The organism is Aeromonas sp. DNP9, assembly GCF_001728955.1.
Classification (GTDB): domain Bacteria; phylum Pseudomonadota; class Gammaproteobacteria; order Enterobacterales; family Aeromonadaceae; genus Aeromonas; species Aeromonas veronii.
This window is the reverse complement of record NZ_LYSQ01000024.1, coordinates 1-57,671: the sequence shown is the minus strand read 5'-3', so window position 1 is coordinate 57,671 and position 57,671 is coordinate 1. Positions and strand designations below refer to the sequence as shown.

Sequence of the window (57,671 nt, the reverse complement as noted above, 5' to 3'; positions counted from 1 at the left end):
CCAGAGCTCCTGCTGGGTACGAGTATCGCAAGGCTGGGCCGGAGGCCAATATGGCATGATGGCGATTCCGCGCATTGGCCACGAGGTCATCGTCTCATTTCTGGAAGGAGACCCCGACCAGCCCATCGTAACCGGTCGTACCTTCCACGCCACCAACCGGCCACCTTACGAGCTGCCGGCCAACAAGACCCGCACTGTGCTGCGCACCGAAACCCACCAGGGCGAGGGCTTTAACGAGCTGCGTTTTGAAGACCAGGCGGGGCAGGAAGAGATTTATATTCACGGTCAGAAAGACCTGAACGTGCTTATCGAATATGATGCGGCGTGGCACATCAAGCACGACCAGCACACCGACATCGACAACGAGCGGGTGACCCGCATCAGAAAAGTGCCGGGTAAGGATGGCGCTCCGCCCAGCCTCGGTAATGACCACCTGACAGTTGAAGGCGAAAAACGCGACCACATCAAGGCGGACTATTCGCTGACGGTGGATACCTCCATGCACCAGAAGCTGGGTCAATCCCTCTTGGTGGAAGCGGGTGAAGAGGTACATATCAAGGTGGGTGACAAGTTGGTGCTGGAGGCTGGATCCGAGATCACCCTCAAGGGGGGGGGCAGCTTTATGAAAGTTGACCCGAGCGGCATCAAGTTGGTGGGCCCCGCCATCAAACTCAATGCCGGCGGCAGCCCGGGAGCAGGCTCTGGCTGGGCTGGTCAGGCTCCCGTTACTCCCAAAGGGGTCGAGGTGGTCAAAGCACCGGAACTGGTTGAACTGGTCAAGGCGATTGCCACCGAGAAGGCTATGGAGGCGCTCTTGAAAGAAGAGAAGCCCGCTGCGTTCTATCTCTTTTCTGAATAAGGAGAAAGCATGAAGTTTGCATTTCCCATCCTCACTGCTAAAGGTGAGGAATTCAAGGATGTTAAAGCGCTGACGGCACTTATTAATGGCGAAAAATCCGGTCATTATCTCCTTGGTAATCACAACAAATGGCACGGAGGTATTCATATCAGCGACCAGAGCGCCCCCTGGAGCAAGGATAAATATCCTGTCCGAGCCATTGCTGACGGCAAAGTCGTGGCTTTTCGGATGATGAAGGATTATCTGACCTCTGAATTTCAGGGGGAGTCACTGCGTTATTCCAACTGCTTCTGCCTGATCCAACACGAATATTGTGAAATCAATGCAGAAACAAAAGCTAAAAACGAGTTCACCTTTTATTCGCTCTATATGCACCTGTTGCCTTGGGATAAGTACCAAAGTACCGAGAAGCTGGTGTTGAAAAAGGGTTGGAATGCTCGCAATTCTGTTCCCCATGCGAATCCTGATGCAGAGCAGCAGCGTGCCGATGCTGCCTTGCCCCGTTTCACTTTGCCTAAGGATACTGAACTGGAGATGGATAGCAGCACTCCCCAAAAAAAGGGGAGCGTTGGGGGCAAGGAGTATGATTTTATCAAGGTAAAGATCAAGAGTAAGCTGTCCAATGCCCAGATAAAAGAGGCTGAAAAGGCGGGGGTATTGGTCAGTGAAGGGAGTTCAGTCTGGATCGCTAATAGCCCGGATGCCGTGACCTTTATCAAACCCAATGTGCCCACCTGGCTATTCGATCAGATAAATGCAGAGCTATTGAAGGACATGGCTGGGCGTGCAGATCCTGTCTTGGATGATAAAAGTGGTCGCTTGATGGCTGGCAGTGGCAATGTCTCACTGCCAGCTGGCACCAAGTTGCAGTATGATGCCCACCAACTCGAATTCCATTGGATTGGTGATAAAGCGCGCAAGATGGCCAGATGCAAATATGTCATGCCGAGTGGGAGTGGCGCTCAGGGGAATTGTGGTCTCGCCTGGGTGTGCGTTGAAGATGAGTTTATCAAAGCTAAAAGACTTCCCCCCTCCCATCTCGACGAGCTATATGTGCTGCCATCTCCCGTGGCAATTGCTGCAGGTGAAACCATAGGCTATCTCGGCTTGGTGGAAACACCGGGGTCCCTGATTGGGGGCAAGCAAAGCAAGCATCAGGTCCATCTTGAGGTGTTCACCCAGGATCCCCGTCTGGACGATGTTCTGGCCAACAAGGCGGGAACGAAAGGTGGTGCAACCTATGCCAAAGTGCCTGCCGATTTGATACTCCATGAGAAGAAGAGTGAGGCAGGCAAAGCCAAGTGGATGGCGACCAAGGATAAAAGCAAGGAAGTGCTGGTTGAATCACCCAAGCTGGAAAAGGATGCTGCCAAGCAGGAGTGGGTCTGTGTCTCATCAGATAAATATGTCAAGAAAGAGCAAGTTGAGTTATTGAGTCAGCATGACTGGTTGAAGATCGGTTTTAAAAAGGTCGATGGTAGTGGCTCCGACGGTTATCTGGATCCCGATGCGCCGCCTTCCCTTTTTACTGATTTGGTGAAAAGCTTTGATAAGAATAAGGATGGCAAGCTGAGCAGCGGCGAAATTCATGCCGCTTTGAGCAATCCGAAAAACAGTGAGCAGTTGCACAAGCTCATTGTCAAACATCTCAGCGAGTGGTATGAAAAGTCTTCAGCCAGCCGTTATCAATGGTTGGATAAGCTTATGACCAAGATTGGCCTGCCAAACTTTGATTTACTGGTTGATCATGAAAAGCAGCGTATCGATAAGCTGGAGTGGATGCAGAGTGCGACCAAGTTAAAGCTGGAGAAAGAGGTTTGGCATTTTTCACCAATAGGAATAATGGCATTAATAACAGAGCAGCACCCAAGCGGAGATACAATCGATTTTAATACCACTCTTGGGATTTATAGAATTTCTAAAAAATCTGCGGAATTTATATTGTCTTGGGAAGCATACATGCCCAAACCATATGTCCCCAAAGGAGATCAGTCAAGTGGCGTTACTATTGGGTATGGGTACGATTTAGGACAACAAGAAATCTCATCAGCACGGACTATGTTGAGTGATTATTATACGGCTCCACAGGTGGAGCGTTTGTTAACCGCAATTGGTAAAAAAGGGGATAATGCAAGAGCTATTGTTCATGAATTATCTGACATTTCGATTGATAAAGAACGAGCACTAGATATGGCAATGCGTTTAAAGGAACGATACTGTCAAGTTGTTGTCAACACTTACCCACAAGCTATTAACCTACCTCCAGATAGTGCTGGTGCCATATTGTCATTGGTTTATAACAGAGGTCCATCATTAAAAAAACCGAAAATAGGGGATCCAATAGATAGTCGTCGTGAAATGAGAGAAATAGGCGATGATTTTTCTAAAGGGAATATTAAAAACATACCTGCCAGACTAAGGAGTATGAAAAGGTTATGGGCTAACCAGCGGGGCCTAAGAGACCGCCGTGAAGGTGAAGCTAAATTTATTGAAGAAGAATTGGCAGGGGGAGAATGATATGACTAGTATTTTAAGTAGGTTACTGTTAATTTTTATTTTTTTGTTTTCAACATATGCACATGCGTGTGGTAATAACAACAATGCAATTGTTCAGGGCCCTTTCAGAGATATATCCTTCAATGAAGGATATATTTGCTTTCAAAGCACTTCAGATAAAAAAGATATAGAGTTTTATCTTGGGTATGAGTCACCTAAGGGAACGCAAAATCATTTGATTGATACTTTTTATCATTCAGATGCACCAGTGGAATTAATGTCTGTTTTTTTTGTTCCTGTAAATAAAGAGAGGAATGTTGCTATACTTCTTCGCTGGAATGTAAATTATGAAAATAATGGTATAGAATATCCTTATTTTTATGAAATTAAAACATATCGAAAAAGTAAAGAAGGAAAATATGAACTAAATTTAAGTTCAGAAACTGATGATGCTCTTTCTGGTTATCAGATTATAAAAAATGGTAAAATGCAAAATTATGCATTAGATAATGCCAAAAAAATTAAAAATTATCTTATTGATAAGTATGGTGCATAAATAAAGGAAGGTTCATAGAGCTCGTAAGCTCGATTTGTACCGTTCTAGTTATCACCTGACACCGGCTTAACGCCGGTGTATTTTTATCTTGAGTTGCAGGATAGCTCGAAGATGTGCTGTATCCAGATGATCTTTTGTTGTGAGGATGGATTTAAATTTGAATCCGAGATGCAGATCCAGGTGATGAGAAAAAGTGATTAGGGGACAAAAAAGAAACCCGCCATGGGCGGGTGGAAGGATTGCAACACTAACCAGGAGGAGGTGTTATCAGGTAGACCCCGCTTCTTCGGTAATAGTTCAATTTTATTGAAGTTTTTTCGTTTTCTTCGCGGGGTTTCCATCGGGATCTGCGGGGGAGGATGGGTTATCATTCTGCTCCCGTCATCCGGTTGCAGAGGATCTATGCCCGCGTTTTCCTGGTTAGCGCTCTTTTTCGGCGCCTTCTATTTTGTCTACGGCGCTTACTTGCCGTTCTGGTCGCTCTGGCTGGAGGGGGTGGGCGTCAGTGCCGAGATGATAGGTCTGCTGCTGGGGGCGGGGATGGCGATCCGCTTTGCCGGCAACCTGATGGTGATGGGGCAGATCAAGGGGGCGGGTCATCTGCTGCCGGTTACCCGATTGCTCTCCCTGCTCAGTCTGCTGGCCTTTCTCGGCTTCTATCTCAGTCATAACCTCTGGTGGCTGGTGGGCTTGACCCTGCTGGCGAACTTTATCTATCCGACCCTGATGCCGGTGGGGGAGGCGCTGGCGACCCGCATGGTGGTGCAGGCGCACCTCGATTACGGCAAGGTGCGGCTGTGCGGCTCCTTTGCCTTTATCGTCGCCTCTACCCTGGTGGGGGCGCTGGTGGGCAACTTCGGTAGCGAGTGGATTTTGCACACCATGGTGGCGGGGCTGGTGCTGATGCTGCTGCTCAGCTGGTTGCCGCTCTATCCCGCACCACAGGATAGTCAGGGCGAGCGGGCCAAGGCCTCTTTGCTGGCGACTCTGCGCTGTGCACCGGTACGTCGCTTCTTGCTGCTGACCGCTTTGCTGCAGGGGAGCCACGCCGCCTATTACGGTTTCAGCGCCATCTACTGGAAGGCGCAAGGATATAGCGGCACCATCATCGGCTATCTCTGGGCGCTCGGGGTGGTGGCGGAGATCTGCATGTTCGCCGCCGACAAGCGCTTCTTGCAACGCTTCGGGGCGCAGAGCCTCTTTATCGCCGGAGCCATCGGTTGTGTGGTGCGCTGGGTATTGCTGGGTGCCTCGACCGAGTTGTGGGTACTGGTGCTGGGGCAACTGCTCCACTCGGTGACGTTTGGCATGAGCCATCTGGGGGCTGTGCGCTTCATGACTCGCCAGCTGCCCGCCGAGCAGTTGATCCCGACCCAAGCGCTCTATGCGGCCCTTGGCCTCGGCATGACGGTGGCGGCCCTGATGGCGGTCTGTGGCGTGCTGTTCGAGCCTCTTGGTGGCGGCATCTTCTTCCTGATGGTGCTGGTGGTCTTGCCGGTCTTCTTCCTGCGGCTGCGCCCCTTTGCGCCGTCTGCGCAGGAGAGTGCTCCAGCCTGATATTTGTCTATGTGAATCATCACCTAACAAAAGGGAGAGCCACGGCTCTCCCTTTTTTGTTGCTGCGGTTTGCGGCGTTACTGCTGCTCGCCAAGATAGTGGCGGCTGAGGCGGCGCCAGGTATCCGAGCCGATGGTGCCTGCAATCAGCTCATTGGATGCGGCATCAAAGCGGCCATCCGGCAGCCAGCCCAGTTGGGGCAGCAGTCGGGCCAGCGTCACGTCATTGTGTTGCAGCTCCCGATCCAGTGCCTCCCAGAAGGCGCTCCCCTTGACGTAAAAGAGCGGGTAGTAGGAGCGATCGCCAGCCATCACTTCGCGGGCAGCCCGATAGAGGCCGCTATCGCTATGAGGCAGTTGTTTGCCCCGCCCGGCCAGTTCGTTGAGCGCCGAGACCTGATGCAGTCGAAAGCGGCGCAGTGCCTTGATGGCGAGGTACTCGGCGAGGCTCTCTTCAACCCAGGTGGGCTGTGGATCAGCACGGCGAGCGCTGAGGATATGCACCGCCTCGTGGGCCGAGGTGCGCAGCAGGCGCAAGGGCGCCTGAGGCGTCGGCTTGCCATTCATGGTTGGGTAGTTGGCGACAAACACCTGATCCCCGGCGGCTCCGCCAAGGGAGTGGGTTGCCACATCTCGCCCGAGCCACACCAGTTGCCACGGGTGAGTGGGAGGGGTCACATCGAGCTGGAAGGCCAGATAGTCGATGATCTCATTCAGTTGCTGCTGCAAGGCCGGCAGATCGAGCTGATTGGCGGTCTCGTCATGGCTCAGCACCAGCCGCGGCTCCGGCTTGGTGACGGGCACAGTTTGCAGACCAAACGGCAGGATCAGCGGCGGCTGGTTGACATCTGGCAGCGATTGGCAACTGCCATCCGGCAGACAGACCTCCCCTCGGCGGCTCCCAAGCTGGCGCACCAGATTGCCCCATTCGGTCAATAGCCACTGGTTGGGGGCAAACAACAGCGACTGTTGGGCCGAGGCATCAGCACCCACAGTCGGAGCCGTTGTGAGCGTGATCTGCCAGCCGATCTCTTTGCAAGAGAAGGGCTGGTTGAGGGCAACTGGCTGGTTGTCTGCAAGGCAGACCAGCTCGGGTGAAACCGGCGCGGTACTGCCAGGCAACTGGCGGGCGGGGAGCAGGGTAAAAGGGGGCTCGCCCTGCATGGTGAGGCGCACTTGCAGCACATTGGCGCTGGCGCCCTGCTCGATAAGATAGCGGGGGCCGTGCGCGTCATTGCCAGCGCAGGCCCACAGCGGCAGCAGCCACAGGGCAAACAGGGTGATATGACGACTCATAAGAGGGTTAGCGCTCCTGCTCGTAGCCCAGCAGATCGCCGGGCTGGCATTTGAGTTCACGGCAGATGGCCTCCAGGGTGGAGAAGCGCACCGCCTTGGCGTGGCCATTCTTGAGGATCGAGAGGTTGGCCTCGGTGATGTCGATGCGCTGGGCCAGCTCGCGGGCGGTCATCTTGCGCTCGGCCAGCAGGGCATCGAGCCGGATGATAATGGGCATAGGATCCTCACACCGTCAGTTGTTGTTCGTCGGCCAGCAGTTTGGCCTCGCGCATGACCAGTGCCAGCGCCAGTACGATCAGTCCCGCCAGCAGTAGCCGGAAATCGGATGAGCTGATGGAGACGGAGCCATGTATCTCGGGTCCGCTCATGGTGAGGACGGTATCGAGCAAGGGGGTCTGGATCAGCTCGACGAGGAAGGAGACGCAGAGCAGCACGCCGATCTGCCGGTAGCGGCGGATCTGCTCGAAGGTGAACAGCAGGCCGTGGCGGTAGCCGCGAAACAGTTGGCGCAGTTGCCACAGCATCAGCATAAAGACCAGATCCGGCAACAACTGCACCAGGGTGCCGAGCAGTCGGTTGGCGGTACGCAGCGGATAGTCGGCAATGGTAAGAGGCGGCTCTGGGAAGAGGTCGAGGGACGGCGTTTTACCATTGGCCAGCGGCACGCCATTGAGAATGTGCGAGCCGCTGCTGTGGATGATCTGGTTGAGCTCTTCTTGCAGCAGGTCATTGCCGCCAAACAGATGGGACCAGGTCTCCATCAGGGTAATGGTGGGGGTGGCGAGCAGGGCAAACAGCAGCAGCCACTCGATCAGCACGCTCAGGCGTTCGAGTTTGGTCGTTCTCATCATGAACCTCATGGTGGTGGCCATCTCGCTGGCGAAATGGCTTGAAGTTTATTGTTTATCAATATGTATATGGGCGAATGTTTATCGTTTTACGATATTCAGTCAAGGCAAAACTTATTGAAAAACGATAATTTCAATCTGTCCGAAGGGGATGACTTTTGGCAGCAGCCTCTCTAGACTGGCGAGGTTGTATACAAAAACTCAACATGGACAAGGAGTTATCGATGCACCAGGGATGGCTGCTGATCGGATTGTCGCTCACTTATCTGGGGCTGCTGTTTCTGATCGCCTTCGTGGCAGACAAGCACAAACGGCACCGTCTCAAGGGGCAACCGCTGCTCTACAGCCTGTCGCTGGCGGTCTACTGCACCTCCTGGACCTTCTTCGGCACCGTGGGGCAGGCGAGTGAATCCCCCTGGTCGCCGGTGCCCATCTACCTTGGCCCCATGCTGGTCTTTCTGTTTGGCTGGCGGCTGCTGGCTCGCCTTATTCTGGTGGCCAAGCGCGAGCACATCACCTCCATCGCCGACTTTATTGCCGCCCGTTACGGCAAATCCCAGCGGCTCGCCATGGTGATCGCCCTTATCGCCATCATGGGGATCCTCCCCTATCTGGTGTTGCAGCTCAAAGCCATCGTCACCGGGCTGGATCTGCTGATGGTCAACAGCGGCGGCATCAGCCCGACCAGCAATACCAGCGAGTTGGCGCTCGGGGTCACTCTGCTGCTGGCGCTGTTCAGCATTCTGTTCGGCACCCGTCATCTCGATGCCACCGAGCACCACAGGGGGATGGTGGTGGCCATCGCCTTCGAGTCGGTGGTCAAATTGCTGGCCTTTATCGCGGTGGGGGGCTTCGCCCTCTGGCTGATCCTGAGCAAACCGGGCGAGGCTCACGAACAGGTGACCCGTGACTTCTTTGCGCAGGTGGTGGCGGTGAGCCCCGGCAATCTGCTTGAGCTTGCCATCTATACGGTGTTGGCGATGTGCGCCGTCATCTGCCTGCCGCGCCAGTTTCATGTGACTGTGGTGGAGAACAATCAGGGGCAGGATCTGCACTGGGCGCGCTGGATCTTCCCGCTCTACCTGTTCGTGATGGGGCTCTTTATCTGGCCGCTGGCGCTGGCGGGCAAGCAGTGGGTGGGGGCCGATATGGCCTCCGACACCTATGTGATCAGTCTGCCGATGGCCCTCGGTTTCGATGGCATGGCGATGCTGGCGTTTCTCGGCGGCACCTCGGCGGCCACCGGCATGGTGATCGTCTGCACCATCGCGCTGGCGATCATGGTGAGCAACGATCTGGTGCTGCCGGTGCTGCTGCGCCGCTTCTGGCGGCAGGGGCGCGACGAGCGGCTGGTACGGCTGCTGTTGCAGGTGCGCCGTGGCGCCATCTTGCTGATCTTGCTGGCGGCCTGGGGGCTCTACCTCTGGCTCGGCGATCTCACCAGCTTGTCGCGCATCGGCTATCTCTCCTTTGGCGCCGTGGCCCAGTTTGCGCCGGCCCTGCTGCTCGGCCTCTACTGGCGTCACGGCAATCGCAAGGGGGTCTATCTTGGGCTGAGCCTCGGGGTAAGCCTCTGGTTCGTGACCCTGCTGGTGGAGAGCGGGCTGCTGGCCGGTTCACCGCTGGCCGAGCTGCTGGCACCGCCGGACTGGCCCGCGTTTCGCGAGTTGAGCCTCGGGGCCTGGTGCATCTTCCTGAGCCTGCTCTTCAACCTGCTCGGTTATGTGGCCGGTTCCTTGTTGTCACGCCCTGCGGTGAGCGAGCGGCTGCAGGCGGCCAACTTTGTCGGCAAGCCGAGCCGCGATACCGCTGCCCTCTATCAGGCGCGGGTCTCGGTAAAGGAGCTGGAGATGCTGGCGGCCCGTTTCGTCGGCTCAAGCCGGGTCAAACGCGCCTTTGGTCGTTTCGCCGGTGAGCGGGGCGGCACCCTGGCGCCCCAGATGCAGGCTTCGGCCGAGCTGATTGCCCACACCGAGCGGCTGTTGGCGGGAGTGTTTGGTACCTCGTCGGCGCGGCTGGTGCTCGCCTCGGCCCTGCAAGGTCGCAACATGCAGCTCGAGGAGATCGCCACCATAGTCGATGAGGCCTCCGATGTGTTTCGCTTCAACCGCGGCCTGCTGCAGGGGGCGATCGAGCATATCGGGCAGGGGATCTCGGTGGTAGACAGGGAGCTTCGGCTGGTGGCCTGGAACCGCCGTTACATCGAGCTGTTCCACTATCCGCCCGGGCTTATTCAGGCTGGGCGCTCCATTGAAGAGATCATCCGCTATAACGCCCAGCAGGGGCTTTGCGGCCCCGGCGATATCGAGGATCACGTGGCGCGGCGGGTCGCCTTTATGAAGCGCGGCAGCGCCCATATCTCGGCACGGGAGCGCCCGGACGGGCGGGTGATCGAGATGCAGGGCAACCCCATGCCCGCCGGAGGTTTCGTCATGACCTTTACCGACATCACGCCGTTTCGCGATGCGGAGCGGGTGCTGCGCGAAGCGAACGAACATCTGGAGGCGCGGGTGGCCGAGCGCACCCGTGAGCTCTCCGAACTCAACCGCCAACTGCTGCTGGTGAACCAGCAGGTGGAGCGGGCCAATCAATCCAAGAGCCGTTTTCTGGCGGCGGTCAGCCACGATCTGACCCAGCCCCTCAATGCCGCCAAGCTGTTTACCTCCTCCCTGCTGGAGATGCTGCCCGATGCTGGTGAGCAGGCCCGCATAGCCCGCCATATCGACGATGCGCTGGGGGCGACCGAGGATCTCATCACCGATCTGCTCGATATCTCGCGGCTCGAAGCGGGCAAGTTCAAGGCTAAGAAGCTCGACTTTGCCCTGCGCGATCTGCTCGACAACCTAAAGGCGGAGTTTGGTGTGTTGGCGCAGGCGGGGGGGATCCACTTCTCGGTGGTGGAGAGCAAGCACGCGGTGCACAGCGATGTGCGGCTGCTGCGCCGGGTGCTGCAGAACTTCCTCACCAATGCGTTTCGCTACAACCCGGGCGGCCGAGTGCTGCTTGGTTGCCGCCGGATGGGGGAGAAGATCCGCATCGAGGTGTGGGACAACGGCCCCGGCATCCCGCAAGACAAGCAGGAAGCGATCTTCGACGAGTTCTCCCGCCTCGATCACTCCCGCACCGCCAAGGAGCAGGGGCTGGGTCTGGGGCTTGCCATCGCCCGCGGCATCTCGCTAGTGCTCGGTCATCAGCTCACATTGCAAAGCTGGCCGGGCAAGGGCTCGGTCTTTGCGGTGACCCTCAATCTGGCGACCCGGCCGGTCACTGCCCATCAGTTGGCGGCGCCGGTGGCGCGTGACAGCCAGCTGGAGGGGGTAGCCGTGCTCTGTATCGACAATGAGCGGGACATTCTGACCGCCATGAGCACTCTGCTTGGCCGTTGGGGCTGCGAGGTGCGCTGCGCCGTCGATCTGGCAGAAGCCGAGGTGCTGGTGGCTGAGGGGTTTGTGCCGAGACTGGTGCTCTCCGACTACCACCTCGATGATGGCAAGACCGGGTTGGAGGCGCTCGCTGCCCTGCAACGGGTGTGTGGCGACGAGCTGGGAGGCATCATCATCAGTGCCGATCGCAAGAGCGAGTTGCAGGCGCAGATCCGCGAGCGGGGGTATGGCTACATCAGCAAACCGGTCAAACCGCTCAAACTGCGGGCCCTGATGAACAGCCTGCTGCTGCGCTAGCCGCAGCCGGGGCGGCTAGCCGTGAACCTGCTCACAAAATCGCGCAATGATCCCGTGGACCCTGGTCATGGATAAATGCCGAAAACAGAGATTTATTGGCGAAGATATCTTCATCTTCCTGCGTAATCGCTGCCAGTTACTGTATTGGCTTGCCACTGTCGGTGAACGCAGACAGTGGCAGACCGGATTGGCTCACTCTATAGTCGGGATGCGATTTTTTGCATCGCAAATGAAGTAACCGAAGGGCAAACCGATCGCAAGATCGGGACGCAAAGCTTCCGGTCCAGGGATGAGCCGTACTTGAGATAGCGGGGCCACCACAGGTTGTTGTGCACCTTTGCCAAGAGGCCGCACTGCCGTCTGCGTTACCTGTCAGGGCGTAGCCCTTTTCGTTGCCAACATAACGAAATAGGGAAATATAAAAATGCTAAGTCCAAAGCCTACCATGCTGGCCCTTGCGGTCGGTCTGTGCTGCGCCTCGTCCGCTTATGCTGCGGCACCCGGCAAGCCGACCATCGGATGGGGTCCCACCAAGTTTTCCATCGTTGAAGTCGATCAGGCGGCTACTGCCTACAACAATCTGGTCAAGGTAAAGGATGCCGCCGATGTGGAGGTGAACTGGAACCTCTGGAGCGGCGATCTGGGCCAGAGTGCCAAGGTGCTGCTCAATGGTCAGGAGGTGTGGTCCGGCCCCTCCGCCGCAGCGGGAAGCGCCAAATTCAAGGTGAAGAAAGGCGGGCGCTACCAGATGCAGGTGGCGCTGTGCAACGCCGATGGCTGTACCCTCTCTGATGCCAAGGAGATCGTGGTCGCCGATACCGACGGAAGCCATCTGGCGCCACTCAAGGCGCCGCTGCAGGAGAACAACAAGCCCTACGCCAACAAGTCCGGCAAGGTGGTTGGGACTTACTATGTGGAGTGGGGGGTCTATGGCCGCAAGTTTACGGTGGACAAGATCCCGGCCCAGAACCTGACCCATATCCTCTATGGTTTCACCCCCATCTGCGGCGGGGATGGCCTCAACGACAGCCTCAAGGAGATCGAAGGGAGCTTCCAGGCGCTGCAGCGGGCGTGTGCCGGCCGGGCCGACTTCAAGGTGGCGATGCACGATCCCTGGGCTGCCATCCAGATGCCGCAAGGCAACCTCACTGCTCATGACGAGCCCTACAAGGGCAACTTTGGCGCCCTGATGGCGCTCAAGCAGGCCTATCCGAACCTCAAGATCCTCCCCTCGGTCGGCGGTTGGACCCTCTCCGACCCCTTCTACTTCCTCGGTGACAAAACCAAGCGTGACGTGTTTGTCGGCTCGGTGAAAGAGTTCCTGCAGACCTGGAAGTTCTTCGACGGTGTGGATATCGACTGGGAGTACCCGGGCGGACAGGGCGCCAACCCGAAACTGGGCAGCCCAAGTGATGGTGCCACCTATGTGGCCCTGATGAAGGAGCTGCGGGCCATGCTTGACGAGCTTGAGGCCGAGACCGGTCGCCAGTATGAGCTCACTTCCGCCATTGGAGCGGGGGGCGACAAGATCCAGGATGTGGACTACAAGGCGGCCCAGCCCTACATGGACCACATCTTCATGATGACCTACGACTACAACGGTGCCTGGAGCAACACCGAGCTGGGCCACCAGACCAACCTCTATGCGGCGAGCTGGGATCCCGATACCAAGTACACCACTGACAAGGCGGTCAATCAGCTGCTGGCGCAGGGGGTTGAACCGGGCAAGCTGGTGGTCGGTGCCGCCATGTATGGCCGTGGCTGGACCGGGGTGAGCGGTTATCAGGGCAACAACCCCTTCACCGGCAAGGCGACCGGCAAGGTGAAAGGCACCTGGGAGGACGGGGTGGTAGATTACCGCGACATCGTCAACAACCGCATGGGCAGTGGCTGGGAGAAGAGCTACGACGAGGTGGCCGAGGCTCCCTATCTGTTCAAGGCGTCGACCGGCGATCTCATCACCTATGACAACGAACGCTCGGTCAAGGCCAAGGGGCAGTATGTGCTGGCCAACAAGCTCGGTGGCCTCTTCTCCTGGGAGATCGACGCCGACAACGGTGACATCCTCAATGCCATGCATGAAGGGCTGGGCCACGGCGAGGGGACGACTCCACCAGCCAACAAGCCGCCGCAGGCCAACGCGGGCAGTGACCTCAAGGTGACCGGCCCGACCGAGGTGACGCTGGATGGGTCGGCTTCCCACGATCCGGAAAACAGCACTCTCAGCTACAGCTGGAAGCAGATCTCCGGCCCGCAGGCTGCCCTGCTTGATGCCACTCAGGCCAAGGCCCGTGTTGTACTCGATGCTGTGTCCGCCGACATCAATCTGGTGTTCGAGCTGACAGTGACCGATGACCAGCAGTTGAGTGCCAAGGATCAGGTGGTGGTGACCAACAAGGCGCCGCAGGCCAATCTGGCGCCGGTGGTGAGTGTACCAGCCACGGCCTCTGTGGAGGCGGGCAAGCAGGTGACCATCAAGGCGACCGCCTCCGATCCTAACGGTGATCCGTTGACCTATCAGTGGAGTGTGCCGGCAGGCATCACCGCAACGGGTCAGAACAGCGCCACTCTGGTGGTCACCGGCCCGAGCGTCACCAGCGATACCGGCTATGACCTGAGTATCACCGTCTCCGACGGCGGGTTGGATGCCAGTGCGGCAACCCGTCTGACGGTCAAACCGGCCAGCAGCGGCGGTGGTTGCACGGCGACCGATCCGGATGCGGCCAATTGGCCAGTCTGGAAAGCGGCCAGCACCTATAACAGCGGCGACAAGGTGAGCCATAACCAGCTGGTGTGGCAGGCCAAGTACTGGACCCAGGGCAACGAGCCGAGCCGCACCGCGGATCAGTGGCTGCTGGTGAGCAAGGTGCAACTGGGTTGGGATGCCAATGTGGCCTACAACGGTGGCGAGCTCACCACCCATAACGGCCGTCAGTGGAAGGCGCAGTACTGGACCAAGGGCAATGAGCCCGGCAAACACGACGTCTGGCAGGATGTGGGAGCCGCCAGCTGTAAATAAGCATTGAATGGTGGCGGGGCATGCCAGTCATGCCCCGTTTTTTCTCCCCGCTTCGCCACATTCTGGCGGATCTGCCAACCGGTTTCCCCCAGCTTCTCTCGTGTCCCTGCAAAGTGCTCACTCTTGCCTAGTGATTAATGCTCTCCCCGATAGCTGGCATCTGTGCCGCACGCTGCTCTTTGTGGTGCCGCTTGTGTTGATACATGTCGGCATCGGCTCTGGCAAACGCGGCGGCAAAGTCGCCGCGATAGGGGGCCATCCCCATGCTGCACGAGATGGTGGGGGAGGCGCTGGCCAGCATGGTCGTCAGCCTGGCCATCGCCTGTTGCAGCTCGGTCGGTGTCAGAGTGGTGAGCAGCACAAACTCATCCCCGCCAAAGCGGGCGGCAATCACCCCCTGACCGAAGTGCTGGCGTATGCCATCAGCGATAAGGCGCAGGGCCTGATCACCCGCCAAATGGCCACTGCTGTCATTGAGCTGTTTGAGATTATCCATGTCGATCAGCAGCAGGGTGCCTTCCGGCTGCCCCTGCAGAGCGAGTTCGAATTGCTGGCGATTGGCGAGTCCGGTCAGCTGGTCGGTATTGGCCAGCTGATAGATGCGGCGGGACTGCTGATAGATGGTGATGGCGTGGCGAATATCCCGCGCCAGGATCGCCATCAGGTGGCTGTCGTAGCGGGTAAAGGCATGACGTTTGCTGCTGTCCATATTGATCATGCCGTAGAGCTGACCATCGATATGGATCGGGGTCGCCAGCGTGGCCTGGATGGGCAGGTCGGTGCAGTTGACCAGCAGCTCTCTGTCCTGTTCGGACAGGGGCATGGTGGCATTTATCTTCGACAGGTCGTTGATCAGCAGGGTTTTGTTGCAGCGCCCCTGAGTCAGCTTGTACTGAAAGGTGTGCTCCAGCGGCAGATTGATCCGCCGCAGTTTCACCAGATCCATGCCGATGGCGGCTTCATACCTCAACATGCCTGTGCCCGGCAGCAGCTTGATCAGGCAGCCCATCTCGGCCCCCGGGATCAACATCACGGCTCGTCTGAGCAGATCCTCCAGAAAGGCCTCTTCGGTCTGGTATTGCGCCGAGTTGCGCGCCAGTTCGGCGGTGGTTTCGTTGATCTTGAGCGCCTCACTCAGATGCTGCCACTGGCGGTGCAGATGGTAGCGGTAGTGGCGATAGAGCCAGAAGGTGCAGACAAGGTAGCTCTGGACTAGCAAGGTGGTGGCAAGCGGCGCCCTTTGCCAGCCATTGAGGCTGTTGATAAGCCAGATCATCCCGGCCAGTGGCAAGGCATAAATCGTCAAACGAACAAATTTGTCGTATCTGGATAATCGGGTGCGTGAGGGCAATTCGCTGGGCATGAAGACACCTGCTGGCCATGCAAAGCGGCGATTATAAATTCATTAGTTGCGATACAGATGGGTCTTTTGTCGCATATTGTTCTTACTCATTGATTTTTCTAAATTTGGTGTGATGCAGATCAAAAAAATGGTGTGAGGTATCTGGTTGGAGGTGATGAGATTAGGTCTGCATATCCGGCTGTTTTTTAAACATTAATTTCTTGAAAGTGGGTAATTGTCGGGGTTGGTAACCGGTGGGCGGACAATGGTCCGATTTGCTTACTTATCAGAATTACCCTACAGTCAATCGGCGATTATTTATCGCCAGAAATAACGTTGTGACAAGGGCAAACCGATTGAAAAGTCGGGACGCAAAGCTTCCGGTCTAAGGGTCAAGACGACCTAGGATAGCGGGGCCACCACAGTAGTATGCAGGCTGCCTTTGCCAAGGGGTGGCCGTTTTTGTGTCACCTGTCGTGTTGCGTTGCCCTTTCGTTTTTCCCATAACGAAACGAAAAGGAAAGCAATATGCTAAGTCCAAAACCCGCACTGCTGGCTATGATGGTCGGTACCCTGCTCGCCTCCTCCGCCGCTTATGCGGCAGCTCCCGGCAAACCCGCTATCGGTTGGGGCCCCACCAAGTTTGCCATCGTCGAAGTCAACCAGTCCGCGACCGCTTATAACGAGCTGGTCAAGGTGAAGGATGGCGCCGATGTGACCGTCACCTGGAATATCTGGAACGGCGATATCGGCCAGAGTGCCAAGGTGTTGCTGGATGGCAAGGAGGTGTGGTCCGGTCCCTCTTCCGCCGCGGGTACCGCCACCTTCAAGGTGCACAAGGGGGGCCGCTATCAGATGCAGGTCGCGCTGTGCAACGGCGATGGCTGCACCCTGTCTGATGCCAAGGAGATCGTGGTCGCCGATACCGACGGCAGCCACCTTGCGCCGCTCAAGCCTGCCCTGCAGGAGAATAACAAACCCTATGTCAACAAGTCCGGCAAGGTGGTCGGCACCTACTATGTGGAGTGGGGGGTCTATGATCGCAACTTCACCGTGGACAAGCTGCCGGCCCAGAACCTGACCCATATCCTCTATGGCTTCACCCCGATCTGTGGCGGTGATGGCCTCAACGACAGCCTCAAAGAGATTGCCGGCAGCTTCCAGGCGTTGCAACGAGCCTGCGCCGGGCGCAAGGATTTCCAGGTCGCCATTCACGATCCCTGGGCCGCGCTGCAAAAAGGGCAGGGGTCACTGGTCGCCTGGGATGAGCCCTACAAGGGCAACTTCGGTAATCTGATGGCCCTCAAACAGGCCTATCCGGACCTGAAGATCCTCCCCTCCGTCGGTGGCTGGACCCTCTCCGACCCCTTCTTCTTCATGCATGACAAGGCCAAGCGTGACGTGTTCGTCGCCTCGGTCAAAGAGTTCCTGCAGACCTGGAAGTTCTTCGACGGTGTCGATATCGACTATGAGTTCCCGGGCGGTGACGGTGCCAACCCCAATCTGGGGGACAAGACCAAAGATGGTGAAACCTATGTGCTGATCATGAAGGATCTGCGCGCCATGCTCGACGAGCTGGAGACCGAGACCGGTCGCACCTATCAGCTCACCTCCGCCATCGGTGCCGGTTACGACAAGATTGAGGATGTGGATTACAAGGCTGCCCAGCAGTACATGGATCACCTCTTCGTGATGAGTTACGACTACAACGGTGCCTGGAGCAATACCTCCCTGGGTCATCAGGCCAACCTCTATCAGGCCATCAACGGCTCGGCCAACAAGCGCTACAACACTGATGCAGCGGTACAGCAACTGCTGGCGCAAGGGGTCGACTCGGAGAAGCTGGTGATCGGTGCCGCCGCCTACGGTCGCGGCTGGAAAGGGGTGAGCGGATATCAGGGCAACGATCCCTTCACCGGCACCGCCACCGGCAAGATCAAGGGCACCTGGGAAGATGGCGTGCTGGATTATCGCCACATCGTCAACAGCCATATGGGCGCAGGCTGGGAGTACAACTACGACGAGACTGCCGAAGCGGCCACCCTGTTCAAGCCCTCCACCGGCGAGCTGATCACCTATGACGACGAGCGCTCGGTCAAGGCGAAAGGCCAATACGTGCTGGCCAACAAGCTGGGCGGGCTCTTCTCCTGGGAGATCGATGCCGACAACGGCGACATCCTCAACGCCATGCATGAAGGTCTCGGTCACGGTGAAGGGGTTACCCCGCCAGCCAACAAGCCGCCAGTGGCCAACGCGGGCAGCGATCTGAGTGTCACCGGCCCGACCGAGGTGACGCTGAACGGCTCTGCGTCACACGATCCGGAAAATGGCGCTCTCACCTATAGCTGGAGGCAGGTCTCCGGCCCGCAGGCCGCTCTGCTTGATGCCACTCAGGCCAAGGCCCGTGTAGTACTGGATGCCGTGGCAACCGACATCAATCTGGTGTTCGAGCTGACGGTGACCGATGACCATCAACTGACCGCCAGGGATGAGGTGGTGGTGACCAACAAGGCGCCACAGCCCAACCTGCCACCAGTGGTCACATTGCCTACCAGCGTCAAGGTGGAAGAGGGCAAGCAAGTGACCATCACCGCCAAGGCATCCGACCCCAACGACGACGAGCTGATCTATCAATGGCAAGTGCCTGCCGGTATCACGGCGACCGGCCAGAACAGCGCCACCCTGGTGGTCACCGGCCCGGCGGTGGATACCGAAACCGGTTATGACCTCTCTGTGACCGTCTCCGATGGCGCACTCGATGCCAACGCGGCCACCCGTCTCACCGTCACGCCGATCAACGAAGGCGGTGAAGGGGGCTCTTGCAACACCACAGATCCGGAAGCAGCCAACGTTCCCGCATGGCAGGCCAGCAAGGTCTACAACGGCGGTGACAAGGTGAGCCACAACCAGCTGGTATGGCAGGCCAAGTACTGGACTCAGGGTAATGAGCCGAGCCGCACCGCCGATCAGTGGGCGCTGGTGAGTCAGGTTGATCTGGGTTGGAACGCAGCCGTTGCCTACAACGGCGGGGATCTCACCAACCACAACGGCCGTCAGTGGAAGGCCAAGTGGTGGACTCAAGGCAATGAGCCGGGCAAGCACGATGTCTGGCTGGATGTCGGGGCAGCAAGCTGCCCCTAGGTTGAGTCCATGATGAAGATGGCGGAGCCTGTTCAGGCGGGCTCTGCCTTTTGCCACAAAACCATAGAGAGCAACAATAATGAAAAAAAATTGCATATCCCTTTTGCTTGCCGGCTTGATGCTGAGCGGCCACCTGTGGGCGGCCGAGGCATACGATATCAACAAATCCTACCCGGGCGGCAGCCAGGTCAATTACAACGGCCAGGTTTTCGAGGCCAAGTGGTGGGTCAACCCGGGTCAGACTCCGGGCATGACGGCCGCCAATGAGTGGGATACCCCGTGGAAGCTGATCGGCGAAGGGGAAGTGACCCCGCCGGATACCGGCGGCGATGACAAGCCCAATCAGCCAACGCCAACCCCGCCGGATGGCAGCACCCCCCCCGTCTATATGAGCCAGGCCGAGCTGGATGCCAAAGAGAAGGCGCTGACCGACTTCCCGGCGATGGAAGCGGTCAAGGCCTCCATCGCTACCCGGGACAATCTGGTGGTCGAGGCGGTGCAGCCGGGCCGTGCCGACAACCCGGGCAACGTCAAGCGGGTTGAAAGCCTGCTGAGCGAGAGCCAGTTCAACTACCTATTCCCGCTGCGCGCCCCCGAGTACACCTATCGCGGCCTGCTGCAGGCGGCGGCCAAGTTCCCGGCCCTGTGCAGCGACTACAGCGACGGCCGCGATGCCGATGCCATCTGCCGCAAGACGCTGGCAACCATGTTCGCCCACTTCGCCCAGGAAACTGGTGGTCATGAAAACTGGCGCCCGGAAGCCGAGTGGCGTCAGGCGCTGGTCTACGTGCGCGAGATGGGATGGAATGAGACCATGCGCGGCGGTTACAACGCCGAGTGCCGTCCCGATGTGTGGCAAGGTCAGCAGTGGCCGTGCGGTACGTTCGACAATGGCGAGTTCAAGAGCTACTTTGGCCGCGGCGCCAAGCAGCTCTCCTATAACTACAACTATGGCCCCTTCTCCGAGGCGATGTTCGGTACCGTACGCACCCTGCTCGACCGCCCCGATCTGGTGGCCGACACCTGGCTGAACTTGGCCAGTGCGGTGTTCTTCTATACCTATCCGCAGCCGCCCAAGCCCTCCATGCTCCATGTCATCGATGGCACCTGGCAGCCGAATGACCATGACAAGCAGAACGGTCTGGTGCCGGGCTTCGGGGTCACCACCCAGATCATCAATGGTGGTGTGGAGTGCGGTGGCCCGGTCGAGCACGCCCAGTCCCAGAACCGTATCAACTACTACCGCGAGTTTGCCAACTACCTCGGGGTGGCTGTGCCATCCGACGAGGTGCTGGGTTGCAAGAACATGAAGGTGTTTGACGACAATGGCGCCGGTGCACTGCCCATCTACTGGGAGCAGGACTGGAGCTATGTGGCAGAGAACCCCAACGGCGGCAAGAGCTATGCGTGCAAGCTGGTGGGCTACCAGACCCGTTTCAGTGCCTTCAAGGAAGGGGATTACAGTCGCTGCGTTCAGCACTTCTATCCGGAGGTGGTGATCGAGGATAACGGCGGTGGCACCAACCAGCCGCCGGTGGCCAATATCACCGGCCCGGCGCAGGCCGAAGGTGGCAGCAAGGTGACCTTTTCTGCCCAGCACTCCAGCGATCCGGAAGGAAAGCCACTCTCCTATGCCTGGATTATCCCGGCTGGAACCTCTGCGCCTGCGCTGGATCAGGTGACGTTGGAGTTGACTCTGCCCAAGCCGGCCAGCGATACCAAGCTGGATATCAAACTGACGGTCACAGACGAAGGTAATCTGAGCCGCAGCACCACCCATAGCCTGCTGGTGAAAGGAGAGGAGGGGGGCGTAACGCCGCCTGACTATCCGGCCTATAAAGAGGGGACTCCCTACAAGGCAGGCGAGCGGGTCAGCAATGGCGGTGCCAGCTACGAGTGCAAACCGCACCCCTACACCGGCTGGTGTGCAGGTGCTGCCTGGGCCTATGAGCCGGGCAAGGGAACCGCGTGGAGTGATGCCTGGATCAAGCTGTGATCCGGCATTAAGCCGAAGCAATAAAAGATGGGGCCTGCGGGCCCCATTCTTGTTTGGTGGAGTTCAGGTTTGGCCGTGGAACATCTGGCCCGGACAGGACAGCGCCTCGAGAGGGCTGTGTGATGATGTGTGTTGTTTTTTTATTACATTTTCCGTGAAAGGCTTTCAGCAGTTATTTGCCGTAGCGGAAGTAGTATTCACGGGTGGAGGGGGCATAGGCATCTTTCTCTACAACGCCGTTCTTGGTGGTTGCACCGCGCAGGTGGAACAGGACTGCCAGATTCTCAAACATGGTTTACCTCATCGCTCTGTCATTTATGGTTATGGTGTGTGACCTGGATCACGGTTTGATCCTATGGTCATTTGTGAGCCAGATCAACTTTCTGTGTTGTAAATTTACAAAAATCATGGAAAGGGTTTTCAAATGCAATGCCCTTTATGGAAAGGCTTTCCCTAGGTGACGGGGGAGACGCTGACGATCAGCCTGCAAAAGATGCCTGAGAGCGGGGGCGTTGCACGGGGAAAGAGGCTTGCTGCATGGCCTCTCCTTTATAGGTGCTTGAGCCGATTTATGACATAAAACAGAGAGATAGCACGCGCCTTGCTGGTAAAAACAGCGAACTGCTGCAATTTTGACTAAACGAATCAGTCGCGGTTATTTTAGGGTTGACAGCAAAGCGGGTGATGCCTATCATGCGCCTCCGTTGCCGGAGATAACTTCGTCAGCGCCGAGGTGAGTTGGGGTTATAGCTCAGCTGGGAGAGCGCTTGCATGGCATGCAAGAGGTCCGCGGTTCGATCCCGCGTAGCTCCACCAAATTCTCCTCGAACAATCTGGAATCAAAGGGGTTATAGCTCAGCTGGGAGAGCGCTTGCATGGCATGCAAGAGGTCCGCGGTTCGATCCCGCGTAGCTCCACCAGGTTCCTGATTGACATGAAGTACCCAGGGCAGTGCGGTGTGTATCACCCAAGCCGACCTTTGTGGGGTTATAGCTCAGCTGGGAGAGCGCTTGCATGGCATGCAAGAGGTCCGCGGTTCGATCCCGCGTAGCTCCACCATTATTTAGGATGAATGGCCGCCAGAACCATTCATTCAGTACCGAATTTGGGGTTATAGCTCAGCTGGGAGAGCGCTTGCATGGCATGCAAGAGGTCCGCGGTTCGATCCCGCGTAGCTCCACCAAATTCAGAGTGACTGCCCGTCATTCACACAAATCGGGGTTATAGCTCAGCTGGGAGAGCGCTTGCATGGCATGCAAGAGGTCCGCGGTTCGATCCCGCGTAGCTCCACCAAATTCTTGTTACAAGAAGCAAAAGGCCACCGCATCGCGGTGGCCTTTTTGTTTTCTCCATCATTTATTTTCTCCATACGTCCGCGCCTTTCATTTGTAAATCCAATGATTTGAATGAAAAAGCCCGCGAGACTCGCGGGCTTTGCTTGCACTATTCAGATACGCCAGTGGTTAACGGCGACGTCGCCAGGCCAGTGGCAACAGGGCCAGCAGGCCGAGTCCCAGTGCACCACCGCCTGAGGAGGTGTCCGGTTTGGTGGCATCGCTCTCCAGTCTCAGGTCGACGATGATGGGGTCATGGTCGGAGGCACTGAAGGGGTTGTCAGACTTGAGCAGGGTGCCGGTGTACTGGCTGCCGTACTCGAACAGGGAGCTCTCGAAGGAGTTGATGTGCCAGTCGGCGACACCAGCCACCTTGCTGGCCAGCGCCGGGTTGGCGAGGGCATAGTCCAGGGTGCCCAGCTCCCCGTCGTAGCTGTAAGAGATGGCTTTCTCCTTGTTGAATTTGACGGTGAGATCGATCAGGCCGTAGCTGCGAGTCACTTCGCGACCGAGCTGTTCATAGGACTGCTCACCGATAAAGGTGTGAGAGGCCGAAACAATCTTGCGCTCGCTGGCAGCCGGGTTGTAATCGGTCAGCACCCGGATCGGATCCTCTTTGGCGTAGGAGTTGAAGTCGCCCACCAGCAGCACCTGTCCCGGCAGCTTGCTGACCGCTTCACCCAGCACCTTGGCCGCGCTCACGCGGAACTCGGTACACTTGCCCTGCAGGTCGGCCGGTTCTGTCTTGCCATCGCCGTTTTCGTAGCAGCCCGAGCCCTTGGACTTGAGGTGGTTGACCACCAGCGTCAGCGGATCCTTGCTGCCAGCGACGGTAAAGCTCTGCACCAGAGAATCGCGCTGGCCGGCGGTTTTGGCTACGCCTCCCGTGGTATAGCGCTGCTCCGGCATGCGGATGACATTGGCCTCGCTAGCCGGGGTGAGCAGGGCAGGGCGATAGATCATGGCCACCATGATGGCGTCGCCACCGAAGAATTTCTCGCTGGTGAGCAGGCTGGCTGGCAGGTGGACATAGGCGTAGTGCTTGTTCGCATCCTTCTGCTGCTCGTTGAGACGGGTCACCAGATTGTTGATGGCGGAGTTGTCGCCAAAGCCGTTGTTCTCCATCTCCATCAGGCCGAGCAGGTCGGCATCCATCTCGGTGATGGCGTTGACGATCTTGGTGCGCTGCTTCTCGAAGTCGGCCAGGCTCTTGGCGCCGCGGTTGCACCCCTTGGCGCTGTCGGCATCCGCCTGATCTTTGCACAGCACGTTGAGCGCGCCACCAATGCTGGAGTGGCTGGTGAAGTAGTTGAGTACGTTGAAGCTGCCGATCCGCAGATCGCTGCCAGTGGACCGGGCGGGGGCCGGTTGGCGGTCATCTTCCGGTGTGCGCAGCAGGGCGCCGGCGCTCAGGGTGACATCGCTCGGTACCACCAGACGGAAGGCATCCTTGTTGTATACGATCACCCCCTCCAGCCCGGTCAGTTGATCACCGATGCGCAGATATCCCTGATCGGCATCCCAGCTCGGGAACCAGGGCAGTACGCCATCCGGCGCTTTGTAATCCGACTCGACTACCAGACGGTTGCTGCCATTTTTGGTGGCTAGTGCGACAGCGTCCGCACTGTTGGCAACATGAAGTTGGGTCGGTTTGATCAGCGGGGTTTTGTGGGCCAACTCTACGTTGTTGCGATAGACCTTGTAGTCGAAGCCGTAGTTGCGGGTCAGGTGCAGGTCACTGCTGGTGTCGAGACGTACCCGCATCCCTTCGTGGCGATTGAGCGCTTGAGCCAGCGTCTCCCCTTCATTGACCTGCAATACGCTGGTCGGCACATTCAGCCCTTGTGCGGTGACTTGCAGGCGGGCTTTGCTGGATTCGAAGGTGGGCTTGAGCTGGGTGCCGCCGTAGTACTCCTCGACCTTGGCTTCGAGGCAGAGTTCAGCCCCCGGTTTGATGTCTTTATATTTGGTCGCGAAGTCCTTGTCGTTCAGATAGACAAAGATGCCATCAGAGGTGGCCGGATTGCCATCGCCTACCGGGTCAGTCAGATAGAAACCCTTGGTCAGGCTTTGGCCCAGCGTCGTCACGATACCGCGAACGTTGAAGGTGCCCGGGCTGATTTTACCGGTCACATTGCCGTTCTTGTCGGTCACGGTCTGGGTGGCCAGCACGCTGGCGGAGCCTGTGCCCTGAATGGTCGGGATGGGGGTGAGTTGAGCCGGATCGGACGGGCAGACAAATGCCGCATGGGCGCCTGAGGATGCAAGTGCCAGCCCCACGGCCAGCGACAGCAGGGTACGAGTACCTTTCATAGGTGTTCCTTTTTTATTTTTGCCAGTGATTCCATAGCCTTGGCTCGTTGACCAAGGGCGCGCATTGTCACATTTCTGGCATGTCATACCAGTGAGCCAACGCACATTAAATGAATCTGGGAAGGTGCGGGGAAGCGTTTTTATGATCCCCGTAACAGTATGATTTTTTTGATAATTCAATCAATTTTAACCCTGTGATCATGACGCTTTCGTGGCAGGGGATAATTCTCTTTGAGAATAAAGATTGAGGGGATCTTGTCGCCTTCCTATACTGGGTTCGTTCCTCACGGAACCCAGGTAAAGGGCAAACCGGCAGTGATGTCGGGGCGCAATGCTTCCGGTCTCGATCGTGGATCCAGATAGCGGGGTTTCCCTGGGTGAGGGGTGGTTTTGTGGCAGGTCCATTGCCAGTTGTCTGCGCCCATCATGCAGGTTGCGGTTGTTCTTTGCCTTGGTGACCAATGCCAAGACAAAACAAGGAAGATAACAATATGCAACAGCTCTTCAGACCCAGCAGGCTTGCCATGCTGGTCGCCCTTGCGGCTGCGCCCGCGTGGGTTCAGGCCGCTTATCCCGCCTATAAATCCGGTACTGCCTACAAGGCTGGCGATATCGTCAGCAACGTCGGCGCCCTCTACGAGTGCAAAGAATTCCCCTATTCAGGCTGGTGCGGGGCATCCCCCTATCACTATGAGCCGGGTGTCGGGGCGGTCTGGGCAGATGCCTGGAAGCCCTATGGCGGCGAGGTGCCTCCTCCTGCACTCGGCGTAGCCATCAGCTCACCGGCTGCCGGTTCCAGCTTCAACGAAGGAGCCAGCGTGGCGCTGGCAGTGACCCTGAGCGGCCCGGTAACGGCGTTGGCCAAGGTGGAATATCTTGTCGACGGCAAGCTGGTGGCCACGGCGAGCGCCTCGCCCTGGAGTGCCAGCTGGAGCGCCGCCGGAGTGGGGGCCCATACCCTCAAGGCTCGTGCGCTGGATAAAGATGGCAAGGTGCTGAGCGAGGCGGATTCGAGCTTCAATGTCGCCGCCGTGGTGGCGCCAGAGGCGCCCAAGGCGAGCATCAGCAGCCCGGCCAATGGCGCCAAGGTGACGCTGGGTCGCAGCCTGGCGGTGAGCGGTAACGTCACCGATGCCAACAACGATGTGGCCAAAGTCGAGCTCTATGTCGATGGTAAGAAGGTGGGCGAAGATACCACTGCCCCCTGGCAGGTGAACTGGACACCGGATGCCAAAGGCAGTGCCGCCCTCAAGCTGGTGGCCACTGACAAGAGCAATCTGAGCGGCGAGTCGGCGGCGGTGACCGTCAATGTCGAGGAGGCCGCGCTGCCGCCCACCGGTGGCAACCTCTCTTGTGACATTCGCCAGATCTATCGCCCGGATGGCTACGAGTGCATGGGGGATGACCATGCCCGCCGGGTTATCGGCTACTTCACCTCCTGGCGCACCGGCAAGAACGGCCTGCCCGCCTATCTGGTGAGCGATATTCCATGGAACAAGATCACCCACATCAACTACGCCTTCGCGGCGGTGGATGAGCAGAGCCATACCATCAAGGTGGACGATGCAGCCACCAAGATGACTTGGGATGGCGTGCCGGGTGCCGAGATGGATCCTGAATTCGCCTACAAGGGCCACTTCAACCTGTTGTCGAAGTACAAGAAGCAGTATCCGGACGTGAAGACCCTCATCTCGGTCGGGGGCTGGGCCGATACCCGTGGCTTCTACACCGCCACCACCAAGGGCGACTGCTCGGTCAATACTGCCGGTATCAACACCCTGGCTGACTCGGCGGTGAGCTTTATCCGCCAGTACGGCTTTGATGGGGTCGATATCGACTACGAATATCCCACCTCGATGAAGGATGCGGGCAACCCCAACGACTTCCCGCTCTCCAACCAGTGCCGGGCCAAGCTGTTTGCCAACTACGAGGTGCTGATGAAGACCTTGCGGGCGCGGCTCGACAACGCCGGTAATGAAGATGGCCGCAAGTACATGCTGACCATCGCCTCACCGGCATCGGCCTATCTGCTGCGCGGGATGGAGAACTTCCAGGTCACCCAATATCTCGACTACGTCAACCTGATGACCTATGACTTCCACGGCGCCTGGAACCACTTTGTCGGTCACAATGCGGCCCTGTTCGACAACAATGCTGACCCCGAGCTCTCCCATTGGGGCGTCTATACCCAGGCCCAGTTTGGCGGCATCGGTTACCTCAACGCCGCCTGGTCTGCCCACTACTTCCGCGGTGCGCTGGCGGCTGGCAAGATCAACGTTGGCGTGCCCTATTACACCCGCGGTTGGCAGGGGGTGAGCGGTGGCAGTCATGGGTTGGGTGGCAAGGCAGCCCTGCCGAGCCAGAACGAGTGCCAGCCGGGCACAGGTGGCAGCACCATTCCGTGCGGCAACGGGGCGGTCGGCATCGACAACATCTGGCATGATCTCGACAAGAACGGCAAAGAGATCGGCGGTGGCGCCGTGCCCATGTGGCATGCCAAAAACCTGGAGCATGCAGCCAGCCTCGGCATCACCACGCTGCCGAGTTATGGCACTGCCTGGGGTCTGGATCCCAACAATCCGGCTCACGTGATGCAGGGCAAGTATGTGCGTTACTACGATGAGAAGGCCCACGCGCCCTGGCTGTGGAACGAAGAGAAGAAGGTGTTTCTCTCCACCGAAGATGAAGAGTCCATGGGCCACAAGCTCGACTACATCATCAAGCGCGGTCTGGGTGGCGTGATGTTCTGGGAGATGGCGGGTGATTACGCCTTCGATCCGGCCAAGAACGAGTACGGCATGGGCAGTACCCTGACCACCCTGGCTTATGAGAAGTTTGCCAAGGCAACTCCGTACAACACCAAGCAAAACGATCTGGCCGCGCCGAGCGCCCAGCTCGACATCCAGGTCAGCCTCTCCGGCTTCAAGGAAGGGGACTCCAACTATCCGATCAACCCGAAACTCAAGCTGGTCAACAAGTCGACCCAGACCATTCCGGGCGGCGCGCGCATCGAGTTTCTGGTGCCCACCTCCACCTCTGACACCATCACGGATCAGAGTGGCATGGGGCTCAAAGTGGTGGAGAGCGGTGGCAACGACAACTCGGAAGGCATTGCCAATGAGAAGGACTTCCACAAGGTCGCCATGAACCTGCCGGGTTGGCAGACTCTGGCGCCGGGGGCCGAGATTGAAGTCGCCATGACCTACTACCTGCCCGCCGCTGGCGTGCCGAGCGGTATGCGCATCATCAGCGGCAGCCAGACCATCGGGCTCAAGGCCGAGTTCCCGACCCTGCCGGAGGCCGTGCTGGGCTCGGGTGGCGGCGAGAATCCGGGCACCAGCTGCAGCAGCCAGAACGTCAATCCGGCGGCCTACAAGGCCTATCCGAGCTGGCCACAGGGGGATCATGCCAATGGCGGCGATCGCATCACCCATAACAAGGTAGTGTGGCAGGCCAACTGGTGGACCAGCAGCGAGCCCAAGGCAACCGATGGCAGCTGGAAGTCTGTCTGTAGCTATTGATTTTAAAATCAATGAGATAAGTGAGGCTTCGGCCTCACTTTTTTTGTCTGGTTGGTCGCTCTGGTTGAAAATGCGCCTGCCTTTCCTGGCGGGCAGCCTCTATAATAGAGTCGATTAATAATCAGATGGATATCAGCGTATGGCGAGTATATTGGATTCCGTTGATCAACGAACTCAACTGGTGGGTGAAAACCGACTCGAGTTGTTGATGTTTCGTCTCGGCACCCGTCAGATGTTCGCCATCAACGTCTTCAAGGTACGGGAAGTGGTCAAGTTGCCCCATCTGAGCAAGATGCCGGGCTCCCATCACAATATCAGCGGGGTAGCCAATATCCGCGGTACCTCGATCCCGGTGATCAACCTGCGCAGCGCCATCGGTATGCGCCCCATGCCCATCGACAGTGAATCCAACCTCATCATCACCGAGTACAACCGTACCATTCAGGGTTTTCTGGTGGGGCAGGTGGCCAACATCGTCAACATGACCTGGAAGGATATCCTGCCACCGCCGCGCTCCGCCGGGCGCGCCAACTACCTCACTGCCATCACCCGCATTCCCGAAGATGGAGTGGATCAGATCGTCGAGATCATCGACGTGGAGAAGGTGCTGGCGGAGATCATCACCTATGACATCCGCATCTCCGAAGAGGTGCTGGATCGGGAGATCCTGCCCGAGATGCATGGCCGCAAAGTGCTGATCGTCGATGACTCCAGCACCGCGCGCAATCTGGTGCGCGAGACCCTGGGCCAGCTTGGGCTTGAGGTGATCGAGTGTCAGGATGGTTTGCAGGCGCTGACCCTGCTCAAGGGATGGTGTGATGCTGGCAAGAAGGTGACTGACGAGATCCTGCTGATGATCACCGATGCCGAAATGCCGGAGATGGACGGCTACCGCCTGACCCACGAGGTACGCAGCGATCCGCGTATGTCCGATCTCTTTATCACCCTCAACACCTCCCTGAGCGGCAACTTCAACGAAGCCATGGTCAAGAAGGTGGGGTGTGACCGCTTTATCTCCAAATTCCAGCCCGACTTGCTGGTGGGGGTGGCCCAGGAGCGGCTGCGCCAGGTGCTGGAAAGCTGAGAAGCTGCCTGCCGGTTATGCTAAATCAATAACAACACATCCCGCTTCGGCGGGATGTGTTGTTATTGGGTATTGGCGATGGATTGGTTGAATCAAGGTGCCACGCAGAGATCGTCGACCATTCAAAACATCCGATTTTGGCGGGATATTTTGTTATGGGATATTGGCGATAGACGGTGGGCTTATTGGCTGAGCAGCGGTTCCATAAAGCGGGCGACTTTATCGCGGATTTGTGGCTGGGCCGCCGGGGTTGGGTGAACGCCATCGTTCATCATAAGTTCAGGGCGCAGCGCAATATCATCCATAAAGAAGGGCAGCAGTGGCAGATCGTTAGCCTGGGCCAACTCGGGAAAGATCTGTTCGAACTGGCGCAGATAGCGGGCACCGTAGTTGCGGGGCAGCTGGATTTGGGTCAACACCACACGGGTCTGCTGCTCCTTGGCGAGCGCGATCATGCTGGCCAGATTTTGGCGGGTAATGGTCGGTGCGAAGCCGCGCAGACCATCGTTGCCCCCCAGTTCGATCAGCAGCCAGTCCGGCTTGTGCTCCTTCAGCAGAGCGGGCAGACGGGCCAGCGCCCCTTGTGTCGTTTCACCGCTGATGCTGGCATTGAGCAGAGTGTGTTTTCCCCCCTCCTCCTGCCATTTCTGGTTGAGCAGGGCGGGCCAGCTCTGCTCAACCTGCATCTGATAGCCGGCGCTCAGGCTGTCTCCCAGCACCAGCAGGGTCTGGGCCTGAGCCGACGAGAGCAGGCTGCCGAGGCCAACGAACAAGGCAAACAGAATACGCACCATCAATTCAACTCCCGCTATGGATTGTCATCAAGGAATTGGAACAAAGGATACAGAGCATGAGTTCAACCCCCATTATTGTCGTCAAGGGCCTCGGCAAATCGGTTCGCCTCGGCCAGGAAAGCCTCACCATCCTTGAAGGGATCGATCTGCAAGTCAATAGTGGCGAGACGGTGGCCCTGGTCGGCGCCTCCGGCTCCGGCAAGTCCACCCTGCTGGGGCTGCTGGCCGGGCTCGATCTGCCGAGTCAGGGAGACATCGAGATCCTCGGCAAATCTCTCGGTGAGCTGGATGAGGAGGGGCGGGCCCGATTGCGCGCCGAGCAGATCGGTTTTGTGTTCCAGTCGTTCCTGCTGCTCCCGACCATGACGGCGCTGGAGAATGTGATGCTGCCCGCCGAGCTGCGCGGCGAGCGGGATTGCGAACCAAGAGCCCGCGAGCTGCTGGCTGCGGTCGGACTTGGCGAGCGGTTGCACCATCTGCCGCCACGGCTCTCCGGCGGTGAGCAGCAGCGGGTGGCCATCGCCCGCGCCTTTATGACCCGCCCCAGTCTGCTGCTGGCGGACGAGCCGACCGGCAACCTCGACAGCAAGACCGGCGAGAAAGTGATCGAGCTGCTGTTTGAACTCAATCGCAAGCACGGCACCACGCTAGTGGTCGTGACTCATGACCATCAGTTGGCCGAGCGTTGCCAGCGGCAACTGGTCATGACGGCGGGTCGGCTGGATCGCGAGGTGGCCCATGATGTGGTGTAACGGAGTGAGCAGCGGGTCAGGCGGGAGATACAAGGGATGATGCAGTGGCGATTGGGATGGCGACTGCTGCGCCGGGAAGGTTTCAGCGGCGAGCTGCGCTGGTTTGTGCTGGCGCTGGCCCTGAGCGTGGCGTGCGTCTTGAGTGTGGCGCTGGTGGCGGATCGGCTCGATGCTGGACTCAAGGCGTCGGGCCGCGACTTTATCGGGGCGGATCGGGTGCTGCGCACCGCAGCCGCCCTGCCGGATGGCTGGCTGGCCCGAGCGAAACAGGATGGCTTGGCGGTGCAGACCACCGTCAGCTTCAACAGCATGCTGTTTCACGGCGACGCGCTGCAGCTTGCCTCCATTCGGGCTGTGCCCGATGGTTTTCCCTTCTATGGCAAGCTCACTCTGGAACCTGCCCGCGCCCCGGCTCCCGGCGAGATCTGGCTCTCCGCCCGGGTGATGCAGCTGCTTAAGGCTAAAACGGGGGATGAGCTGGAGGTGGGCAATACGGTGCTCAAGGTGGCAGGCCTGCTTGGCGAGGAGCCGGATCAGGGCTTCAGCCCCTTCCTGCTGGCGCCGCGGGCGCTGATCCACAGTGCCGATATCGAGGCGACCGGTGCTCTGCTCCCCGGCAGCCGCCAGCAGTGGCGCTATCTGTTCAAGGGGCCGCGAGAGTCGCTGGCCCGTTACGAGCAATGGTTGTTGCCGCAATTGCAGGCCGGACAGAAGTGGATCAAACCGGATGACAGCGAATCCCAAGTGGGCCGCTCACTGGCCAATGCCGAGCGTTTCTTCCGGCTTGCCTCGCTAAGCGGGGTATTGCTGGGGGCGTTGGCGATGGGTATTGCGGTGCGCCACTTTGCCGAGCGTCAGACCAATATGGTGGCGCTGCTCAAAACCCTGGGGGCATCCCGTCGCTCGCTCTGGCAACTGATGGGAGCCCTGCTGCTGTCGCTGACGCTGATCGGTGCGCTGCTGGGTCTGGTAGCGGGCACAGCCATGCAGTGGATCACCTTGCAACTGCTGGGGGAGCTGTTGCCGCCGGATCTGCCGCCCCCCTCCTGGCGTCCCTTTGCGCTGGGGGTGGCGGTGGCGCTCTTTATCACTCTGCTGCTCGCTTTTGTACCCTTCTTGCGGCTGCTGAAAGTGCCGCCGCTGCGGGTATTGCGCCGCGAGCTGGAGGCGGGCATTCCCCCCTGGCTGGCGCTGCCGGTCGGCCTGCTCGGGCTGTTTGCGCTGGTCTGGGGCTTTACCGCCGATGTGCGGTTGGCTCTTGGTTTGGTCGGCGGTATGGGCTTGCTGATGGGGCTGTTGGCCCTGCTGGCAGCGCTGATGTTGCGGCTGGGGGCCAGAGTGAGCGGGCCTCATGCCTTGCGGCTGGCGCTGGCACACCTGTCGCGCGAGCGCAGCAGCGGCCTGTTCCAGCTGGCGGGTTTTGCACTGGCATTGATGTTGTTTGGCTTGCTCTGGGCGGCCCGGGTCGATCTGCTGGATGAGTTTTCGGCTCGCCTGCCTGTCGATGCGCCCAACCGGTTTCTGGTCAATGTGGCCGAAAACGAACGGGAGGGGATCCTGAGCGAGCTGGCGGCGGCGGGGGCCACCACCTCCGACTTCTATCCCATGGTGCGCGGCAGGCTGACCCATATCGCCGGTGAGGCGGTAGGCGAGGGGGTCAGTAGTGGCCGCGAGGGGGTCGATCGGGAGCTTAACTTCACTACCACAACAACCCTGCCAATCGACAACAAGCTGGTGGCCGGGAAATGGCTCGCCGGGCCCGGCGAGGTGTCGGTGGATAGCGAGTTGGCCAAGCGACTCGATATCAAGCTGGGGGACATGCTCGCCTTTACCATCGAGGGGCGCAGCTTTGGCGCCAGGGTCACCAGTTTGCGCAGCATCAAGTGGGACAATATGCGTCCCAACTTCTACATGATCTTCTCCGAGGAGCTGCTGGCACCCTTCTCCCGTACCTGGCTTGGTAGTTACCGATTGCCCGAGGCGGGGCGCACTGCCGAGGTGGAACTTATTCGCCGTCACCCCACGGTGAGTCTTATCGATGTGGATGACCTGATTGCGCGGCTCACTCAGGTATCGGAGCAGGTGGGCCGGGCGCTGGCGCTGATGTTGGGGCTGGTGACGGTGGCCGCGCTGCTGGTGCTGCTGACCCAGACCCAGGCCAGCATGGCTCAGCGTCGGCGCGAGCTGTTGCTGATGCGCACTCTGGGTGCCAGCAGCGACCTGCTGAAAAAGATGCTGCGCTGGGAGCTGGTGGCCAGTGGTGCGCTGGCGGGGCTCTGTGCCGCCATGGTGGTGGAGCTCTGCTCCTTTGGCCTGCAGTGGTGGTGGTTCGAGGGGCAGTGGCAGTTCCACTGGGCCATCTGGCTTGGCCTGCCGACGCTGGGGGCCTTGCTGGTAACGCTGGCGGGGCAGGGGATGCAGCGCCAGCTGCTGGCTGGCACCCTGAGCGATCGGCTGCGGGGGCTGGGTCAGGGGTTGTTGTAATCCAGCCAAAACGAGCCGATGTACACAAGGTGCAATAGCGCAGCCACAATAGACAAGCAACCCGGCCATTGGCCGGGTTGCTTGCTATGCGAGGTGCTGACGAGTGGACGCTGCGAGCGGGTGTGAGTTAGCGGGGCTCGCGCAGCAGATTGGTGAGGGCGCTCGGCAGCTCGGGATAGCTGAAGTGAAAACCGGCCTGTTGCAGCCGTGCTGGTATCACCTTTTGCCCGGTCAGCAGCAGATCTGCCGCCTCCCCCATCACCAGTTGCAACAGCGGCGCCGGGACGAAGAAGATATGCGGGCGGTGTAGCGTCGCAGCCAAGGTCTGGCTGAACTCCCGGTTGCTGACCGGATGGGGCGCAGTGCCGTTGAAGATGCCGCTGCACTCTTCGTGTTCCAGCAGGAACAGCATGGCGCGTACCAGATCCTGCACATGGATCCAGCTCATCATCTGGCTGCCTGACCCCATGGGGCCGCCGAGTCCGAGTCGGTAGGGGGGGAGCATTTTGGGCAGGGCGCCGCCATCCATACCAAGCACCAGCCCGATCCGCACGATACAGACCCGGGTTTGGCGGCTCTGGGCCTCCTGCGCCAAGGTTTCCCACTGCTGGCAGAGCTGGTGGGTAAACTCGTCGTTGGGAGAGCGGCACTGCTCATCGAGGGTTTCGGTGCCCTGTCTGCCATACCAGCCGATGGCGGAGGCGTTGATCAGCACCTTGGGCGGCGTGCTGGATAGTTTGATGAGGTCCACCAGCTGCTCGGTCAACAGCCAGCGGCTATCGCAGAGCAGCTGTTTGCGCGACTCGCTCCAGCGTCCGGCGGCGATGGGTTCACCGGCCAGATTGATCACTGCGTCCACGTCATTGAGGTCATCAAGCCGATCGAGGTTATCCAATACCTTGATATCGTGACCGAGCAGGGAGTAAGCGCGGCTCCCCTGCCTGCTCAATACCACGACCTCGTGATTGACCTTGAGATGGGCAACCAGCTTGCGGCCGATAAAGCCGGTTCCTCCGGTAATAAGAATCTTCATCGCTGCATGCTCCTGCTGCCGTTTGCTCTACTCTAATTGCGTCGTCCAGCTGCAACAAGTGGACGAGCTTGGCATGTGTTGTTCACTAGACTGGTTTTAACTCTATCTTTTTCTTACCAGATATTGTTGAACAATAGTTTGAATTGATTGATTTTTGTTGTGTGGAGATTTGTTGAACAATCGCTATTATGGCGACCCTTTTCGCCTGTCCAACGAGGCTGTCACCCATTATCCGAGCATCAAAGAGGCCGCCATGCCATTTCGTCGTTTGAAACTTCGTCAGCTTTACTCGAGGATTCTGTTGGCGTTGCTGATGGGGGGCGGGATCCTGCTGCTGGGGATTGTTGCCGTTATCTGGCAGACCGTGACCGAGATAGAGCGTGATGCCGATTCACGGTTGCAGCATGCCCGGATGATGTTTGATCGCTCCATCGGCCATGCCCGGCAGGCGGCCATCAATGTGGAGGGGATGCTTGGTCACTCCTGCAAGGAGGCGGCACAACTCCTGCGCGAACAGGTGGCCACTGTGCCTGATGTCCGTTCCGCCAATCTGGCTGTCGGCAGCCACATCTACTGCACCTCGCTCTATGGTGACTACGATGGCCCCTTCAATCCTGACAGTTATGTGGATGGCAGTCTGCAACTGCTGCCCGGCAATGAGGTCACACCGGATCGTCCCTTGATCGTGCTACGTCATGAAACGGACAAGGGGAGTGTGCTGATCGGTATAGATGGCTACTACTTGCGCAATACCCTGGAGATCTCCAGCAAGAACTCCCCGATGGCTCTCGTGGTGGGTCAGAGGGCACTGTTTGGCTCAGGTCAGTTCGGGGCGGCGCCCTCTCCGACAGAAGAGGGTTATATTGCTCTCGCTTCGGCCGATTTCCCCTATCAGGTTGTCACCCAAGTCACGGTGCATGACTACTTGAGCCACGCATGGCGCTACTCCAGAGATACCTTGATCCTCTCTCCGTTGCTGGCGCTGCTGATTGGATTCGGTACCTTCAGGCTGATGGGGCGTAGCAGCTCACCAGCGGAGGAGCTCAAGCGCGCGTTGATCGAGGAGGAGTTTATCCCCTATCTGCAGCCGGTGGTCTCCGGTGAGGATGAGCAGTGGCGTGGCTGTGAGGTGCTGATGCGCTGGCTGCATCCCAAGCAGGGGATGATCTCGCCGGATCGCTTTATTCCGTTGGCGGAAGATAGCGGGTTGATCGTGCCCATGACCAGCCTGTTGATGGCTCAGGTGCGCGACCACTTCGCCCCTTATGCCCGCAAGCTGCCGGCCAAGTTCCATTTTTGCTTCAATATCAGCGCCAAGCACTTTCAGGATCTCGACCTGTTGGCTGACTGCAAGGCCTTTCTCCACGCGTTTCAGGACAATCCCGTTGATTTGGGGCTGGAGCTGACTGAGCGGGAGCTGCTGGTGGCTGATGAGACAACTGCCCGGATGTTTGCTGAATTGCGCAAACTGGGCGTGTTGATCTCTATCGATGACTTTGGCACCGGTCACTCCAGTCTCACTTATCTGCAACAGTTTCAGGTCGATGCACTCAAGATTGATCGGAGCTTTGTGGAGATGATCGGTACGGATGCACTCTCCAGCCATATCGTTGAAAACGTGATTGATCTGGCAAAGCGACTTGAATTGATCCTGATCGCGGAGGGGGTCGAGAAGCAGTCGCAGGCGGACTATCTGCGGGCTCGCCACGTTGACTATCTGCAAGGGTATCGTTACAGCCGCCCCATCCCGATGAAGCAGTTTTGCAAGACCTTGTTTGGCTGAACGGTTGAATGGGGAGCATAAAAAAACCAGCGATCGCTCGCTGGTTTTTTGTTGGTACCGTTTGTCTGACGATCAGAGCATGCGCTGGAGGGCGCGGGCCAAGCGTTTGACCCCCTCCTCGATGGTCGCTTCATCGACGCAGGAGAAGCTCAGGCGCAGGGTATTCTTGATCTCGGGGCGCACATAGAAGGGAGCGCCGGGGACGAAAGCCACCTTCTCTTTGATTGCCTCGTCAAACAGCGCCATGGCACTGATGTGGGCTGGCAGGGTCAGCCAGAGGAACATGCCCCCTTCCGGTCTGGTGTAGCTGACGCCGGGCGGGCAGTGACGGGCCAGCGCGGCTTCCATGGCGGCACGCTGGCGGCCATAGACCTCCTTGATCTTCTCCAAGTGAGCGTCGAGAGAGTTGTCGGTCAGGAAGCGGTGCAGCACCTGCTGGCTGAAGGCGTTGCTGTGCAGATCGGTCGCCTGCTTGGCGATGGTCACCTTCTTGCGCAGCCAGTCCGGCATCACCATCCAGCCCAGACGGAAGGCGGGCACCACGGTCTTGGAAAACGAGCCGAGCAGCACGGTATTGTTTGGCGCCAGCTTGGCTATGGGGGGGAGATGCTCACCCTCGAAGCGTAGCTCGCCGTAGGGATCATCTTCCACCATCAACAGCTCGTGGCGCACCAGTCGCTCGGCCAGTGCCTCGCGGTTGGCACGGCTATAGGAGACACCGCTCGGGTTCTGGAAGTTGGGCACGCCGTAGAGCAGCTTGGCACTGGAGCCGCTTGCCAGCAGCGCATCCAGCGCCGCCAGATCCAGACCCTCTTCTTCAAGGGTGATCGGCTTGAAGGTGGGCTGGTAGACAGAAAAAGCCTGAATGGCGCCAAGGTAACCCGGCTCTTCGATGATGAGATCCTGACCCTCGTCGATCAGCACCTTGCCCAGCAGATCCAGCGCCTGCTGGGAGCCGCTGGTGATGAGGATGTTGTCCGGATTGACCTGCATGCCGTGGCGGGCCAGATAGCGGTCGGCAATATACTGGCGCAGCGGGGCGAAGCCCTCGGTCGCCGCATATTGCAGGGCGGCAGCCCCTTGCTCGCGCAGTACATCCTGACAGGCCTGATCGATCGCCTTGACCGGAAACAGGTGGGGATTGGGCAGGCCACCGGCGAAGGAGATGATCTCCGGATTGGCGGCAACTTTGAGGATTTCACGGATAAAGGAAGGCTCGACCTTCTTGAAGCGCTGGGCAAAAAACGGCTGCATAGACAATTCTCTCGGCATGTGGGCGGTCGCTCCATTCGACCGCCAGGTTATCCGTTTGTATCAGATTTCAGAAATGAGGCAATGATTGTCACAAAAATCGCCAAAAAAGGGCTGGAACGACTCTACTGCGGATTATATTGGGCGGTTAGTCAGTGTGGTGATGCCAGTGAGGGAGCAGGGAAGTGGATAGCCGGAATATTTGTTGCGCGAAACACTTGCGCCTTGGGCCTATCTTGGGATAATTCGCTCCCCTGTTTTCGCGGGTCGATGAAATGCCGAGCCGCGAGCGGTCCCGCTCGGGATCGAACACAAGATGTATTACCCGGATTGATGAAATAACGAGACCATTATGCCTGTGACCCAAGATGTATTTAACGAAGACGGCAAGTTCATGCGCAAGATCCGCAGCTTTGTCCGTCGCGAAGGCCGCCTGACCAAAGGGCAGGAGAAGGCCCTGGAAGAGCTTTGGCCGGTCATGGGCATCGATTTTGAGCCAAAGCAGCTCGATCTGGTCGCACTGTTTGGCCGTGAAGCACCTGTGGTGCTGGAGATCGGCTTTGGTATGGGGGCCTCTCTGGTGGAGATGGCCAAAAATGCCCCCGAGAAGAACTTCATTGGCATTGAAGTGCACTCGCCGGGCGTGGGCGCCTGTCTGGGTACCGCTCAGGAAGCGGGGGTCACCAATCTGAAGGTGATATGCCACGATGCGGTCGAGGTGCTGGAGCACATGATCCCGAACGGTTCACTCTCCTGCCTGCAGCTCTTCTTCCCGGATCCCTGGCACAAGAGCCGTCACCACAAGCGTCGCATTGTACAGCCTGCATTTGCCCAGGACATTCGCCAGAAGCTGGCCATCGGTGGCGTGTTCCACATGGCGACCGACTGGGAAAACTATGCAGAGCACATGCTGGAAGTGATGAGCGCCGCCGAGGGTTACGAGAATACCTCTGCCACCGGCAACTGGGTGCCTCGTCCGGACTGGCGTCCGCTGACCAAATTTGAACAACGTGGCCACCGTCTGGGCCACGGGGTTTGGGATCTGATTTTCAAGCGTGTCAGCTAAGCTGGCACGTCAACACACCTAGCGTATCAACTAACTTGAGGAGCTATCATGGCCAATCGTAGCCGCCGCCTGCGCAAGAAACTGCGCGTCGATGAATTCCAGGAAATGGGTTTCGACATCAGTTTCAACTTCCCGGTCGGCACTGCCGAAGAGACCATCGATGCGGTAGTCGATGCGATGATCGATGAGGTTGTTGAACCCCGTAAACTGGCTTTTGCCGGCTCCGGTCACCTGGCCTGGGAAGGGATGATCTGCACCCAGCAACTGGGCAAGTGTACCGAAGAAGACCGCGCTGCCGTCAAATCCTGGCTGGAAGGCAAGGGGATGGAAGCCGTGGTCGTTACCGAGCTGTTCGACCTCTGGTACGGTGAACCGGCCTGATACAAGGCTGCCGCATCTGGCGCCTTGTTGTGGGTAACTGAAAAATCCCGCCGCTGGCGGGATTTTTGTCAGTGGGGATGGGATCTCCACCGCTGTTTTAGTCATGGAATCGCTTATTGCTTATGGTGTTGTCATCCGAATTACTGGCCAGCATCCTTGAAGAGGTGCGCCCGTTGCTGGGACAAGGCAAGGTGGCCGACTACATTCCGGCACTGGCTCAGGTGCCTGCCGATCGGCTGGGTATCGCAGTCTGTACCGTCGAGGGGGAGCTGTTCACCGCCGGTGACGCTTTTGAACCCTTCTCCATCCAGAGTATCTCCAAGGCCCTGAGCCTGACCCTGGCACTCACTCTCTATCAGGAGGAGGAGATCTGGGCCCGGGTTGGCAAGGAGCCCTCCGGCCAGCCCTTCAACTCGCTGGTTCAGCTCGAGTTCGAGCAGGGGATCCCCCGCAACCCCTTTATCAATGCCGGGGCGCTGGTGGTGAGCGATCTGCTGGAGACCCGCCTCACAGCGCCCCGTCAACGTACCCTCGAGCTGGTGCGCCGCCTTTCCGGCAATCCGGCCATCATGGCGGATCAGGTCGTCGCTCGCTCCGAATATCAGCACTCTGCCCGCAACGCCGCCATCGCCTATCTGATGAAGGCCTACGGCAACTTCGAAAACGAAGTGGACAAGGTGCTGCAAAGCTACTTCAATGCCTGTGCCATTCGCATGAGCTGCGTCGATTTGGCGCGGGCATTCATCTATCTGGCCAACCGTGGTGTGCCACTGGGCGAGAGCGTACCGCTGCTGCCCGCCCGCACCACCAAGCAGGTCAACGCCCTGCTCGCCACCTGCGGTCTCTATGATGAGGCGGGGGATTTTGCCTATCGGGTCGGCATGCCGGGCAAATCGGGTGTCGGCGGCGGTATCATCGCCCTGATCCCGGGCGAGCTCTGCGTCTGTGTCTGGTCGCCCGAGCTCAACAAAGCCGGTAACTCGCTGGCGGGCACGGCGGCGCTGGAGCTGCTGGCCGAGCGGCTGGGTCGCTCCATTTTTTAACCTTGTTCACTATGAATCGAGAAATCACCATGAAACGACATCTTCGCTTCCTGCAGGCCGCGCTGGCGACCTTACTGCTCTGGTGTGCCCTGCCCGCCGTGGCAGGGGAGTTGCCACCGCTCTCGCTGGCCGATGCCAAGGCCAAACAGGCTGTCATCCTGGATACCCGCGCCAGCTACTTCTATCAGGGGTGGCCGATGGAAGGGGAGAAGCAGGGCGGCCATGTGGCGGGCGCCGAGAACCTCTCTGCCGAGTGGAAATACAGCGATGAAGAGTGGCCAAAGGCCCTCGAGATCAAGGGGCTGAAGGCCGATCGTCCGGTTGCCCTCTACGGTGCGTCCCGCGAAGTGGCCGAGGTGGCCCGTCTGCTGCGCAAGCAGGGGATCAAGCAGCTGTTCGAGCTGCAAGGGTGGCAAGCCGCACCGCGCGAGTCGCTGGCACGCTGGCAGCAGCTGGTCTATCCGCGCTGGTTGGCGGATCTGCAAGAGGGCAAGCCGGTTGCCGCGGCGCCCAAGGGTGACTGGAAGCTGTTTGAAGTGGATTGGGGTTCACCCAAGGCCTACCTCATCAGCCACATCCCGGGGGCCGGTTATATCGATACCAACAGCCTCGAAGAGGAGCCGCTGTGGAACAAGGTCTCTGACGAAGCGCTCAAGAAGCTGCTGCTGGATAACGGCATCCGTCACGACACCACCGTGATCCTTTACGGTCGCAACACCATGGCGGCGGCCCGAGCCGCGCATCTGATGATGTACGCGGGGGTGGAAGATGTGCGCCTGCTGGACGGTGGCCTGGATGCCTGGTTTATCCAGCACCTGCGCACCGAAACCGGTCTGCCCAACAAATATGAGCCGGTGAAGGAGTTTGGCGTGGCCATTCCCGCTCACCCCGAGTACTACACCACGCTAAGCCAGGCGAAAGAGCTGCTCAAGCAGCCCGATAGCGCACTGGTCAGCGTGCGTACCTGGGACGAGTTTGTCGGCAACACCTCTGGCTACAGCTACATCAAGCCGAAGGGCGATATCCCGGGGGCCAAGTGGGGTCATGGCGGGGTGGATGCCAACAGTATGAGCGATTTCCACAACCCGGACGGCACCATGAAGCCGGCCCGCGAGATCCTCGCCATGTGGGAGCAGTGGAATATCGAGCCGACCCAGCAGGCGGCGTTCTACTGCGGTACCGGCTGGCGCGCCTCCGAGGCCTTCTTCTACGCCTGGCTGATGGACTGGAAACAGATCAGCGTCTACGACGGCGGCTGGTACGAGTGGAGCATGGATCCCAAGAATCCGACCGTGACCGGTGAGCGTCAGCCTGCCAAGTCATGATTGCGTTCTTGCGCTGAAAAGAAGAGGCCGGACAGAGATGTCCGGCCTTTTTCATTGCGCTCGCCACCCGGCCAGATAACTAGGCTAAGTCGCTGATTATTGACGGCGATCCCGCTTTGCTCATCCTGCCATCCCGTGCCGTGCGATTGAACTAGGCTTCAAGAAACATCCTCGTGGTGAGGATGATCGCAGAAGAGGCCGCAATGAAAAAACTGATGATGATCCTGGTGTGTGCCCTGGGGCTGGTGGCATGCAGCTCCCAATACATCATGAGCACCAAGGATGGCAAGATGATCACCACAGAGAGCAAACCCAAGCTGGACGAGAGCACCGGCATGTATCGCTATTACGATCATGAAGGGCGCGAGGTAATGATCAAGAAAGATGACGTGACCCAAATCATGGAGCGCTAAGCGCTCTCTTGCCGCAAGGGCCGCTATCTGCGGCTCTTCTCTTTTTGCCGAAAAGTCGCGCTGTTTTCTCAGTTGATCCCCGCACATTCGCAGCAAATTCAGCCGTGATACAGCTTCCGTTATGGTTTAACCCTTATCATCACACTCCATTTTTTATTGGAGGTGTTATGTCCTTGATGTCTATCTGGAATTCCCGTTTTTCTGCACGCAGCTTGCTGGGTGGTGTCTTGCTGGTGGTGGCGTCAGCCAGCCATGCCGGTGACGATCAGTTCACGCTGGGGCGGACTATTTTACTGGGAGCCGGTGATCATGGTGCGACAATTCCTTTGGTGATTTGCCGTCAGACCAAATATATCAAGGTGAAGGCGGAGCGTGATTTGACCCTGGATCGGGTGGTGGTGACCTATGGTGGTGACCGTACCAAAACCATTCATTTTGATCGGGATATGAGCAGTGATAAAGAGACCGAGTGGAAATCACTGGGTTCGCGTCGTTGTGTGAAAAAGATCGAAGTGTACGGTAATTCAGAGCGCAGCAAAGCGGGCGTGAAAGTATTCGGCCGCAAATAATTGATGTGGTGTGTCTGCGCAGACAGATGAGTTAAAAATAATGGCGAGCCGTGGCTCGCCATTATTTTTTATGGTCGGGTTCGCTATTTTTTCGGACGAAATGGCTTGATGACAGTTTCATCGCACTCGAGATACGGTCCTTCCATCAAATCGATACAGTAGGGGATGGCGGGGAAGACTGCATCCAGACATTCGCGGATTGATTTGGGCTTGCCCGGCAGATTGACGATCAGGGTATCGTCGCGCAACCCGGCAGTCTGGCGCGACAGAATGGCGGTCGGCACAAATTTGAGGGATTCGGCCCGCATCAGCTCGCCAAAGCCCGGCATCATGCGATTACACACCGCCTCGGTCGCTTCCGGCGTGACATCCCGCTTGGCCGGACCGGTACCGCCTGTGGTGACGATGAGACAACACTGCTCCTCATCCGCCAGCCGGATCAGGGTCGCTTCAATCTGCTCCTGCTCATCGGGGATCACCTGATAGACAGGTTCCCACTCCGAGGTCAGATAGGCGTTCAGGGTGTCGATGATGGCCTTGCCGGAGAGGTCTTCATAGATGCCCGCGCTGGCGCGATCGCTGACGGTGACGATACCGATTTTTGCCTTGCTCATGGTCTGCTCTTGAATGTCCGATAAAAGTGGCAATTAAAATAACATAATCAGTGAGATATGTTAAACCGTCAGGAGATGACGCGGGTCGGTGAGGGAAGAATAAAGTGTCGAATGAAGCAAAATAAGGCCACCCGGATTTTTATTTGCAATAAAAAACAGAAAATCACAACCTAAAATGTATAAGTGTTTTATCTCACCTGAATTAAAAACAATCGCTTGTTTCCAAACACAATTAAAATAGATAGACACCCTCGTAGTGACCATTGTCCGGTTTAGTCGCCAGTGGATGGATTGAACCCTTTTTAGCCGCGTCGTATATACAGATTTATATGGCTGGGACGTGATGGTGTGGTACCGCAGTGTGTTGCCAGCAATAGTCGCCAAGGAGGGCATATGGAGTTGCCTGATTTTGACACCCTGAAGAAGTTGGCTGCGAGTGAGCCCTCCCGGCTGGATGCGATTCTGGAGCAGCAGATCGACCAGTTGATGGCCCGAGCGAGCCCCGATCAGCAGCGCCGTCTGCGCGGGTTGCAGTTCAAGATTGATGGTCAGCGCCGTCTGGCGAAAAACAATCTTGATAGCTGTATCCGGATTACCAACATGATGCGGGAATCTTTTTATTTGATGCGCAGCGAAATGAGCCAGTTCAGAGAAGAGGGGGACCATCCGCCTGAAAGCGATGGCAGTGGTAAAATAATCCGTCTGGCGGACTATCGACGTCGTAAATAATCTGCAATAACCCCCTTGGTTGATATTTCAGCCAAATCGGTGAGGCCATAATAAAGGAAATTGCTGGCGACCTGATTGTTATGGTTTTTAATGTTAGTCGTAATGTATTTGTGATGTAATCTCTTTTCTCCTTCTTGTAATAACTTATTAGTCAGGTTGTGATAGGGGTGGATGAATAACAGTAAAAGTTAGGCTAATATGGCCGAAATTTTTATTGCTACGACTCGAAGGGATTATGAGAAGTATCACACCAAGACGGGTGTTGTCGCGGGAGCAACAGACAGAGATCACCCGCATTATCGTCAAGGTGGGTCAGATGTTGGCCCAGTTCGGGGCTGAGAGCCGGATCATCGAGCAGACCACGGTGCGGCTGGGGATGGCACTGGGGCTGGAGAGTGTCGAGATGGCTATCTCTTCCAGTGCCATCGTGCTCACCAGCCTCTATCAGGGGGGCTGTGTTACCACTACCCGGCGGGTGCGTGAACATGGCATCAACATGCAGGTGGTGTGCGAGATCCAGCGGATCTGCATCATGGCGGAGAAAGAGCTGATCGGTGCCCGTGAAGTGCGCCAGCGCCTCGAGGCCATCGTCCCCTTTCACTATCACCCCTGGCTGGTGGTCCCCATGGTGGGGCTCTCCTGTGGCGCCTTTAGCCTGCTGTTTGGCGGTGACTGGCCCATCTTCCTGGTGACCTGTTTCTCGTCTGCCGTGGCGATGCGGGTGCGCCAGCTGATGGCCCGCCATCACCACAGCCCGCTCATCAACTTTGCCGCCACCGGCTTTATTGCCACCTTGCTCTCCTCCAGCGCCACCTTCTTCAACTGGGGTGACCAGCCTTATCTCGCCATGGCGGCCAGCGTGCTGCTGCTGGTGCCGGGCTTTCCGCTAATCAATGCGGTCTCCGACATGGTGAAGGGCTACTTCAACATGGGGCTGGCCCGCTGGGGGACCGCGACCCTGCTGACCATCAGCGCCGCCATAGGTATCATTTTGGCCATGTCGGTCACGGGGATCTGGGGGTGGAAAGTATGATGGATTTGCTCTGGCTACTGGCCAAGGATGCCTTCTGGTCCTCCATTCCGGCGGTGGGGTTTGCCATGCTGTTCAACGTGCCGCCACGGATGCTGAAATATTGCGCCATGGGCGGCGCGCTGGCCCACAGCCTGCGTACCCTGCTGATCCACTACGGCATGCCCATCGAGTGGGCGACGCTGGCGGCGGCGACTACGGTCGGCTTTGTCTGCGTCTACTGGTCGCGCCGTCTGCTGGCGCCGCGTCCGGTGTTCAGCGTTGCCTCGATTATTCCGATGATCCCGGGCAGCTATGCGTTCAAGACCATGATTGCGGTGGTGGAGCTCAACATCAACGGCGTGACTATGGCGTTGATCCAGAGTGCGGTGGAGAACGGCCTCAAGGCGCTCTTTATCGTCGGTGCCCTCAGTTTCGGTTTGGCGATCCCCTCTCTGGTCGTGTACCGTAACCGCCCCATAATCTGACAGACGGTGAGAGGCCCCATGAAGATTTCCATGATTGCCGCCATGGCCCACGACAGGGTGATCGGCAAGGACAACCAGATGCCCTGGCATCTGCCTGCCGATCTGGCTCACTTCAAGCGTGTCACCCTCGGTAAACCGGTATTGATGGGGCGCAAAACCTTCGAATCCATCGGTCGACCGCTACCCGGACGGCGCAATCTGGTGATCAGCCGCAATCCCGGCTATCAGGCCGAGGGCATTGAGGTGGTGGGTTCCGTCGAGGCGGCGCTGGCTCTGTTGGCTGGTAGCTCGGTGGAGGAGTTGATGGTGATCGGTGGTGGTCATCTCTATGCCGAGATGTTGCCGAGTGCGGATTGCCTCTATCTGACGCAAATCGATCTGGCGGTGGAGGGAGATACCCGCTTCCCTGCTTTTGATGATGGCCAGTGGCAACGGATTGAGTGCGAGAGCCATTCTGCCGATGAGAAGAACCCGCACCCCTATAGCTTCGAGACCTGGCAGCGCCGCTGACGGACGAATGCTAATGGGCAAATAACAACAAGGGCATCTTCGGATGCCCTTGTTGTTCTGTTGGGTTTTCAAGACGGGATTAGATGCCTGAGCCGTCGTTCTCGCCATTTTCCTCGTGCAAACCACACTCGCGCTTGAGGCCGAAGAAGCGGGTCTGCTCCTCGCTCATGCCCGGCTCCCACTTGGCGGTGGTGTGGACATCGCCCACCGAGAGATAACCCTGTTCCCACAGCGGGTGGTAGGGGAGGTCGAACTCCTTGAAGTAGTAGAAGACGTCCTTGTTGCTCCAGTCGATCACCGGCAGGAACTTGAAGCGGCCGCGCTGGATGCCCAGCACCGGCAGCTTGCCACGGCTGCCGGACTGCTCCCGGCGCAGGCCGGAGAACCAGGTCTGGGCCCCCAGCTCACGCAGGGCGCGGTCCATCGGCTCCACCTTGTTGAGCTGGTTGTAGCGGGTGATCCCCTCCACTCCCTGCTCCCACAAGAGACCAAATCGCACCTCCTGCCAGGCCGGTGACAACTCGGCCCGATAGATCTTCAAGTTGAGCGCGAGGCGCTCGGTCAGCTCGTCGATAAAGCGGTAGGTCTCCGGGAACAGATAACCGGTATCGGTCAGCACCACGGGCACGTCGGCCCGCTCGCGGCTTACCAGATGGAGCATCAGCGCCGCCTGAATGCCGAAGCTGGATGAGAGCACATGCTCCCCCGGCAGATTGGCCAGGGCCCAGCGCACCCGCTCGGGGGCACTCATGGTATCCAGCTCCCGGTTGAGGGGGGCGAGTGCCTCGACTTGCTCTTCACGGCCGAGGGCCAGCAGCGCCTGCAGGTCAAGGCGGCCATCTTTAGTGACATTAAGCGGCAGATTAAGCGGCATAGAAGTCCCTCGCAGAATCGATAACGGGGGGAATCACCCCAACCCGGATCACGAAGTCGCCGAAGCACTCACCCTGATTTCGCTCGCTGGCCCAGCGGCCGATCAACGCGTCCAGTTCGGCCAGGATCTGCGGCTCGGTAATGTTCTCTAGGTGCAGGCGCGGAATGCGGGTGCCCTCCAGGTTGCCTCCCAGATGGAGGTTGTAGCGGCCGGGTGCCTTGCCCACCAGACCTACTTCCGCCAGCATGGCGCGGCCGCAGCCGTTGGGGCAGCCGGTGACCCGGAAGATGATGGCGTCATCCGCCAGCCCATGTTTGGTGAGCAAGCCCTCGATGTCGGTGACAAACGCCGGCAGCATGCGCTCCGCTTCGGCCATCGCCAGCGGGCAGGTGGGCAGGGCCACGCAGGCCATGGACTGCTTGCGCTGCTCGCTCACGCCGTCATCCAGCAGGCCGTATTGGCGTGCAAGCCCTTCGATGCGAGCCTTCTCGCTGGCAGGTACCCCGGCGATGATCAGGTTCTGGTTGGCGGTCAGGCGAAAATCCCCCTGATGCACCTTTGCGATCTCCAGCATGCCGGTTTTGAGCGGCTTGCCCGGGAAGTCCAGCAGGCGGCCATTCTCGATAAACAGGGTGAGGTGGTGCTTGCCGTCGATCCCCTCGACCCAACCGAAGCGATCGCCACGGCTGGTGAACTCATAGGGACGAACCGGCCCGAACTGGATGCCGGCGCGCCTCTCCACCTCGGCCTTGAAGGCCTCGACGCCAACCCGTTCAAGGGTGTACTTGGTCTTGGCGTTCTTGCGGTTGACCCGGTTGCCCCAGTCGCGCTGGGTGCTGACCACGGCGGCTGCCACCTCCAGCACGTGGGAGAGCGGAATAAAGCCAAAATCGCTCGCCTTGCGCGGGTAGGTGCTGGTGTCGCCGTGGGTCATGGCGAGCCCTCCGCCCACCAGCACGTTGAAGCCCACCAGCTTGCCGTGCTCGGCAATCGCCACGAAGTTGAGATCGTTGGCGTGGATATCTACGTCGTTGTGAGGCGGGATCACCACAGTGGTCTTGAATTTGCGCGGCAGGTAGTTGGAACCCAGGATCGGCTCCTCATCCTGCCCCAGTTTTTCACCGTCCAGCCAGATCTCCACGTAGGCGCGGGTCTTGGGTAGCAGGTGTTCGGATATCTTCTTGGCCCACTCGTAGGCCTCCTGATGCAGTTCGGACTCCACCGGGTTGCTGGTGCAGAGCACGTTGCGGTTCACATCGCCGGCGGTGGCTATGCTGTCGATGCCGGTGCTGTTGAGGGTCTGGTGCATCAGCTTGATGTCGCGCTTCAATACCCCGTGGAACTGGAAGGTCTGACGGGTGGTCAGGCGGATGCTGCCGTAGAGGCTGTGCTCTTCGGCGAACTTGTCGATGATCTGCCACTGGGCCGGGGTGATGATCCCACCCGGCAGGCGGGCACGCAGCATGACGTTGTGCAGCGGCTCCAGCTTCTGGGCGGCGCGCTCCGGGCGGATGTCTCGGTCATCCTGCTGGTACATGCCGTGAAAGCGGATCAGCTGGAAGTTGTCGCCGTTAAAGCCGCCGGTGAGCGGGTCTTGCAGATCCTGCTCTATGGTGCCGCGCAGGAAGTTGCTCTCGCGCTTGAGGCGCTCGTTGTCGGCCAGCGGCCCTTCGACCGGTCCCGCTTTTGGGTGAGAAAGAGGTTGTTTGCTCATCAATAGACATCCCTTTGATAACGTTTGGCACGACGCAATTCGCTCAAATACTCTTCTGCTTCCTCACGGCTCTTGTGACCGTGTTCGGCAATTACATCCAGCAGGGCCTCCTGTACATCCTTGGCCATCTTGTTGGCGTCGCCACACACATAGAAGTGAGCGCCTGCTTCCAGCCACTGGTAGAGCTCCTGGCCAGCTTCGCGCAGGCGGTCCTGCACATAAATCTTGTTGGCCTGATCCCGGCTGAAGGCCAGCGAGATCTTGCTGAGCAGACCGCTCTTCACATAACGCTGCCACTCCACCTGATAGAGGAAATCCTGGGTAAAGTGGGGGTTGCCGAAGAAGAGCCAGTTCTTGCCCTCGGCCCCCTGAGCTTCCCGCTCCTGCATAAAGGCGCGGAACGGGGCGATGCCGGTGCCCGGGCCCACCATGATGACGGGGGTGTCGGGGTTTTGCGGCAGGCGGAAGTTGTCGTTGTGCTCGACAAATACGCGCACCTCTCCATCCTCAATCAGCCGATCTGCCAGATAGGAGGAGGCGGCGCCGCTGCGCACTGTGCCATCTTCCTGTGGATAGCGCACCACGCCGACGGTCAGGTGCACCTCCTCTTCCACCTCGCTCTGGGCGGAGGCGATGGAGTAGAGGCGCGGGGTGAGGGGGCGCAGCAGACCAACCAGCTGCTCGGTCGTGAGGGCGGTCGGGAAGCGTTTCAGCACATCCACCACTTGGGCAGAGGCGACCAGTGCATTGACCTGGGCCTTGTCGCCAGCCAGATCTTTCAGGGCTGCGTTGTCCGATATATCAGCGAGCCCTGTGATAAAACCGCCGTGCAGCCGGGTCAGTTCGAAGTGACTGGTCAGGGCAGCGCGCAAGGTGCCGTGGGCCGTGGACTCATCGCCAGAGAGGCCGGTCAGTGCCAGCACTTCGCCCACCAGTTCGGCATCGTTGTCGAACCAGACGCCGAGGGCATCACCCGGCTGATAGGCGAGTCCGGAGGACTCGAGGCTGATCTCGATATGGCGGATATCCTTGGTGGAATCCCGGCCGGTGATCTTCTGATTGACCGACAGGCGGGCAGGGAAGGGATTCTCCTTGCTGTACTGGTTGTGGCCAACCGCCTGCTGCACCGCGCTGGTCACGCTGCTGCTGGCCGCTCCGGTAGAGAGGGTCGTGGCAATGGCGTTGAGTGCCTGCTCGCCCCAACTCTTGGCCGCATCCTGATAATCCACATCGAGGCTGGCGAGCTCATAAATGCGCTCGGCCCCAGCGGTGGCGAAGAAGTTGTCAAAATCTTTCCCGGTCTGGCAGAAAAATTCGTAGGAGCTGTCACCCAGCCCCAGTACCGCGAACTTGAGCCCGTCCAGCTTGCCAATCTTGCCTTTTTTAAGCTGCTCGAACAGATCGACGGCGCTCTCCGGCGGTTCACCCTCCCCGTAAGTGCTCACTACCACCAGCAGGTTGCTCTCTTTCTTGAGCTGCTTGGGTTTGTAGTCGGCCATCGACGCGAGGGTGACGGGGAGGCCGCGGGCCTCGGCCTGCGCCTTGATGGCACTGGCGACCCCTTTGGCGTTGCCTGTCTGGGAGCCGTAGAGAATGGTCAGGCTGCCGCTGGGCGCAGCCACGGCGACGCTGGCTGCAACGCCTTGGTGACCGGTCTGGGAGAGGCCGTAGAGATAACCGCTCACCCAGGCCAGTTGCTGGGTATTGAGGGTCGAGAGTACCTGACCCAGCTGACGTTGCTGCTCGTCAGAGAGGGGGGAAAGGTTGAATGGGGAATCCTTCAATTGCATCACACGCGTCTTCCATGGTCTGATTTTTGGCCAGATTAAAGGGCGTGTTGGATAACAACAAAGAATAAAAATATCTTCTTTATTCCATTATTGAATTTATAAAGTGATTTGGCGGTAAAGGAGATAGAAAAACGCCCCGCTGTTGCGGGGCGTTTTCAAGCTATCGCGCTCGGGATGGATCCCGGCGGACGTGAACCTTATTTCTGCGGACGCAGGGCCGGGAACAGGATGACGTCGCGGATGGTGTGGCTGTTGGTGAACAGCATGACCAGACGGTCGATACCGATACCCTGACCGGCAGTCGGCGGCAGGCCGTGCTCCAGCGCGGTGACGAAGTCTGCGTCGTAGAACATGGCTTCGTCGTCGCCTGCTTCTTTCTGATCAACCTGATCCTGGAAGCGCTTGGCCTGGTCTTCTGCATCGTTCAGCTCGGAGAAGCCGTTGGCCAGCTCGCGGCCACCGATGAAGAATTCGAAGCGGTCGGTCACGTCCGGGTTCACGTCGTTGCGGCGGGCCAGCGGAGAAACGGCGGCCGGGTACTCGGTGATGAAGGTCGGTTGCAGCAGCATGTGCTCCACGGTCTCTTCGAAGATCGCGGTGATCACGTGGCCCAGCTCCCAGCCCTTCATCAGCTCGATGTGCAGACGCTTGGCAACGGCCTTGGCGCTCTCGAGAGTAGCCAGATCGTCCAGGGTCACATCCGGGTTGAACTTCAGGATGGACTCGACCATGGTGAGGCGCTGGAACGGCTGACCGAAATCGATGGTCAGGCCCTCTTCGCCCTCTTTGGCGTAACGGATCTTGGTGTCGCCCAGGATGTCCTGCGCCAGGGTGCGCAGCAGCTCTTCTGTCAGGTCCATCAGATCGATGTAGTCGGCGTAGGCCATATAGAACTCGATCATGGTGAACTCGGGGTTGTGACGAACCGAGATACCTTCGTTACGGAAGTTGCGGTTGATCTCGTAGACACGCTCGAAACCACCGACCACCAGACGCTTCAGATAGAGCTCCGGAGCGATACGCAGGTACATGTCGATGTCCAGCGCATTGTGGTGAGTGACGAACGGACGCGCGGAGGCACCACCCGGGATGACTTGCATCATCGGGGTTTCCACTTCCATGAAGCGCTTTTCGTTGAAGAACTTGCGGATACCGGCAACCACCTGGGTGCGGATCATGAAGGTCTTGCGGGACTCTTCGTTGGCGATCAGATCCAGATAGCGCTGGCGGCAGCGAGCTTCCTGGTCGGTCAGGCCTTTGTGCTTCTCGGGCAGCGGACGCAGCGCCTTGGTCAGCAGGCGGATATCGGAAACGTGAACGGAGAGCTCACCGGTCTGGGTCTTGAACAGGGTACCTTCGACACCCACGATGTCGCCCAGATCCCACTTCTTGAACTGCTCGTTGTAGAAACCTTCCGGCAGGTCGTCACGGGTGACGTAGACCTGGATCTTGCCGGCCATGTCCTGCAGGGTGGCGAAAGAAGCCTTGCCCATGATCCGGCGGGTCATGATGCGACCGGCAATCTTCACCCGTTTACCCAGGCTCGTCAGCTCCTCGGCGCTTTTGTCGTCGAACTCTGCGTGCAGATCGCCAGAGAGGCTGTCGCGACGGAAGTCGTTGGGGAAAGGATTACCCTGGGCGCGCAGGGCGGCCAGCTTGGAACGACGCTCGGTCATCTCGTTGTTGAGTTCGAGAGTTTGGTCGACTTCCGGAGTGATGGTTTGTTCAGACATGGTGATTCCTGCTTGTTTACAGACCTGATTTCAGGCTGGCTTCGATAAACTTGTCCAAGTCACCGTCGAGCACCGATTGGGTATTACGGGTTTCGACGCCGGTGCGCAGATCCTTGATACGGGAGTCATCCAGCACATAGGAACGGATCTGGCTGCCCCAACCGATATCAGACTTGGTCTCTTCCAGGGCTTGTTTCTCAGCGTTCTGCTTCTGAATTTCCAGCTCGTAGAGCTTGGCTTTCAGCTGCTTCATACACTGGTCTTTGTTTTTGTGCTGGGAACGGTCGTTCTGGCACTGTACCACGACACCGGTCGGAACGTGGGTAATACGCACCGCAGATTCGGTTCGGTTAACGTGCTGACCACCGGCACCGGAGGCGCGGTAGACGTCGATCCGTAGATCCGCCGGGTTGATCTCGATATCGATATCGTCATCGATCTCGGGGTAGACGAACACAGAACAGAAGGAGGTGTGACGGCGGCCACCGGAATCGAACGGGGACTTGCGAACCAGACGATGTACGCCGGTTTCGGTACGCAGCCAGCCGAACGCATATTCGCCGGTGAACTTGATGGTGGCGGATTTGATACCTGCCACGTCGCCTTCGGAGCATTCAATCAGCTCGGGCTTGTAGCCGTGGGCATCGCCCCAGCGCAGGTACATGCGCAGTACCATGTTGGCCCAATCCTGTGCTTCGGTACCACCGGAACCAGATTGAATATCGATATAGCAGTCGGAGCCGTCGTGCTGACCGGAGAACATGCGGCGGAACTCGAGATCCACCAGCTTGGCTTCCAGCTGTTCGGATTCGGCGATGGCTTCGTTGAAGGTCTCTTCGTCTTCCCCTTCCACGGCCAGGCTCACCAGCATTTCGACGTCATCCACACCCTGGGTCAGGGTGTCGATGGTGCCGACCACGTTTTCCAGCGCAACGCGCTCTTTGCCCAGCGCCTGTGCGCGCTCGGGTTCATTCCATACGTCCGGCTGTTCCAGCTCGGCGTTGACCTCTTCTAGACGCTCTTTCTTGGCGTCATAGTCAAAGGTACCCCCTAAGAAGCTCGGTCCGCTCAGACAGCTCCTTAAGTTTATTTAATACGGGATTAACTTCGAACATCGTGAAAACTCTCAGGGTCGATGTGATTTAAAAACGGGATATTCTAGCCAATTGTGGAAGGAATAAACAGGGTTGCCTTGGCTTGTGCGGCTCATGCCGTCAATTTCTGGTGCACTTTTCTCCACCTCGGTAGAAAATATCGCCCGCCGACCTATTTTCAGGTTCAGTTTTGGCCATTCGGGTCGCTAATGACTACGTGTAGTGTTGTGCAATTTAGGGAAAAACCCGCTCCTCACCTCAATAAGAAGAACACATGATGAAAAACCTGTCACTCAAGCAGAAGATACTGTTGTCAGTGGTGATCGCCCTTTCGTTGGTGATTTTGTTGCTCTCTTGGCAGAGCTATAGCAGCCAGAAGTCCCTGTTGCTGCAAGGTAGCCAGGAGCAGTTGCAACGGCTGGGTACCCAGCAGGCCGAGCGTGTCAGCGACTGGCTCGCAGCCCGTCGCGACGTGATCCAGGCGCTCGGCAACAAGGCCGGTGCCGAACCCCTCAATGCCTTGCAACAGGCACAAGTTTCCGGCCGTTTCCAGCTCACCTATTTCGGTGAGAGCAGCGGCAAGATGAATGACTCCGATCCCTCCATCAACCGCGATGGCTACGACCCGCGCTCCCGTGGCTGGTATCAGGAGGCGATGAGCAAAGGTGGCCTTATTGTCACCAAACCCTATCTCGACGTGGCTTACAACATCATGGTGGTGACCCTGGCCCAGCCGGTTTCTGGCGGGGTAGTCGGTGGTGACCTCTCCATCGCCTCGCTGGTGGAAGACGTGACCAAGATGCAGCTGCCTGCCGACGGTTTCGCCATCATGATGCACAAGGATGGCACCATCATCGCCTACAAGGATGCCGCCAAGGCGATGAAACCGGCCAGCGAGATCGACAACGATCTGACCAACGCGCTGATCGAGCAGAGCAAGTCGAGCAAGGATCTGGTTCCGGCCTACTTCGACAGCGAAGGTCGCGACAAGCTGCTGTGGGCGGTTGATATCCCCGACACCGATTGGGAACTGGTGCTGGTGCTGGACAAGGCCGCGCTGGAAGCGCCGCTCTCCTCCCTGCTGATGACCCAGCTGGGCATGGCGCTGCTGGTGCTGGTAGGCAGCATCCTCGCTATATCCTGGCTGGTCAGCATGCTGCTTGGCCCGCTCACCAAGGTCTCCCAGGCGTTGGCCCGCATTGCCGATGGTAACGGTGATCTGACCCAGCGCATCAAGATCGACGCCAACGACGAAGTGGGCCAACTGGCCAACAGCTTCAACCGTTTCGTCGGCAGCCAGCATCAGCTGATCGGCAATATCCGTCAGCTGGCCAACGAGTTGAACGCCGATGCCGAGCGCAGTCTGGTGACCAACCAGGCCGCGGTGGACGAGCTGCAGCGTCAGCAGCAGGAGGTGACCATGGTCGCCACTGCGGTCACCGAGATGGCGAGCGCCACCATGGAGATCGCCGGCAACGCCGAGAACACCGCCGCCGCTGCCCAGCAATCTGCCCAGAGCAGTGAGCAGGGCAAGATGCTGGTGAACAAGACCCGTCAGTCCATCAATGGTCTGGCCGAAGAGGTGGGGCAGGCGACCGAGGTGATCGGCGAGCTGAGCCGCCACGCGCAGGCCATCACCAGCATCCTCTCCACCATTCAGGGGATTGCCGAGCAGACCAACCTGCTGGCGCTGAACGCAGCCATCGAAGCGGCCCGTGCCGGTGAGCAGGGTCGTGGTTTTGCGGTGGTGGCTGACGAGGTGCGGGTGCTGTCGCGCCGTACTCAGGACTCCACCCAGCAGATACAGTCCACCATCGAGACCCTTCAACAGACCACTGCCCGCGCGGTGAGCCTGATGCAGACCAGTCAGGGGCTGGCGGACAACAGCGTGCAGGATGCCGATCAGGCGGTGCGCGCGCTGGAAGAGATCACCAGCGCCATCTCCCTCATCTCCGACATGGCGGGTCAGATCGCCACTGCCGCCGAGGAGCAGACCCAGGTGACCGGCGAGATCACCCAGAACACCACCGCCATCAAGGATGTGAGTGACGAGATCACCGCCGCCGCCATGCGCGATCTGGATCAGGCCCACAGCCTCAAAGGGCGTGCTGCTGACCTGAACCAGCAGGTGTCGACCTTTATCCTGTAAGGTGCATCTCTCGGCCTGTTCCGGCTGAGATAAACAAGCCCCGCACTCTGTCGAGTGCGGGGCTTTTTGTTGTTCGGGGGGAGCGCGGACTTGGTGATTTCGGGTAGTCCGGGTTGCTCGCGGGTCACCCTGGTGGCGGATACGTGCCCCAGCTCTGCCTGCGTCAGCTGGCGAGTAGAGAACAAACAAAGAGCCCACCGAAAGGTGGGCTCTGATCATATACGTCTGACGGAAAGGGAATTACAGGAATGGCATCGCCATAAACAGCTTGATCACCATGGCGTTGATGATGTCGATAAAGAAGGCTCCCACCATGGGCACCACCAGAAACGCCAGGTGGGAGGGACCGAAGCGCTGGGTGATGGCCTGCATGTTGGCAATCGCAGTCGGGGTGGCCCCGAGGCCAAAGCCGCAGTGACCAGCCGCCAGCACGGCCGCATCGTAATTTTTGCCCATGACCCGGAAGGTGACGAAGATGGCGTAGAGCGCCATCGCCACGGTCTGGGCGGCCAGCAGAATGAAGATGGGCAGGGCCAGGCTGGCCAGATCCCACAATTTCAGGCTCATCAGTGCCATGGCGAGGAACAGCGACAGGCTGACGTTGCCCAGCAGGGAGACCTCGCGGTCGCTCACCTCATGCCAGTTCAGCAGGGTCAGGACGTTGCGCAGCAGCACGCCGACAAACAGCACGCAGACAAAGATCGGTAGCTCGAAAGCCCCACCTTTGAGCGAGGCGGAGAGCAGCTCGCCGCCCTTGAGGCTGATGGCGATCAATGCCAGCGTTTCGATAACGCTGAAAGTGGTGAGGGGGCGCTCCATGTCGGGCATTTCGAAGCCCTGGGGGGCCTCATCCTGATTGTGCTCCTCACCGGGCACCTGCACTTTCTTCACCAGATAGCGAGCGACCGGACCACCGATCAGGCCGCCCAGCACCAGACCGAATGTGGCACAGGCGATGGCGAGCTCAGCGGCGGATTGCACGCCGTATTTCTCGGAGAAGGTGGCACTCCAGGCCGCCCCGGTGCCGTGGCCGCCGGAGAGTGTGATGGAGCCGGCCAGCAGCCCCATGTGGGGATCCAGACCGAGCAGGGTCGCCAGACCGACACCCAGACTGTTCTGCACCAGCAGCAGGCCGGTGACCACCATCAGGAAGGTAACCACCGCCTTGCCGCCGCGTTTCAGGCTGGCGAGATCGGCGGAAAGACCGATGGAGGCGAAGAAGGCCAGCATCAGCGGGGTTTGCAGACTGGTATCAAATTGCAGCTCCATCTGCAGGGTGGAGCGCAGCAGCAGCAGTACCAGCGCGACCACCAGGCCGCCGGCTACCGGTTTGGGGATGTTGAAGGTACGCAGCAGCCCGACTCGGGTAACCAACACCCGGCCAAGCAGCAATACCAGAGTGGCAGCGACCAGCGTTGCGTAGGAATCAAGTTGTAACATTCAGTACTCCCATGTTGATTGGCTGTGTCTTTCATAGCAAAAGACTTACAGATTCAGCCGGGATGAAAACAGTGTGGCTCATGCGCCAACAAAGAAGGGGAAACATCTCCCCGCCCCAGGAAAGATGGGGCTTGTGCGGGCCTGACATGCTCAGGCATCCAGATGAGATTTTAGTAAAATCCGGCGGATTGTAGCAAAAAGCATCGTTTAATTCCATCTTTGTCGTATTAATGCTCGTTTTAGTCGTTTATTGTGACATTTAACACTATGTGGGTAGAGGGCAGAAAAGCCGAAAGGGTGCATGGAACGGCTGTCATTTGGGGCGCCAGTCTCTATAATTCGCCGGTTTCCGCTGCACGCAGAGGCGCTGGCGGGCGTTGACATTGTGGTTCACCCCGACATGGTTCATGTTCCGGCGGTGTTCACTTCATCAAGAGGAGAGGGTGTGAAGAAGTCTATCTACATTGCCTACACAGGCGGCACCATTGGGATGCAGCGTTCCGATCACGGCTACGTGCCGATGGCGGGCTTTATGGAAGACTGTCTGGCGCGGATGCCCGAGTTCCACCGCCCCGAGATGCCGGATTACCATATCCACGAATATGCGCCCCTCATCGACTCCTCCGACATGACCCCGGCGGATTGGCAGCGCATCGCCGAGGATATTCGCGACAACTACGAGAAATACGACGGCTTTGTGATCCTGCATGGCACCGACACCATGTCGTTCACCGCCTCGGCGCTCTCCTTCATGCTGGAAGATCTGCACAAACCGGTCATCATCACCGGCTCCCAGATCCCGCTCGCCGAGCTGCGCTCCGACGGTCAGCAGAACCTGCTCAACGCCCTCTATATCGCGGCCAACTATCCGATCCACGAGGTGACGCTGTTCTTCAACAACCAGCTCTATCGCGGCAACCGCAGCAAGAAGGTGCATGCCGACGGCTTCCACGCCTTCGATTCCCCCAACTATCCGCCGCTGCTCAATGCCGGGATCGCCATCTCGCTGGAAGCGGGTGAGCTGGGCGTGCCGTCCGAGCGGCCGCTGGTACTGCACGACATCACCCCCCAGCCCATCGGCGTGGTGACCCTCTATCCGGGTATCTCCAGCGAGGTGATCGCCAACATCCTGCAACAGCCGGTGAAGGCGCTGATCCTGCTGTCGTTCGGGGTTGGCAATGCGCCGCAGAACCCGGCCATGCTGGCGCTGCTCTCCGAGGCCTCTGCCCGCGGCGTCATCATCGTCAACCTGAGCCAGTGCCTGCACGGCAAGGTCAATATGGGGGGCTATGCCACCGGCAACGCCCTGTCGCGGGCCGGGGTGATCTCGGGCTTTGACATGACCGCCGAAGCGGCGCTCACCAAGCTCCACTTCCTGCTGAGTCAGGACTTGCCCTCCCACCGCATTCGCGAGCTGATGCAGCAGTCCCTGCGCGGGGAGCTGACTCCCTAAGCGATGCGGCCCTCACCCTAACCCTCTCCCGGCGGGAGAGGGGATAGATCGAGGTGCGGTTGGCCGCGAGGCTTGCGATGAAGAGCGTGGGCAGGTGGCCCGTTCACTGTTCGCAGGTGCGAGCCTGCTCCCTTCTCCC

General features: G+C 58.7%; 40 protein-coding genes, 5 tRNA genes and 3 riboswitches (1 of these 48 running past the window's edge). Of the genes, 30 read left to right on the top strand and 15 right to left on the bottom strand.

The features are described from left to right. The 4 genes from tssI to A9G06_RS16690 all read left to right on the top strand — a co-directional run. Positions 1 to 859, top strand: the end of a protein-coding gene (gene tssI / locus A9G06_RS16700; protein ID WP_069555923.1) for a type VI secretion system tip protein TssI/VgrG. The gene continues 1,223 nt to the left of window position 1, outside the view; only the last 859 of its 2,082 coding nucleotides appear in the window; its start codon lies off the left edge, out of view; the stop codon is at positions 857 to 859. A gap of 9 nt (positions 860 to 868) precedes the next feature. Continuing rightward, the gene (locus A9G06_RS22295) at positions 869 to 3,376 is read left to right on the top strand and encodes a pesticin C-terminus-like muramidase (RefSeq protein WP_069555922.1); all 2,508 of its coding nucleotides are present in this window, start codon (positions 869 to 871) and stop codon (positions 3,374 to 3,376) included. A gap of 1 nt (position 3,377) precedes the next feature. Beyond that, complete coding sequence (locus A9G06_RS22050; protein WP_139126269.1) at positions 3,378 to 3,911, top strand: hypothetical protein; 534 nt, start codon at positions 3,378 to 3,380, stop codon at positions 3,909 to 3,911. A 402-nt stretch (positions 3,912 to 4,313) separates the two neighbouring features. Next, positions 4,314 to 5,468 carry a 3-phenylpropionate MFS transporter gene (locus A9G06_RS16690; RefSeq protein WP_069555921.1) on the top strand — a complete coding sequence of 385 codons (1,155 nt, stop codon included), beginning with the start codon at positions 4,314 to 4,316 and terminating at the stop codon, positions 5,466 to 5,468. A gap of 77 nt (positions 5,469 to 5,545) precedes the next feature. Here the strand turns inward: A9G06_RS16690 and A9G06_RS16685 are convergent, their stop codons facing one another. From A9G06_RS16685 to A9G06_RS16675, 3 genes are read right to left on the bottom strand one after another with little or no spacing between them, the layout of a single operon-like run. Then, positions 5,546 to 6,763: a hypothetical protein gene (locus A9G06_RS16685; RefSeq protein ID WP_069555920.1), complete on the bottom strand. Its 1,218-nt coding sequence runs from the start codon at positions 6,761 to 6,763 to the stop codon at positions 5,546 to 5,548. A 7-nt stretch (positions 6,764 to 6,770) separates the two neighbouring features. Then, positions 6,771 to 6,980, bottom strand: coding sequence for a helix-turn-helix transcriptional regulator (locus tag A9G06_RS16680; protein ID WP_005335250.1), 210 nt, complete (start codon positions 6,978 to 6,980; stop codon positions 6,771 to 6,773). A 7-nt stretch (positions 6,981 to 6,987) separates the two neighbouring features. Next, the gene (locus A9G06_RS16675) at positions 6,988 to 7,611 is read right to left on the bottom strand and encodes a DUF2975 domain-containing protein (RefSeq protein ID WP_069555919.1); all 624 of its coding nucleotides are present in this window, start codon (positions 7,609 to 7,611) and stop codon (positions 6,988 to 6,990) included. A 224-nt stretch (positions 7,612 to 7,835) separates the two neighbouring features. On the opposite strand from A9G06_RS16675, the gene A9G06_RS16670 reads away from it, so the two are divergent. Together A9G06_RS16670 and A9G06_RS16665 are read left to right on the top strand one after the other, a co-directional pair. Beyond that, the gene (locus tag A9G06_RS16670; protein ID WP_069555918.1) at positions 7,836 to 11,291 is read left to right on the top strand and encodes a PAS domain-containing hybrid sensor histidine kinase/response regulator; all 3,456 of its coding nucleotides are present in this window, start codon (positions 7,836 to 7,838) and stop codon (positions 11,289 to 11,291) included. Positions 11,292 to 11,525: 234 nt separating this feature from the next. Beyond that, positions 11,526 to 11,613, top strand: a riboswitch (cyclic di-GMP riboswitch). 102 nt (positions 11,614 to 11,715) lie between these two features. Continuing rightward, positions 11,716 to 14,310 carry a glycosyl hydrolase family 18 protein gene (locus A9G06_RS16665; RefSeq protein ID WP_069555917.1) on the top strand — a complete coding sequence of 865 codons (2,595 nt, stop codon included), beginning with the start codon at positions 11,716 to 11,718 and terminating at the stop codon, positions 14,308 to 14,310. Positions 14,311 to 14,437: 127 nt separating this feature from the next. Here A9G06_RS16665 and A9G06_RS16660 read toward each other — a convergent pair whose 3' ends face one another. Further along, the gene (locus A9G06_RS16660) at positions 14,438 to 15,673 is read right to left on the bottom strand and encodes a sensor domain-containing diguanylate cyclase (protein WP_069555916.1); all 1,236 of its coding nucleotides are present in this window, start codon (positions 15,671 to 15,673) and stop codon (positions 14,438 to 14,440) included. Between the two features lie 315 nt (positions 15,674 to 15,988). Further along, positions 15,989 to 16,076: riboswitch (cyclic di-GMP riboswitch) on the top strand. A 104-nt stretch (positions 16,077 to 16,180) separates the two neighbouring features. Between A9G06_RS16660 and A9G06_RS16655 the strand changes: the two genes are divergently transcribed. The 7 genes from A9G06_RS16655 to A9G06_RS16625 all read left to right on the top strand — a co-directional run bounded on the left by A9G06_RS16655 (position 16,181) and on the right by A9G06_RS16625 (position 22,082). Then, positions 16,181 to 18,793 carry a glycosyl hydrolase family 18 protein gene (locus A9G06_RS16655; RefSeq protein ID WP_069555915.1) on the top strand — a complete coding sequence of 871 codons (2,613 nt, stop codon included), beginning with the start codon at positions 16,181 to 16,183 and terminating at the stop codon, positions 18,791 to 18,793. Between the two features lie 79 nt (positions 18,794 to 18,872). Further along, complete coding sequence (locus A9G06_RS16650; protein WP_069555914.1) at positions 18,873 to 20,789, top strand: glycoside hydrolase family 19 protein; 1,917 nt, start codon at positions 18,873 to 18,875, stop codon at positions 20,787 to 20,789. A gap of 740 nt (positions 20,790 to 21,529) precedes the next feature. Beyond that, positions 21,530 to 21,605, top strand: a tRNA-Ala gene (locus A9G06_RS16645). Positions 21,606 to 21,633: 28 nt separating this feature from the next. Continuing rightward, a tRNA-Ala gene (locus A9G06_RS16640) sits at positions 21,634 to 21,709 on the top strand. A gap of 63 nt (positions 21,710 to 21,772) precedes the next feature. After that, positions 21,773 to 21,848 (top strand) — tRNA-Ala (locus tag A9G06_RS16635). A 48-nt stretch (positions 21,849 to 21,896) separates the two neighbouring features. Further along, positions 21,897 to 21,972 (top strand) — tRNA-Ala (locus tag A9G06_RS16630). Between the two features lie 34 nt (positions 21,973 to 22,006). Next, positions 22,007 to 22,082 (top strand) — tRNA-Ala (locus tag A9G06_RS16625). A 170-nt stretch (positions 22,083 to 22,252) separates the two neighbouring features. Here A9G06_RS16625 and A9G06_RS16620 read toward each other — a convergent pair. Next, positions 22,253 to 24,436 carry an ExeM/NucH family extracellular endonuclease gene (locus A9G06_RS16620; protein ID WP_069555913.1) on the bottom strand — a complete coding sequence of 728 codons (2,184 nt, stop codon included), beginning with the start codon at positions 24,434 to 24,436 and terminating at the stop codon, positions 22,253 to 22,255. Between the two features lie 293 nt (positions 24,437 to 24,729). After that, positions 24,730 to 24,812, top strand: a riboswitch (cyclic di-GMP riboswitch). A gap of 148 nt (positions 24,813 to 24,960) precedes the next feature. Between A9G06_RS16620 and A9G06_RS16615 the strand changes: the two genes are divergently transcribed. Continuing rightward, positions 24,961 to 27,957 (top strand): glycosyl hydrolase family 18 protein, encoded by a 2,997-nt coding sequence (locus tag A9G06_RS16615; RefSeq protein WP_139126270.1) that lies wholly within the window; start codon positions 24,961 to 24,963, stop codon positions 27,955 to 27,957. 139 nt (positions 27,958 to 28,096) lie between these two features. Further along, positions 28,097 to 29,041, top strand: a complete 945-nt coding sequence (locus tag A9G06_RS16610) for a chemotaxis protein CheV (protein ID WP_005335238.1) — start codon at positions 28,097 to 28,099, stop codon at positions 29,039 to 29,041. 182 nt (positions 29,042 to 29,223) lie between these two features. Here the strand turns inward: A9G06_RS16610 and A9G06_RS16605 are convergent, their stop codons facing one another. Continuing rightward, positions 29,224 to 29,835, bottom strand: coding sequence for an arylesterase (locus A9G06_RS16605; RefSeq protein WP_069555911.1), 612 nt, complete (start codon positions 29,833 to 29,835; stop codon positions 29,224 to 29,226). A gap of 56 nt (positions 29,836 to 29,891) precedes the next feature. On the opposite strand from A9G06_RS16605, the gene A9G06_RS16600 reads away from it, so the two are divergent. Both A9G06_RS16600 and A9G06_RS16595 read left to right on the top strand, forming a co-directional pair. After that, positions 29,892 to 30,587, top strand: a complete 696-nt coding sequence (locus A9G06_RS16600; RefSeq protein WP_019446439.1) for an ABC transporter ATP-binding protein — start codon at positions 29,892 to 29,894, stop codon at positions 30,585 to 30,587. 36 nt (positions 30,588 to 30,623) lie between these two features. After that, on the top strand, positions 30,624 to 33,071 hold the full coding sequence (locus A9G06_RS16595) for an FtsX-like permease family protein (RefSeq protein ID WP_069555910.1): 2,448 nt from the start codon (positions 30,624 to 30,626) through the stop codon (positions 33,069 to 33,071). Between the two features lie 127 nt (positions 33,072 to 33,198). Here the strand turns inward: A9G06_RS16595 and A9G06_RS16590 are convergent, their stop codons facing one another. Then, positions 33,199 to 34,104, bottom strand: a complete 906-nt coding sequence (locus tag A9G06_RS16590) for a TIGR01777 family oxidoreductase (protein WP_069555909.1) — start codon at positions 34,102 to 34,104, stop codon at positions 33,199 to 33,201. A 253-nt stretch (positions 34,105 to 34,357) separates the two neighbouring features. Between A9G06_RS16590 and A9G06_RS16585 the strand changes: the two genes are divergently transcribed. Then, positions 34,358 to 35,887, top strand: a complete 1,530-nt coding sequence (locus tag A9G06_RS16585; protein WP_069555946.1) for a cyclic diguanylate phosphodiesterase — start codon at positions 34,358 to 34,360, stop codon at positions 35,885 to 35,887. 72 nt (positions 35,888 to 35,959) lie between these two features. On the opposite strand, the gene A9G06_RS16580 is transcribed toward A9G06_RS16585, so the two are convergent. Further along, positions 35,960 to 37,141 carry a PLP-dependent aminotransferase family protein gene (locus A9G06_RS16580; RefSeq protein ID WP_069555908.1) on the bottom strand — a complete coding sequence of 394 codons (1,182 nt, stop codon included), beginning with the start codon at positions 37,139 to 37,141 and terminating at the stop codon, positions 35,960 to 35,962. 349 nt (positions 37,142 to 37,490) lie between these two features. On the opposite strand from A9G06_RS16580, the gene trmB reads away from it, so the two are divergent. The 6 genes from trmB to A9G06_RS16550 all read left to right on the top strand — a co-directional run bounded on the left by trmB (position 37,491) and on the right by A9G06_RS16550 (position 41,935). Beyond that, on the top strand, positions 37,491 to 38,204 hold the full coding sequence (gene trmB / locus A9G06_RS16575) for a tRNA (guanosine(46)-N7)-methyltransferase TrmB (RefSeq protein ID WP_005335228.1): 714 nt from the start codon (positions 37,491 to 37,493) through the stop codon (positions 38,202 to 38,204). A 48-nt stretch (positions 38,205 to 38,252) separates the two neighbouring features. After that, positions 38,253 to 38,585 (top strand): YggL family protein, encoded by a 333-nt coding sequence (locus tag A9G06_RS16570; protein WP_005348158.1) that lies wholly within the window; start codon positions 38,253 to 38,255, stop codon positions 38,583 to 38,585. 122 nt (positions 38,586 to 38,707) lie between these two features. Next, positions 38,708 to 39,628 (top strand): glutaminase B, encoded by a 921-nt coding sequence (gene glsB, locus A9G06_RS16565; RefSeq protein WP_005348151.1) that lies wholly within the window; start codon positions 38,708 to 38,710, stop codon positions 39,626 to 39,628. 29 nt (positions 39,629 to 39,657) lie between these two features. Beyond that, positions 39,658 to 40,953, top strand: a complete 1,296-nt coding sequence (locus tag A9G06_RS16560; RefSeq protein ID WP_069555907.1) for a sulfurtransferase — start codon at positions 39,658 to 39,660, stop codon at positions 40,951 to 40,953. Positions 40,954 to 41,156: 203 nt separating this feature from the next. After that, positions 41,157 to 41,366 (top strand): YgdI/YgdR family lipoprotein, encoded by a 210-nt coding sequence (locus A9G06_RS16555; RefSeq protein ID WP_005335219.1) that lies wholly within the window; start codon positions 41,157 to 41,159, stop codon positions 41,364 to 41,366. 167 nt (positions 41,367 to 41,533) lie between these two features. Next, positions 41,534 to 41,935: a DUF2541 family protein gene (locus tag A9G06_RS16550; protein WP_069555906.1), complete on the top strand. Its 402-nt coding sequence runs from the start codon at positions 41,534 to 41,536 to the stop codon at positions 41,933 to 41,935. An 83-nt stretch (positions 41,936 to 42,018) separates the two neighbouring features. Here the strand turns inward: A9G06_RS16550 and mog are convergent, their stop codons facing one another. Next, positions 42,019 to 42,549 (bottom strand): molybdopterin adenylyltransferase, encoded by a 531-nt coding sequence (gene mog / locus A9G06_RS16545; RefSeq protein ID WP_069555905.1) that lies wholly within the window; start codon positions 42,547 to 42,549, stop codon positions 42,019 to 42,021. Positions 42,550 to 42,942: 393 nt separating this feature from the next. Here mog and A9G06_RS16540 point away from each other — a divergent pair, with 393 nt between their 5' ends. From A9G06_RS16540 to folA, 4 genes are all read left to right on the top strand, one after another. Further along, the gene (locus tag A9G06_RS16540; RefSeq protein WP_069555904.1) at positions 42,943 to 43,278 is read left to right on the top strand and encodes a DUF3135 domain-containing protein; all 336 of its coding nucleotides are present in this window, start codon (positions 42,943 to 42,945) and stop codon (positions 43,276 to 43,278) included. Positions 43,279 to 43,513: 235 nt separating this feature from the next. Beyond that, positions 43,514 to 44,311: a threonine/serine exporter family protein gene (locus A9G06_RS16535; RefSeq protein ID WP_005348133.1), complete on the top strand. Its 798-nt coding sequence runs from the start codon at positions 43,514 to 43,516 to the stop codon at positions 44,309 to 44,311. Continuing rightward, a complete protein-coding gene (locus A9G06_RS16530) occupies positions 44,308 to 44,775 on the top strand; it encodes a threonine/serine exporter family protein (protein ID WP_069555903.1) in 468 nt (155 codons plus the stop codon). The genes A9G06_RS16535 and A9G06_RS16530 overlap by 4 nt, the downstream gene beginning before the upstream one ends. Before the next feature lie 18 nt (positions 44,776 to 44,793). Beyond that, positions 44,794 to 45,285, top strand: a complete 492-nt coding sequence (folA, locus tag A9G06_RS16525; protein ID WP_069555902.1) for a type 3 dihydrofolate reductase — start codon at positions 44,794 to 44,796, stop codon at positions 45,283 to 45,285. Between the two features lie 79 nt (positions 45,286 to 45,364). Here the strand turns inward: folA and A9G06_RS16520 are convergent, their stop codons facing one another. From A9G06_RS16520 to prfB, 5 genes are all read right to left on the bottom strand, one after another. Next, on the bottom strand, positions 45,365 to 46,159 hold the full coding sequence (locus A9G06_RS16520; protein WP_069555901.1) for a phosphoadenylyl-sulfate reductase: 795 nt from the start codon (positions 46,157 to 46,159) through the stop codon (positions 45,365 to 45,367). Next, positions 46,149 to 47,873 (bottom strand): assimilatory sulfite reductase (NADPH) hemoprotein subunit, encoded by a 1,725-nt coding sequence (cysI, locus tag A9G06_RS16515; protein WP_069555900.1) that lies wholly within the window; start codon positions 47,871 to 47,873, stop codon positions 46,149 to 46,151. The genes A9G06_RS16520 and cysI overlap by 11 nt, the downstream gene beginning before the upstream one ends. Beyond that, positions 47,873 to 49,663 (bottom strand): assimilatory sulfite reductase (NADPH) flavoprotein subunit, encoded by a 1,791-nt coding sequence (locus tag A9G06_RS16510; RefSeq protein ID WP_069555899.1) that lies wholly within the window; start codon positions 49,661 to 49,663, stop codon positions 47,873 to 47,875. Before A9G06_RS16510 ends, cysI begins: the two co-directional genes overlap by 1 nt. Before the next feature lie 197 nt (positions 49,664 to 49,860). Continuing rightward, entirely contained in the window at positions 49,861 to 51,396 is a 1,536-nt protein-coding gene (gene lysS, locus A9G06_RS16505) for a lysine--tRNA ligase (RefSeq protein WP_005335201.1), read from the bottom strand. 16 nt (positions 51,397 to 51,412) lie between these two features. After that, a protein-coding gene (gene prfB, locus A9G06_RS16500; protein ID WP_100645262.1) for a peptide chain release factor 2 occupies positions 51,413 to 52,511 on the bottom strand; the annotation gives its coding sequence in 2 pieces (ribosomal slippage) (positions 51,413 to 52,435 and positions 52,437 to 52,511; 1,098 coding nt in all). A 256-nt stretch (positions 52,512 to 52,767) separates the two neighbouring features. Between prfB and A9G06_RS16495 the strand changes: the two genes are divergently transcribed. After that, positions 52,768 to 54,639: a methyl-accepting chemotaxis protein gene (locus A9G06_RS16495; protein WP_069555898.1), complete on the top strand. Its 1,872-nt coding sequence runs from the start codon at positions 52,768 to 52,770 to the stop codon at positions 54,637 to 54,639. Between the two features lie 240 nt (positions 54,640 to 54,879). On the opposite strand, the gene gltS is transcribed toward A9G06_RS16495, so the two are convergent. Next, positions 54,880 to 56,079, bottom strand: a complete 1,200-nt coding sequence (gene gltS, locus A9G06_RS16490; protein ID WP_005348115.1) for a sodium/glutamate symporter — start codon at positions 56,077 to 56,079, stop codon at positions 54,880 to 54,882. A gap of 445 nt (positions 56,080 to 56,524) precedes the next feature. Here gltS and ansA point away from each other — a divergent pair, with 445 nt between their 5' ends. Then, on the top strand, positions 56,525 to 57,532 hold the full coding sequence (gene ansA, locus A9G06_RS16485) for an asparaginase (protein ID WP_005335195.1): 1,008 nt from the start codon (positions 56,525 to 56,527) through the stop codon (positions 57,530 to 57,532). Positions 57,533 to 57,671: the final 139 nt, after the last annotated feature.

Coding starts and splice junctions, on each gene's coding strand:
- A9G06_RS22295 (WP_069555922.1), top strand. CDS start 869: ATGAAGTTTGCATTTCCCATCCTCACTGCTAAAGGTGAGGAATTCAAG.
- A9G06_RS22050 (WP_139126269.1), top strand. CDS start 3,378: ATGACTAGTATTTTAAGTAGGTTACTGTTAATTTTTATTTTTTTGTTT.
- A9G06_RS16690 (WP_069555921.1), top strand. CDS start 4,314: ATGCCCGCGTTTTCCTGGTTAGCGCTCTTTTTCGGCGCCTTCTATTTT.
- A9G06_RS16685 (WP_069555920.1), bottom strand. CDS start 6,763: ATGAGTCGTCATATCACCCTGTTTGCCCTGTGGCTGCTGCCGCTGTGG.
- A9G06_RS16680 (WP_005335250.1), bottom strand. CDS start 6,980: ATGCCCATTATCATCCGGCTCGATGCCCTGCTGGCCGAGCGCAAGATG.
- A9G06_RS16675 (WP_069555919.1), bottom strand. CDS start 7,611: ATGAGAACGACCAAACTCGAACGCCTGAGCGTGCTGATCGAGTGGCTG.
- A9G06_RS16670 (WP_069555918.1), top strand. CDS start 7,836: ATGCACCAGGGATGGCTGCTGATCGGATTGTCGCTCACTTATCTGGGG.
- A9G06_RS16665 (WP_069555917.1), top strand. CDS start 11,716: ATGCTAAGTCCAAAGCCTACCATGCTGGCCCTTGCGGTCGGTCTGTGC.
- A9G06_RS16660 (WP_069555916.1), bottom strand. CDS start 15,673: ATGCCCAGCGAATTGCCCTCACGCACCCGATTATCCAGATACGACAAA.
- A9G06_RS16655 (WP_069555915.1), top strand. CDS start 16,181: ATGCTAAGTCCAAAACCCGCACTGCTGGCTATGATGGTCGGTACCCTG.
- A9G06_RS16650 (WP_069555914.1), top strand. CDS start 18,873: ATGAAAAAAAATTGCATATCCCTTTTGCTTGCCGGCTTGATGCTGAGC.
- A9G06_RS16620 (WP_069555913.1), bottom strand. CDS start 24,436: ATGAAAGGTACTCGTACCCTGCTGTCGCTGGCCGTGGGGCTGGCACTT.
- A9G06_RS16615 (WP_139126270.1), top strand. CDS start 24,961: ATGCTGGTCGCCCTTGCGGCTGCGCCCGCGTGGGTTCAGGCCGCTTAT.
- A9G06_RS16610 (WP_005335238.1), top strand. CDS start 28,097: ATGGCGAGTATATTGGATTCCGTTGATCAACGAACTCAACTGGTGGGT.
- A9G06_RS16605 (WP_069555911.1), bottom strand. CDS start 29,835: ATGGTGCGTATTCTGTTTGCCTTGTTCGTTGGCCTCGGCAGCCTGCTC.
- A9G06_RS16600 (WP_019446439.1), top strand. CDS start 29,892: ATGAGTTCAACCCCCATTATTGTCGTCAAGGGCCTCGGCAAATCGGTT.
- A9G06_RS16595 (WP_069555910.1), top strand. CDS start 30,624: ATGATGCAGTGGCGATTGGGATGGCGACTGCTGCGCCGGGAAGGTTTC.
- A9G06_RS16590 (WP_069555909.1), bottom strand. CDS start 34,104: ATGAAGATTCTTATTACCGGAGGAACCGGCTTTATCGGCCGCAAGCTG.
- A9G06_RS16585 (WP_069555946.1), top strand. CDS start 34,358: ATGCCATTTCGTCGTTTGAAACTTCGTCAGCTTTACTCGAGGATTCTG.
- A9G06_RS16580 (WP_069555908.1), bottom strand. CDS start 37,141: ATGCAGCCGTTTTTTGCCCAGCGCTTCAAGAAGGTCGAGCCTTCCTTT.
- trmB (WP_005335228.1), top strand. CDS start 37,491: ATGCCTGTGACCCAAGATGTATTTAACGAAGACGGCAAGTTCATGCGC.
- A9G06_RS16570 (WP_005348158.1), top strand. CDS start 38,253: ATGGCCAATCGTAGCCGCCGCCTGCGCAAGAAACTGCGCGTCGATGAA.
- glsB (WP_005348151.1), top strand. CDS start 38,708: ATGGTGTTGTCATCCGAATTACTGGCCAGCATCCTTGAAGAGGTGCGC.
- A9G06_RS16560 (WP_069555907.1), top strand. CDS start 39,658: ATGAAACGACATCTTCGCTTCCTGCAGGCCGCGCTGGCGACCTTACTG.
- A9G06_RS16555 (WP_005335219.1), top strand. CDS start 41,157: ATGAAAAAACTGATGATGATCCTGGTGTGTGCCCTGGGGCTGGTGGCA.
- A9G06_RS16550 (WP_069555906.1), top strand. CDS start 41,534: ATGTCCTTGATGTCTATCTGGAATTCCCGTTTTTCTGCACGCAGCTTG.
- mog (WP_069555905.1), bottom strand. CDS start 42,549: ATGAGCAAGGCAAAAATCGGTATCGTCACCGTCAGCGATCGCGCCAGC.
- A9G06_RS16540 (WP_069555904.1), top strand. CDS start 42,943: ATGGAGTTGCCTGATTTTGACACCCTGAAGAAGTTGGCTGCGAGTGAG.
- A9G06_RS16535 (WP_005348133.1), top strand. CDS start 43,514: ATGAGAAGTATCACACCAAGACGGGTGTTGTCGCGGGAGCAACAGACA.
- A9G06_RS16530 (WP_069555903.1), top strand. CDS start 44,308: ATGATGGATTTGCTCTGGCTACTGGCCAAGGATGCCTTCTGGTCCTCC.
- folA (WP_069555902.1), top strand. CDS start 44,794: ATGAAGATTTCCATGATTGCCGCCATGGCCCACGACAGGGTGATCGGC.
- A9G06_RS16520 (WP_069555901.1), bottom strand. CDS start 46,159: ATGCCGCTTAATCTGCCGCTTAATGTCACTAAAGATGGCCGCCTTGAC.
- cysI (WP_069555900.1), bottom strand. CDS start 47,873: ATGAGCAAACAACCTCTTTCTCACCCAAAAGCGGGACCGGTCGAAGGG.
- A9G06_RS16510 (WP_069555899.1), bottom strand. CDS start 49,663: ATGCAATTGAAGGATTCCCCATTCAACCTTTCCCCCCTCTCTGACGAG.
- lysS (WP_005335201.1), bottom strand. CDS start 51,396: ATGTCTGAACAAACCATCACTCCGGAAGTCGACCAAACTCTCGAACTC.
- A9G06_RS16495 (WP_069555898.1), top strand. CDS start 52,768: ATGAAAAACCTGTCACTCAAGCAGAAGATACTGTTGTCAGTGGTGATC.
- gltS (WP_005348115.1), bottom strand. CDS start 56,079: ATGTTACAACTTGATTCCTACGCAACGCTGGTCGCTGCCACTCTGGTA.